Source organism: Algoriphagus antarcticus (assembly GCF_002150685.1).
In the GTDB taxonomy this organism is placed as follows: Bacteria; Bacteroidota; Bacteroidia; order Cytophagales; family Cyclobacteriaceae; genus Algoriphagus; species Algoriphagus antarcticus.
In genome coordinates this window covers 1-57,671 of record NZ_MSSW01000045.1, presented here as the reverse complement: position 1 = coordinate 57,671, position 57,671 = coordinate 1, and the positions used below count along the sequence as shown (strand labels likewise).

44 protein-coding genes (1 of these 44 running past the window's edge) are annotated in these 57,671 nt (G+C 40.1%); 19 read left to right on the top strand and 25 right to left on the bottom strand.

The window, feature by feature from the left end; translation table 11 throughout:
- Positions 1-146: the start of a pyruvate dehydrogenase complex dihydrolipoamide acetyltransferase gene (locus tag BVH04_RS15160; RefSeq protein ID WP_086542314.1), read on the bottom strand. The gene continues 1,549 nt to the left of window position 1, outside the view; the window shows 146 of its 1,695 coding nt (coding positions 1-146); the start codon lies at positions 144-146; its stop codon lies beyond the left edge, outside the window.
- 121 nt (positions 147-267) lie between these two features.
- Between BVH04_RS15160 and BVH04_RS15155 the strand changes: the two genes are divergently transcribed.
- From BVH04_RS15155 to BVH04_RS25185, 6 genes are all read left to right on the top strand, one after another.
- A complete protein-coding gene (locus BVH04_RS15155) occupies positions 268-1,227 on the top strand; it encodes a YheT family hydrolase (protein WP_086542313.1) in 960 nt (319 codons plus the stop codon).
- A gap of 28 nt (positions 1,228-1,255) precedes the next feature.
- Positions 1,256-1,954 (top strand): SOS response-associated peptidase, encoded by a 699-nt coding sequence (locus BVH04_RS15150; RefSeq protein ID WP_086542312.1) that lies wholly within the window; start codon positions 1,256-1,258, stop codon positions 1,952-1,954.
- A gap of 84 nt (positions 1,955-2,038) precedes the next feature.
- Entirely contained in the window at positions 2,039-3,037 is a 999-nt protein-coding gene (locus BVH04_RS15145) for a 3-oxoacyl-ACP synthase III family protein (RefSeq protein ID WP_086542365.1), read from the top strand.
- Complete coding sequence (locus tag BVH04_RS15140) at positions 3,038-3,604, top strand: hypothetical protein (protein ID WP_086542311.1); 567 nt, start codon at positions 3,038-3,040, stop codon at positions 3,602-3,604.
- A gap of 111 nt (positions 3,605-3,715) precedes the next feature.
- Positions 3,716-5,284 (top strand): toxin-antitoxin system YwqK family antitoxin, encoded by a 1,569-nt coding sequence (locus tag BVH04_RS15135; protein ID WP_086542310.1) that lies wholly within the window; start codon positions 3,716-3,718, stop codon positions 5,282-5,284.
- Positions 5,285-5,329: 45 nt separating this feature from the next.
- Positions 5,330-5,491 (top strand): Lacal_2735 family protein, encoded by a 162-nt coding sequence (locus BVH04_RS25185; protein WP_116116491.1) that lies wholly within the window; start codon positions 5,330-5,332, stop codon positions 5,489-5,491.
- Positions 5,492-5,682: 191 nt separating this feature from the next.
- Here the strand turns inward: BVH04_RS25185 and BVH04_RS15130 are convergent, their stop codons facing one another.
- Positions 5,683-6,204 (bottom strand): cupin domain-containing protein, encoded by a 522-nt coding sequence (locus BVH04_RS15130; protein ID WP_086542309.1) that lies wholly within the window; start codon positions 6,202-6,204, stop codon positions 5,683-5,685.
- 219 nt (positions 6,205-6,423) lie between these two features.
- Here BVH04_RS15130 and BVH04_RS15125 point away from each other — a divergent pair, with 219 nt between their 5' ends.
- From BVH04_RS15125 to BVH04_RS15110, 4 genes are read left to right on the top strand one after another with little or no spacing between them, the layout of a single operon-like run.
- Complete coding sequence (locus BVH04_RS15125) at positions 6,424-7,671, top strand: ROK family transcriptional regulator (RefSeq protein ID WP_086542308.1); 1,248 nt, start codon at positions 6,424-6,426, stop codon at positions 7,669-7,671.
- A gap of 21 nt (positions 7,672-7,692) precedes the next feature.
- Positions 7,693-10,980 carry a VCBS repeat-containing protein gene (locus BVH04_RS15120; protein ID WP_086542307.1) on the top strand — a complete coding sequence of 1,096 codons (3,288 nt, stop codon included), beginning with the start codon at positions 7,693-7,695 and terminating at the stop codon, positions 10,978-10,980.
- A complete protein-coding gene (locus BVH04_RS15115) occupies positions 10,977-12,311 on the top strand; it encodes a vanadium-dependent haloperoxidase (protein WP_086542306.1) in 1,335 nt (444 codons plus the stop codon). The genes BVH04_RS15120 and BVH04_RS15115 overlap by 4 nt, the downstream gene beginning before the upstream one ends.
- Before the next feature lie 13 nt (positions 12,312-12,324).
- Positions 12,325-13,767 (top strand): sulfatase family protein, encoded by a 1,443-nt coding sequence (locus BVH04_RS15110; RefSeq protein WP_086542364.1) that lies wholly within the window; start codon positions 12,325-12,327, stop codon positions 13,765-13,767.
- A 243-nt stretch (positions 13,768-14,010) separates the two neighbouring features.
- On the opposite strand, the gene BVH04_RS15105 is transcribed toward BVH04_RS15110, so the two are convergent.
- The 10 genes from BVH04_RS15105 to BVH04_RS15065 all read right to left on the bottom strand — a co-directional run bounded on the left by BVH04_RS15105 (position 14,011) and on the right by BVH04_RS15065 (position 31,103).
- Positions 14,011-14,601, bottom strand: a complete 591-nt coding sequence (locus tag BVH04_RS15105; protein ID WP_086542305.1) for a hypothetical protein — start codon at positions 14,599-14,601, stop codon at positions 14,011-14,013.
- A gap of 261 nt (positions 14,602-14,862) precedes the next feature.
- Complete coding sequence (locus tag BVH04_RS15100) at positions 14,863-15,240, bottom strand: PH domain-containing protein (RefSeq protein WP_086542304.1); 378 nt, start codon at positions 15,238-15,240, stop codon at positions 14,863-14,865.
- 192 nt (positions 15,241-15,432) lie between these two features.
- A complete protein-coding gene (locus tag BVH04_RS15095) occupies positions 15,433-17,295 on the bottom strand; it encodes an FAD-dependent oxidoreductase (protein ID WP_086542303.1) in 1,863 nt (620 codons plus the stop codon).
- A gap of 6 nt (positions 17,296-17,301) precedes the next feature.
- Positions 17,302-18,156: an ROK family protein gene (locus tag BVH04_RS15090; RefSeq protein ID WP_086542302.1), complete on the bottom strand. Its 855-nt coding sequence runs from the start codon at positions 18,154-18,156 to the stop codon at positions 17,302-17,304.
- A 110-nt stretch (positions 18,157-18,266) separates the two neighbouring features.
- Positions 18,267-19,868, bottom strand: coding sequence for a SusD/RagB family nutrient-binding outer membrane lipoprotein (locus BVH04_RS15085; RefSeq protein ID WP_086542301.1), 1,602 nt, complete (start codon positions 19,866-19,868; stop codon positions 18,267-18,269).
- A gap of 1 nt (position 19,869) precedes the next feature.
- The gene (locus BVH04_RS15080) at positions 19,870-22,935 is read right to left on the bottom strand and encodes a SusC/RagA family TonB-linked outer membrane protein (RefSeq protein WP_086542300.1); all 3,066 of its coding nucleotides are present in this window, start codon (positions 22,933-22,935) and stop codon (positions 19,870-19,872) included.
- A gap of 522 nt (positions 22,936-23,457) precedes the next feature.
- Positions 23,458-25,041, bottom strand: coding sequence for a SusD/RagB family nutrient-binding outer membrane lipoprotein (locus tag BVH04_RS15075; protein WP_317045503.1), 1,584 nt, complete (start codon positions 25,039-25,041; stop codon positions 23,458-23,460).
- Between the two features lie 28 nt (positions 25,042-25,069).
- Positions 25,070-28,048 (bottom strand): SusC/RagA family TonB-linked outer membrane protein, encoded by a 2,979-nt coding sequence (locus tag BVH04_RS15070; protein WP_240510946.1) that lies wholly within the window; start codon positions 28,046-28,048, stop codon positions 25,070-25,072.
- A complete protein-coding gene (locus BVH04_RS26145; protein ID WP_240510945.1) occupies positions 28,024-28,392 on the bottom strand; it encodes a carboxypeptidase-like regulatory domain-containing protein in 369 nt (122 codons plus the stop codon). Before BVH04_RS26145 ends, BVH04_RS15070 begins: the two co-directional genes overlap by 25 nt.
- 548 nt (positions 28,393-28,940) lie before the next feature.
- Positions 28,941-31,103, bottom strand: a complete 2,163-nt coding sequence (locus BVH04_RS15065; RefSeq protein ID WP_086542298.1) for a glutamine synthetase III family protein — start codon at positions 31,101-31,103, stop codon at positions 28,941-28,943.
- Between the two features lie 232 nt (positions 31,104-31,335).
- Between BVH04_RS15065 and mtaB the strand changes: the two genes are divergently transcribed.
- The 4 genes from mtaB (at position 31,336) to BVH04_RS15040 (ending at position 35,982) form a co-directional block, all read left to right on the top strand.
- A complete protein-coding gene (mtaB, locus tag BVH04_RS15055) occupies positions 31,336-32,655 on the top strand; it encodes a tRNA (N(6)-L-threonylcarbamoyladenosine(37)-C(2))-methylthiotransferase MtaB (protein WP_086542296.1) in 1,320 nt (439 codons plus the stop codon).
- Positions 32,656-32,716: 61 nt separating this feature from the next.
- Positions 32,717-33,070, top strand: a complete 354-nt coding sequence (locus tag BVH04_RS15050; RefSeq protein ID WP_086542295.1) for a DUF805 domain-containing protein — start codon at positions 32,717-32,719, stop codon at positions 33,068-33,070.
- Between the two features lie 169 nt (positions 33,071-33,239).
- Complete coding sequence (locus tag BVH04_RS15045) at positions 33,240-35,249, top strand: alpha-amylase family glycosyl hydrolase (RefSeq protein WP_086542294.1); 2,010 nt, start codon at positions 33,240-33,242, stop codon at positions 35,247-35,249.
- A gap of 112 nt (positions 35,250-35,361) precedes the next feature.
- Positions 35,362-35,982: a YdeI/OmpD-associated family protein gene (locus tag BVH04_RS15040; protein WP_086542293.1), complete on the top strand. Its 621-nt coding sequence runs from the start codon at positions 35,362-35,364 to the stop codon at positions 35,980-35,982.
- A 78-nt stretch (positions 35,983-36,060) separates the two neighbouring features.
- Here BVH04_RS15040 and BVH04_RS15035 read toward each other — a convergent pair whose 3' ends face one another.
- Positions 36,061-37,749, bottom strand: a complete 1,689-nt coding sequence (locus tag BVH04_RS15035) for a GMC oxidoreductase (protein WP_086542292.1) — start codon at positions 37,747-37,749, stop codon at positions 36,061-36,063.
- Between the two features lie 710 nt (positions 37,750-38,459).
- Here BVH04_RS15035 and BVH04_RS15025 point away from each other — a divergent pair.
- Positions 38,460-39,404 (top strand): M14 family metallopeptidase, encoded by a 945-nt coding sequence (locus tag BVH04_RS15025; protein ID WP_086542290.1) that lies wholly within the window; start codon positions 38,460-38,462, stop codon positions 39,402-39,404.
- Positions 39,405-39,662: 258 nt separating this feature from the next.
- Here the strand turns inward: BVH04_RS15025 and BVH04_RS15020 are convergent, their stop codons facing one another.
- From BVH04_RS15020 to BVH04_RS25180, 11 genes are all read right to left on the bottom strand, one after another.
- Positions 39,663-40,706: a glutathione synthetase gene (locus BVH04_RS15020; RefSeq protein WP_086542289.1), complete on the bottom strand. Its 1,044-nt coding sequence runs from the start codon at positions 40,704-40,706 to the stop codon at positions 39,663-39,665.
- A 17-nt stretch (positions 40,707-40,723) separates the two neighbouring features.
- The gene (locus BVH04_RS15015) at positions 40,724-42,559 is read right to left on the bottom strand and encodes a flavohemoglobin expression-modulating QEGLA motif protein (RefSeq protein ID WP_086542288.1); all 1,836 of its coding nucleotides are present in this window, start codon (positions 42,557-42,559) and stop codon (positions 40,724-40,726) included.
- Positions 42,559-42,852, bottom strand: coding sequence for a hypothetical protein (locus BVH04_RS15010; protein WP_086542287.1), 294 nt, complete (start codon positions 42,850-42,852; stop codon positions 42,559-42,561). The genes BVH04_RS15015 and BVH04_RS15010 overlap by 1 nt, the downstream gene beginning before the upstream one ends.
- A gap of 193 nt (positions 42,853-43,045) precedes the next feature.
- Positions 43,046-44,356: a M23 family metallopeptidase gene (locus BVH04_RS15005; protein WP_086542286.1), complete on the bottom strand. Its 1,311-nt coding sequence runs from the start codon at positions 44,354-44,356 to the stop codon at positions 43,046-43,048.
- Positions 44,353-44,853 carry a hypothetical protein gene (locus BVH04_RS15000; protein ID WP_086542285.1) on the bottom strand — a complete coding sequence of 167 codons (501 nt, stop codon included), beginning with the start codon at positions 44,851-44,853 and terminating at the stop codon, positions 44,353-44,355. The genes BVH04_RS15005 and BVH04_RS15000 overlap by 4 nt, the downstream gene beginning before the upstream one ends.
- A gap of 290 nt (positions 44,854-45,143) precedes the next feature.
- On the bottom strand, positions 45,144-45,545 hold the full coding sequence (locus tag BVH04_RS14995; RefSeq protein WP_086542284.1) for a hypothetical protein: 402 nt from the start codon (positions 45,543-45,545) through the stop codon (positions 45,144-45,146).
- A gap of 273 nt (positions 45,546-45,818) precedes the next feature.
- Positions 45,819-45,983, bottom strand: coding sequence for a hypothetical protein (locus BVH04_RS25510; protein WP_169714445.1), 165 nt, complete (start codon positions 45,981-45,983; stop codon positions 45,819-45,821).
- Positions 45,984-46,037: 54 nt separating this feature from the next.
- Complete coding sequence (locus BVH04_RS14990) at positions 46,038-47,318, bottom strand: PQQ-dependent sugar dehydrogenase (protein WP_086542283.1); 1,281 nt, start codon at positions 47,316-47,318, stop codon at positions 46,038-46,040.
- Positions 47,319-47,510: 192 nt separating this feature from the next.
- Positions 47,511-49,934, bottom strand: coding sequence for a DNA ligase D (ligD, locus tag BVH04_RS14985; protein WP_086542282.1), 2,424 nt, complete (start codon positions 49,932-49,934; stop codon positions 47,511-47,513).
- Entirely contained in the window at positions 49,934-50,704 is a 771-nt protein-coding gene (ku, locus tag BVH04_RS14980) for a non-homologous end joining protein Ku (protein ID WP_086542281.1), read from the bottom strand. Before ku ends, ligD begins: the two co-directional genes overlap by 1 nt.
- Positions 50,705-51,093: 389 nt before the next feature.
- A complete protein-coding gene (locus BVH04_RS25180) occupies positions 51,094-51,246 on the bottom strand; it encodes a lmo0937 family membrane protein (protein ID WP_116116493.1) in 153 nt (50 codons plus the stop codon).
- Positions 51,247-52,443: 1,197 nt separating this feature from the next.
- Between BVH04_RS25180 and sbnA the strand changes: the two genes are divergently transcribed.
- Genes sbnA through BVH04_RS14955 form a run of 4 tightly spaced genes read left to right on the top strand, consistent with a single transcriptional unit; the run spans position 52,444 to position 57,488 of the window.
- Positions 52,444-53,427 (top strand): 2,3-diaminopropionate biosynthesis protein SbnA, encoded by a 984-nt coding sequence (gene sbnA / locus BVH04_RS14970; RefSeq protein WP_086542279.1) that lies wholly within the window; start codon positions 52,444-52,446, stop codon positions 53,425-53,427.
- Between the two features lie 34 nt (positions 53,428-53,461).
- On the top strand, positions 53,462-55,276 hold the full coding sequence (locus BVH04_RS14965; protein WP_169714444.1) for an FAD/NAD(P)-binding protein: 1,815 nt from the start codon (positions 53,462-53,464) through the stop codon (positions 55,274-55,276).
- Complete coding sequence (locus tag BVH04_RS14960; RefSeq protein ID WP_086542277.1) at positions 55,276-56,712, top strand: type III PLP-dependent enzyme domain-containing protein; 1,437 nt, start codon at positions 55,276-55,278, stop codon at positions 56,710-56,712. The genes BVH04_RS14965 and BVH04_RS14960 overlap by 1 nt, the downstream gene beginning before the upstream one ends.
- Before the next feature lie 11 nt (positions 56,713-56,723).
- Positions 56,724-57,488, top strand: a complete 765-nt coding sequence (locus BVH04_RS14955) for a DUF3891 family protein (RefSeq protein ID WP_086542276.1) — start codon at positions 56,724-56,726, stop codon at positions 57,486-57,488.
- On the opposite strand, the gene BVH04_RS25825 is transcribed toward BVH04_RS14955, so the two are convergent.
- A partial coding sequence (locus BVH04_RS25825; protein ID WP_205635868.1) for a hypothetical protein occupies positions 57,489-57,671 on the bottom strand: 183 nt, incomplete at its 5' end.

Below are 57,671 nucleotides of genomic sequence, written 5' to 3'. Positions count from 1 at the left end.
TCAAGCTCCATGGTTGCTTTGTCGGTCTCTACTTCAGCCAGGATATCACCTGGTTTCACTGAATCTCCAACTTTTTTCAACCATGCAGCGATCACACCTTCTTCCATGGTGTCGCTCATTTTAGGCATTCTTATTATTTCGGCCATAGGTTATTCCGTGCTAATTCGTTTTTAAAGTGTCCAAAAATAGTTTTTATAATGGCTTTAATCAAATTTAAAACTAGTAATTTCCCCAAGCATTTCAGCCTACAAACCATATCTCTCTGATATGCCTTTATTAGAAAACAGCAATTACACCAGACCCAAGTGGCTGTTTAACGGACACTTAGAGACAATTTACCCTTCACTTTTTCGAAAAGTTTCGGTTCCTAGCCCCATCAAAGAAAGAATATCCACAACGGATGGAGACTTTCTAGATCTGGATTGGTATCGGCAAAACAAATCAAAATTAGTCATTATCAGTCATGGACTTGAAGGTAACAGCACCAGAGCTTACATGCTAGGAATGGTAAATGCTTTTCTGAAACAGGACTATGATGTGCTCACTTGGAACTTTCGGAGCTGCAGTGATGAGATGAATAAGCAGGTGATCTTCTATCATTCGGGCGCTACTTATGATTTGGATCTGGTGGTGAATCACGCATACGATAACTATGAAGAAATAAATCTGGTAGGCTTTAGCTTAGGAGGAAATCTGACTTTAAAATACCTTGGGGAAAAAGGAGATGGGAATTCAAAACTTCATCGAGGCGTAGGAATATCTGTCCCATTGCACTTGGGGAGTTCTTCCCAAAAAATTTCTGAAACAGAAAACACCTTGTATTCCAAGCGTTTTTTGCGAAGCCTAAAAGAGAAAGTAATAGAAAAATCTGGCGCACATCCGGGTCAAATCCCCGTGGAAACGCTAAGAAACATTAAAACTTTGGCTGATTTTGATGATTTTTTTACCGGCCCACTGCATGGCTTTGCAGATGCAAAGGAATACTATGAAGTGAATTCCTCCTTATACTTTCTAGATCAGATCAAAGTCCCCACACTGGTCCTGAACGCACTGAATGACCCTTTTCTCAGTGAGCAATGCTTTCCTAAAACCCTGGCTAAATCTCTTGATAAAGTCTATTTAGAATTCCCAAAACATGGCGGTCACGTAGGGTTTTCTCCTGAAAACTCATCAAAATCATATTATTCGGAGCAAAGAGCAGTTGAATTTATAAGCGCTGTTATCTAACTTCCTGCCAATTACAGCGATATAAATTATGTGTGGACGATATTCCCTTAGCAAAAGTAAAGAAGAACTTGAAGAGAGATTTCAGGCTGAAATGCTCACCGATCTGAAACCGAGATACAATATCGCTCCCACCCAACTTGTGCCTGTGGTCACCTCGCAAAGTCCCAAAGGCTTTTCTTTCTTCTATTGGGGCATTACGCCTGAATTCGGGAAAAACAGACCTGTCGCCCAAAAACTTATCAACGCAAAAGCTGAAACCGTAAACGAGAAGATATCATTCAAAACTGCTTTCAGACAAAGGCGTTGCATCATCCCAGCGGATGGGTTTTATGAATGGAAGCGGCTTGGCAAAAAGACTTCCGTCCCTTACAGATTTACTCTGCGTGACGAAGAACTGTTTTCTTTTGCCGGAATCTGGGAAGAATACGAATCTGTAAACGGGGAGACTCAGCATACTTTTTTAATACTTACCACCACGCCCAATTCGGTAGTTTCCGAGATTCATGATAGAATGCCTGTAATTCTAGCTCGGGATGCAGAAAAAAAATGGCTCGACAATTACACTGAGGAAGAAGACCTTTTGAACTTGCTCAAACCTTATGCTGCTGATTCGATGTTGGGTTTTACTGTTTCCCCTTTAGTCAATTCCGTACAAAATGACAGCCCAGCCATTATTCGCAAGACATCTCCCATGGATCAACATGGGAATTATACACTCTTCGGTTAATTCTACCGCTGATCTTTCACCTTTTTGCTTGCTTAAATTGATCTAGCGATATTGGCAGTCAATTACATGATAACCCAAATTGACATGAAAAAATCCAGAATTCTAGGAGTTGGTCACTATGTCCCAGAGCGAATCGTGACTAATCGTGAGCTCTCTGAGATGATGAACACTAATAATGAGTGGATCGTCGAGAGAACTGGGATAGAGTCTAGACATTGGTTTACACCGGGACTAGACACGGTGACGAATATGTCTAAAAAAGCGGCTGAAATGGCTATGGAAAGAGCTGGCGTGAAGGCTTCCGAAATTGACTTCATTGTTTTCGCGACTAGCACACCCGATTATTTCATTCCGGGAAATGGTGTTTTGCTCCAGCGAGAATTTGGAATGGGCACTATTGCCGCATTAGATGTTCGGAATGCATGTTCTGGATTCATCTACGCGATATCAATAGCAGATCAGTTTATCAAAACTGGTATGTATAAAAAAATACTCGTGGTCGGTGCCGAGATTCAATCTTCAGCTTTGGACAAAAGCGACGAAGGGCGCTCTAGTTCTGTGATTTTTGCAGATGGTGCAGGTGCCGCAGTACTAAGTGCAGTAGAATCAGATCAGCCAGGGATTCTATCTACTCACCTTCATTCACAAGGTGAGTATGCAGAAGAATTGTATTGCAAAGATCCTGGAAGTAGCCGTGAGGTGAGAATTTCTCCTGAACTGATCGAGTCAGGTAGTTTCTTTTTGAAAATGAATGGAAATGCAGTTTTCAAGCATGCCATAGTGCGATTCAAGGAAGTGATCAAAGAAGCACTTGACGCAAACCACCTGGATCAATCCGCCATAGATTTACTTGTTCCGCATCAAGCTAATCTTCGGATCAGCCAATACATCCAGAAAGAATTAGGCCTTCCAGAAGAAAAGGTATTTAATAATATAATGACCATGGGAAACACTACAGCTGCTACGATTCCGATTGCACTAAGTGAAGCTTGGGAACAAGGAAAAATTAAAGAGGGAGATTTGATTTGCCTTGCTGCATTCGGCTCAGGATTCACTTGGGGTTCTGCTTTACTTCACTGGTAAATGAAAGAAAATCCCAACGATTTAGATCATGAACTTTGGCTTGACCAGGATATAATTCCGCGTCAGAATAGACTCAAAGCTAAATTTTGGGAGATTTTGGCAGAGGTAGCGAATTCAGTAGATTCTGAAATGCTAATAAAAATTCACGCTGAGAGTCGTGGAACTAAACTTTCGAAAGGGAATGATCTTTTGGGATATCCCTACCAAGTTTTGGATCTGATCCGGGATTTTGATGTTAATGATGGCTTGAATATCCGCGTATTAAACTGGTTTGGGCATGGGCTCTTTATCTTTATTCTGTTGGGTAAAAATCATCCCAACGCACCTTTTCAAAAATTGAATGAAAATAGTTGGTTATTTGACCATTCTCCCACGCCTTGGGAGTATCCAGAAATACTTCTCAATAATGCTTCTACAAAAACGCCCACAGCCGAGTTGCTCGAAGAATCAACATACTATCAATGGCATAAACTCGTTCCTGTCTCTGGAAATATACTAGCTATTAAGGCAGAGGTGTTGACTGAACTAAATAAATTGATATTCTTATTATCAGAAAAAATGGGATAAAGCTGGAATTAACTTATTTTTAAACAGGAATCAACTTGATTCGTACACTATTCAGATCTTCCTTTTGAAAGATTCAGATAACCCTCTGAATCCACTCGAAACAAAAACTATATGAAATATATTCTTATCGCATTAATTCTTCTAAGTACGCCACTGTTTGCCCAAGAAAGCATCGTGGTTCGCCAGTACAATTCAGATTCAACGCTGATGGCAACTGGGATTCTTACAGGTGCACTCAGAGAAGGTTTATGGAAATATTACAATCCCAAAACAAATACCCTTCTGACTGAAGGCATATTCAAAAATGGAGCACGGGATGGCATTTGGAGTAGTTTTTATCCTGATGGAAAAAGAAAAGTAGTGGCGGAATATAAGGACGGGACTCTTTTTGGCACCTCTAGATTATATGATGCTGATGGTGCTTTGAAGAAAGAAATGATATTTCAGGATTCTGTCATTTTAGGCAAATACGTAGAATATTTCGGTAGAACTGGGGTGCCAGAATACATTGATGCAACTCAGGTGTCCTTGGAAGGCCAGTATGAAAACGGCAAAAAGACCGGTCAATGGGTGCAATATTATGACTTTGGAGAAGTTGCTGTAAGAGAATTTTATGTCAAAGGCCTCAGGGAAGGTCCTTTTCTAGAATACGATCAAGAGGGGATATTGATTACTGAGGGATTGTATAAAGAAGGCGAACTGGATGGTGCTTTTAAAAGACTAACCTATCCAAATCTCGTGGTAGAAGAAGGAAATTACAAAGACGGTAAAAAAATAGGTGAATGGACACGCTACTTCACAGGCACCAAATCCAAAGAGTCAGAAGAATTTTATGACGAGAATGGCAACCGAATTGGAACCTGGAGGTATTTTTATGAAAATCAAAGACTGGCAAGAATAGAAAAATATGAGAATGGCATAGCAGTAGGCACTTGGGAAGAATTTTTTCCTAACAAGGCAGTAGCGAAGCGTAAAACATATGACCTAGGCGTTCCAGTTGGCGAATATGTAGAATACCACAATTCTGGCCAAGTGTCAGTGTCTGGCCAATATCAAAATGGCATGAAAACTGGAATTTGGAAAAATTACTTCCCAGATGGAGAAATCTATTCGATCGGGGAATATCGGAATGATCTCAAAACTGGTCTTTATAAATATTTCAACAAAATTGGAATACTGGTAGCTGAAGGAGAATACACTCTTGGGCTAGAAAACGGTCAGTGGGTTTACTATTACGATGGTGGACAACTGAAATCCGTAGGCAGTTACCAAATCGGATTCGAAAATGGAATTTGGGGGCTATTTTATGACAATAAACAGCTTACCCAAGAAGAATTTTGGGACAATGGCCGCTTAATGAATGTAAGTGATTATAAAACCTATGACGGAAGTGCAAATCTAGATAGGGGAACATTGAAAGATGGCGATGGAACCAGAATCACCTACTATGTCAATGGCAAGAAGGAATCAGAGGGAAATTATGTCTCAGGGAAAGCCGATGGCACTTGGCTTTTCTACCATGAAAACGGAAGAAAAGCATCTGAGGGACAAATGAAAGACGGAAGAAAAGAAGGACCTTGGAGATACTATAATCCAGCTGGAAGGTTAGAGGATTTGATCAATTATAGAAACGACGAGATTCAGGAAGAATCAGTTACCAGCCTACTTAATTTCAACTAATCCATAACAAATCTATTTTCACAGAGTTTCTTTAATAAAAACTATATGTTCGGATTATTCAATAAGAAATCAGAGAAGGAAAAGCTTCAAGAAGCCTATTCGAAAAAGCTGGCTGAAGTGCATAAAGCATCTCAGGTAAACAGAAAAGAAGCTGACCGACTGGCTGCCGAAGCTGAAGAGATAGCGAAAAAGATAGATTTACTGTAAAAAGCTCTCCATGGGAAGAGAGTTACTTTTTACACGCATAATTTTGAATTTCAAATAATTACATATACATTCAGTCACTCTTTCAGCTAGTCCTGTAGGATTTTTTTTAACTGAATAGTTTATTTAAGGGTGATTGAGCTACGGACGACAAATTTTAAGCTTTTTAGCTCGGGATAAACCCCGAGCTTTTTTTATTTCCTAGAGTAGTCGTCTTCTAATCTTACTATATCCTCCTCATTGGATGGATTCTCCGGATCCACATGCATCCATATTTCAGCTACAATCCCCCAGGTATCCAAGCCTACTAACCTGTGGCGTTCACCTTGCTTTAAGGAAACCGTTTTATTGAGCTCCATTTTCTCTAAATCTCCAAGTTCATCTGTTTCACTACGTACGATTCCAGATTCACCGTTGATAAGTTTCCAAAGTTCGGCTCTACGAAAGTGATACTGCCAAGAAAGTCTGTTACCTGGAGCTACCAATAAAAACTTTGGACTTAACTTTAGCTTCAGTTGCTCCTCCGAAAGATCAACATCCTCGAAAAACATAGCTCTAAATTCACGGATTTGGTTTTCTTCCAGAACAAAAAAACCTCCCCAAGGTCTCGTCTGATCTATTTTGGAAATTCTAAATCCTTTTACAGTCAAAAAGTCTTCAACTTTCTGAAACACGTCTTCTTTGCCAAGACCAGCATCAATCTCTATTAAATTCATATCTATTTGTCAAAATACATTTCCCAAAAATAATTAATTCATTCTAAAAATGAATTATTCAATGAAAATCTCACATTTGAAATCTTTTAGAGAAAACAACCCCTTACTATTTGAGGATTCTGTAATTTCGCCACAAATAAACACACGTTATCTTATTTTTTTAATAAAGTGTTTTTTTGAAAATCAAAAATTGCCGTAATTCAGGAATAACTTAACCCTATGCATTTAATAAATCCTCAGGAAGTAATCGACAAAATGGAAGGTGTGGTAGAAATTAAAAGCTACCTCAACAAAATCAAGATTATCAAGAACCTATACACTAAAGGTGCCAACACTGCAAGCGAGATTTGCGCTGAAGTTGGAATCTCCTTGCCAACAGTCAATTCACTGCTAGGCGACTTGATTTCGAGCGGAGAAGTAATCAAACAAGGACGCGCAGAGTCTCAGGGTGGACGTAAGCCAGATTTATATAGATTGGCTCCAGATGCTTTCTATGTGCTGTCCGTCGATCTCTCCAAGTTCAATATGAACCTTGCTCTTTATTCATGCAATCACACCATTGTGACAGAGAAGGAAAGTCATAGAATCAGTTTGGACAACGAAAAGGAAACATTTGAGCATATCTGTCAACTGATAGAATCTTACTTGATTAAGACAGAGATTCCCGCACAAAAAGTAATCGCGATCGGATTTTCCATGCCTGGTTTGACAGATTCGATTGGTGGTGTGAATTACACTTATCTCAGATTTGGCTCAAAAACACTTCTAGAAAACCTAGAAACTAGATTTTCAAAGAAAATATTCCTTGAAAACGATGCCCGCGCAATGACACTAGCTGAATTCAAATTCGCTACTGATCATCATTATAAGAATGTACTAGGCCTCTTTATTGGTTGGGGAATAGGGTTAGGAATCATCATAGACGGAAAACTATATCAAGGAGCATCTGGTTTTGCAGGAGAATTTAGTCACTCCCCAATTTTTGAATCCAGAGACGTGACTTGTATTTGTGGTAAAAAGGGCTGCTTGGAGGCTGTTGCATCTGGCACAGCTATCGTGAAGATGGCTGAGGCAGCCATTAAACTTGATAAGGACAGTATATTAGCAAGAATGGCTCGAAACCTAGAAGGTGGTATTGTTCCAAGTCTTGTGGTAGAAGCCGCCTTGGCTGGTGATCAGAGAGCAATCACCATCCTTTCCGAAGCTGGCTTGGATCTAGGAAGAGGCATATCTATGCTTATCCAAGTACTAAACCCTGAACTAATAATTATTGGCGGTTCTGTCGCTGAAGCAAATCAATATTTGATTACCCCAATTCAGCAAGCGTTGAACATATACAGCATGGCAAAATCACGTGAAAAATCTCAACTCGCCCTTTACAAATTAGGTGAAGATGTTGGCCTTTTGGGTGGAGTTGCTGTTGTGAATGAAAAGCTCTTTGAAGATTTAATCAGCAGACTAGGCTAAACCTCAGTTCTATATAAACTCATGCGTTTCCTTATTAAATCTAAAACAGTCTTAATACTGACGTTACGGTCTCTCATATTACTCCAACCAGTAAACACCCTTTTAGCTCAATCTCCTTCTACGAATTTTGAGAAAATCTCCAATAAAAAATCTGGGATTACTTTCAAAAATCAACTGAAAGAAGACGGGGAAAACAATATTCTACGCTATGAATATTTCTACAATGGTGGTGGCGTAGCTGTTGGAGATTTGGACAATGATGGCCTGGAGGATATATTTTTCACCGGAAACATGAGTCCCAATAAAGTTTACCGGAATCTGGGAAACTGGAAATTCGATGATATAACCAAATCTGCTGGAGTCGCAGGAAAGGATGTTTGGACTACAGGCGTAAGTATGGCTGACGTGAACGGGGATGGTTTATTAGACATTTACGTTTGTTATTCGGGTAAGGGAAAACCGGAATTCAGAGCAAATGAACTCTGGATCAATCAAGGTGATTTTACTTTCAAAGATGAAGCGACTGCCTATGGTCTAGCTGATCTTTCTAATAGTACTCAAGGTTTATTTTTTGATTTTGATAAGGATGGAGACCTAGATTTGTACTTGCTCAATCATCATATACAAGCTATCAATGAAATTGAATTTGATGAAGTAAAAAAAATCAGACACCCCTATGCTGGTGACAAGCTTTACAGAAATGATGATGGTAAATTCATCGATATCAGTGAGCAAGCAGGCATTCAAGGTTCTGCTTTGGGGTTTGGGTTAGGAATTGTTTCGTCAGATATTAACCAGGATGGCTGGCCGGATATACTAGTCACCAATGACTACATAGAGCCTGATTATCTATACATTAACAATGGTGACGGTACATTTACCGATCGTATGACTGAATATTTTCAGCATATTTCCCACTTCTCTATGGGGGCTGACATCTCAGATATCAATAACGATGGCAAGCCAGACGTCTATACCCTCGATATGCTTCCTGATGACAATGAGCGACAAAAGCTGCTCTATGGCCCCGAAAATTACGAACAATATGCTTTGATGATAAAGGAGGGTTTTCACCATCAAAGTATGAGGAATATGCTTCAGCTAAATCAAGGTGGTGGGCTATTCTCAGAAGTAGGTCAACTCGCAAACATTTCTAATAGCGACTGGAGCTGGTCTGCTTTGTTTTTTGACGCAACCAATAATGGTAAAAAGGATCTTTTCATCACCAATGGTTATTATCGGGACTATACCAACCGAGATTTTTTGAAGTACAAAGGAGATTACTATTTCAAGCAAGCGATCGCAAAGCAACAGGCTGACACGCTTCATCTGGTGACAACCATGACCTCCACTCCTATTCACAATTACATTTTTGAAAACACAGGAAACCTAGACTTTAAAGATAGGTCAACAGCATGGGGCTTTGGTGAAAAAGGATTTTCCAGTGGCGCGGCATACGCTGATTTGGATAATGATGGAGATCTCGACCTGGTGGTAAACAACCTGAATGAGCAAGCGTCAATCTATCAAAATGTAAGTCCTAGTAAAAATTGGATACAAATTTCACTTAAGGAAAATTCAGCAAATACATTTGCTCTAGGTGCAAAAGTGGAAGTATTCACAGGCTGGGAAAATCAAACGCTAGAAGTACAGCCCGTCAGAGGCTTCCAATCCTCAGTCAGTCCTAGGCTTCAATTCGGACTAGACGATCTTTCCATTGTGCCTTCGATTCAAGTTATATGGCCAGATGGTTCGCTGCAATTCATCGAAAACGTTCCTGCAAATCAACACCTCACTATTCAAAAAGAAAGTTCCGAACGCACTCAATCTTCTGTTAGGCCAGCTCCATTATTGGCTGAAAGTGATTTTGCTCCGGAATATAATCCTGAGCCAAATCAGTATAATGACTTTAAGCGTCAGCCTCTAATGCTTACCATGCCTAGCTACATCAGTCCAGTTTTATCGCAAGGAGACCTAAATAGCGACGGAAATCCAGAGGTTTTTATTGGCGGTTCAAAAGGGCAAGCTGGAAAAATAATGTCGTTTGAAAAAGGAGGTTGGAAGAACTATTCAGGCTTCAAGTCTTCTAATGAATTTACCGATGCAGTGGCTATTTTCGAGGATTTCAATGGAGATGGCCATCAGGATTTATTCATAGGAAGTGGAGGATATCACGATTACTTAGGCTCTGATGAATCCCTTTTGGATAGGCTTTATCTGAATGATGGCACAGGAAAAATGACAATGCAAAGCTCCTTTCCTGACTATAAATTCAGCACGGGAACTGCCCAGGCTTTTGATGCAAACGGAGATGGAAACTTGGATTTATTTGTAGGGGCGAGATTGATCCCTGGACGTTATCCGATCATCCCTGAAAGCAAATTGCTGATCAATGATGGCAGCGGTAATTTCACCGATCAGACAAAAGATTATCTGCCAAATTCAGGGAAAATAGGCTTAATCACTTCTTCAGAATTGATTGATTTGACTGGAGACGGGAGGCTGGATCTGATTCTCGCGGGAGAATATATGCCCATTACTGTCTTGATCAATACGGGAACTAGTTTAGAAAACAAAACATCTACTTATTTCAGCTCACCAGTTTCCGGCTGGTGGAATAAACTATCCAAAGCAGATTTAGATGGCGACGGGGACATGGATTTGATCGCTGGCAACTTTGGTCTAAACTCCCAATTCGAGGCTGATGAGAACAAAAAGCTCCGGCTTTATGCAGCAGATTTTGACCAAAACGGATCAATCGATCCTATCCTAGAATGCTTTGTGGGAGACAAAATGTATCCTTATCCGAGTCGTGATGAATTGCTCGATCAAATGGCAAGTATGAGAAGTCGATTCACAGATTACGCATCTTATTCGAAAGCGACAATGGATGATCTTTTTACAGTTCAGGAATTAGAAAATGCGCAGGTTTTGGAAGCAAATACCTTAGAATCAGTAGTTTTAGAAAACACTGGAAATGGCTTCAAAGTCAAATCACTCCCAAGGCTAGCTCAATCATTTCCTATCTTTAGTATATTACCAATCGACCTGAATCAGGATGGGAACATGGATTTGATTTTAGGAGGCAACCAAACCTATACAAGAATACGAATTGGATTGATGGATGCCGGACTTGGTCTGGTACTAATAGGTAATGGTGACGGGAATTTCACTCCACTCAGTCCCGCTGAATCTGGTTTAGCTATCAAAGGAGACATAAAATCTATTTTGCCAATCAAAATAAACTCAGAAGTCCAGCTTCTTTTTGGAATCAATCAGCAACCGCTGGAAAGTTATAAAATCAGATGAGTCAACTAATAAAATCCTCTTTTACTTTATTAATACTCATTTGCTTAGTGATGAATACTTCCTGGGCTAGGCCAAAGGATATCAACTGGCCTAAACTCTATTCTCAGCAACTATTTCACATTACCGAAGTGATGGTCACTGATGTGGCGAGTCCTCCCGTTGCTGCTCGGATTTATGCCTATTCCAACCTTGCTGCTTACCTAATCGCAAAAGAATCCGGCAACGGGTTTGAAAATCTAAATATCCTGGACCAAACCTATCTAGCAGAGCAAGATTGGGAAATCGCAGTTTCCGGGATCAAATCACCTGAATTTGCGGCAATTTACGCCATGCTCAAGGTAGGTGAAGCCATCATGCCTTCCGGCTATCTTTTGAAAGAAAAACAATCAGAGTGGACAGAAACCGCATTAAAGGCAAAAATAATTTCTAAGAAAGAACTTCAGGCACATATAGCTTTTGCAGAGTCTGTCGCTGCCAAAGTAATGCAAGTGGCTAAAAAAGATGGATATCTTCAACTTTCTACATTGACCCGCTATACTCCTCAACAAGGGGAGGGCTTTTGGTATCCAACGCCTCCAGCTTACATCTCAGCGGTAGAACCAGAGTGGAAAACCATTAAACCTTTTTTCATACAAAACCTGGAAGAATATGAACCCGCACCCATGGCTCCTTTCGACATGAGCGAAGGAAGCTCTTTTCACAACCAATTGATGGAAGTATACAACATTACCAACGAATTGAATGAGGAAAGAAAGTTGATCGCCAACTTCTGGGATTGTAATCCTTTCAAAGTAGAGTTTTCGGGTCACATGGCAATCGGAGTAAAGAAAATTTCTCCGGGGGGACATTGGATTGGTATCACGGGAATTGCTGCTGAAAAAGCGAAACTTTCATTTGCAGAAACAGCCTATGTTCATTCGTTGGTGGGAATGGCTCTTCACGATGCTTTTATTTCCTGCTGGAAAGCTAAATACAAAACTGATAGAATCCGTCCAGAAACGGTGATCAATCAACAAATGGATCAGAGATGGAGACCGCTTTTACAAACTCCGCCTTTTCCAGAATACACCTCTGGCCACTCCGTAATCAGCAGAGCTTCAGCTATAGTTTTGACAGGTTATTTCGGAGATGATTTTGACTTTGTCGATAGTTCTGAAATCTATTTTGGTCTTCCAGAAAGACCTTTCAAATCCTTTCTGTTAGCTTCGGAAGAAGCTGCCATTTCTCGACTTTATGGCGGAATTCACTTTCGGGATGCCATAGAAAACGGAGTAAGTCAGGGAGAAAAGATTGGGAAGATGATTTGGTCAAAAGTTGGAAGTAAAGAATAAAAAAAGCAAAAATATGACCATATCGTATTCTAATCTACTTTTCCCTCTATTAATTGCTTTAGCCGCTTTTGCATCATTTCAAAATAAACCAGATGAAAAGGTAACAATTGAATCTCCAACCAAACCCAATATCATATTGATTTTCGCAGACGATATGGGCTATGGAGATCTGGGAGTTTATGGAGCGACAGAATGGAAAACCCCAAATCTAGATCAACTGGCAGCTGACGGAGTTCGATTTACCCAATTCTATGTGCCTCATGCTGTTTGTTCTGCTTCCAGAGCTGCATTGCTAACTGGGACTTACGCAAATAGATTAGAGATTTTTGGCGCACTGGACCATACTGCAAAGCATGGTTTAAACCCAACCGAAACGACCATCGCAGAAATGCTCAAAGGCAATGGTTATGCGACAGGCATGGTAGGAAAATGGCATCTGGGACACCTCGCTCCTTTCCTCCCTACTGAACAAGGATTTGATTCGTATTATGGGCTTCCTTATTCCAATGATATGTGGCCGCATCATCCTGAGGCTAAGGACTATTACCCACCACTTCCTTTGTATAGAAATACTGCTGTCATTGACACGCTAGACGATCAAAGTATGCTTACAACCAATTATACTGAGGAGGCTATTAAGTTTATAGAAAAGAGTAAGGAAGAGCCCTTCTTCTTGTATTTGGCACATAGCATGCCGCATGTTCCGCTTTTCGTTTCTGATAAATTTAAAGGCAAATCTGAACAAGGACTTTATGGTGATGTGATGATGGAAATAGACTGGTCTGTGGGTCAAGTACGAAAGAAATTAGAGGAATTAGGCCTAGCAGAAAACACCATTATCATCTTTACTTCGGACAATGGACCTTGGTTATCTTATGGCGGGCATGCAGGGTTGACTGCTGGTCTGAGAGAAGGAAAAGGAACTTCATGGGAAGGAGGAATCCGTGAACCTGGGATCTTTGTTTGGCCAAATCATTTCCCTGCTGGAAAAGTAGAAAACCAAGCTGCAATGACGATTGACATTCTTCCGACTTTAGCAGAAATAACGGGTGCCAAACTTCCAGAATTGCTGATTGATGGAAGTAGCATATTACCCATACTCGAAGGCAAAGAGATGGAGCCGAGACCATATTTCGCTTACTATAACAGGAATGAACTTCAAGCAGTAATTTATGGAAAATGGAAGCTCGTTTTTCCTCATAGCTATAGAAGTATTCCGGAAGGAACAGTGATGCCAAATGATGGAATTCCTGTGAAATACCACATGTTGAATTTGGAAAAAGCAGAACTTTTCGACCTTGCTGCGGATCCTGCTGAATCGACTGACGTTTCAAAAAGTAATCCTGAAATCCTGGCGAAATTAAATCAGTTTGCTAATGAGGCTAGAGTTGATTTGGGCGATGCTTTGACAGAATCTGAAGGAACTGGTATGAGAAAGGCTGGAAGAGTGGAGTAAATCAATTCGATTGGATTAAAGTCCTTCCTGCTCGACGTAGTCAAAAGTTATGGGTGAGGTTGCAACTACGCCCTAAAACCTCAGCATTCAGATTTTCACTGGTACTAGCTGATTCAATATCTTATATTTTGATTTCATTTTCATCACCGAATTGGATCCTGACTACTTCGCTGAATCCATTTTGATAGTCGAGCGTAGATATACTGCCAAAAGTCAAAAAGGACTACACTCAGAAAAAGTAATTCAGATCCTCATTCCACCGGACTGATTTTTAACCGAAGATCCACTTCGGATCAACTTCGAACCGACATAGATTATTGCCGGTCTGAGAAGTAGATAAATCCCCGCACCAATCAAAACAAGGAGTGAACCAATGCCCATAGGGAGAACAGCACCAAAAGTGTATGTCATACCAAAGACAAAACCCAAAAGACATTCTGCTCTATAAATTGGAAAGAAGAATGCAAGCGGGAGCAGTCCCAAAATCATATAGCCTGGCATATCCTGATTACCGGCAGCAAAAAAGAATGCGAGAAGTATCCCAAAAGACAAGGCCACTAAAAATCCAAATATGACCTGCTTTAGAAGGATAGATGTTTTCTGATCATTGGGACGATAGATTCTCTTTTGAATACGATAAGTGAGAAGCAAAGTCAGTAACGGAATCACAAGAATGCCCCACCAATTAGAAATAAGCGGTAAGGTTTCATCTGCCAGTACATGATGGCTTGGCACTCCGCCATGAAAATGATTCCACATTAAAAGTGCACCAATAGAGATAGATGCAAATCCTGCAAAATACAATCGGATTCTAAAAAATTCCTTTTCGTTCATAGGTTATCAATTTAGCAGATTTCCGAACATTATTTTCTAAAAATCCCGCTCGGCTTAGTCAAAAGTTCGTAGTGACCGGGTGCGTTTATAAGTTCACCCTACTATCCTTACCAATTTATAATTGGCTGAATTACAAAATTTTAAACTTATACCCAAAATAACGAATTAGAAATTCTTTTTGATAGTCAAGCTCAAGTGCGTCAAACGTCCTACTACATCCAGTGAGTTTGGACTACATAGATGAAAGTTAATTCTTCCTATTTACATCACCTTCCCGGCAAGGTATTTCTGAACTTCATACACATCGATGCTTTTATTGAATCTTTTGCTGACAGAAGGCAAATTCTCACTGGAGATCCAAATCTTAAGTTCCGCATCTAAATCAAAGGTACCCGCAGTTTCCAGAGAAAATCTCGAAATGCTTTTATAGGGCATGGATTTGTACTCTACTTTGCTGCCTGTCAGACCTTGGACATCTATTAGGATTAGACGTCTGTTGGTGAACATAAACGTATCGCGGATCAGCTGAAATCCCAGTTCGATCTGCTCGCCATCAGCGATTAATCTTCCGTACTTTTCTGTTAGTTTTTCAACAGAAACCTCACTTGAATTACCTAAAATCTTACCTAATAAGCCCATATGAATTTGATTTATGATTAGCTGATTTCCTTTACCTGTGTAGCTACTTTTTCACAAGCTAGTAAAAATACCTAATCAGGAAAACAATTGATCTAATCGACTTCGATCTCGGATGGATTGCTTGCCAAGCTTTCCACTCGCCAAAAGTCGAAAATAACCTTATGTGGGATTGGGAAAATGATGATGGACACCTCACTTCAAAAAAGTACCCTTCCAATCCACCGCTATTCCAAAAGGATCAATCAGTTCATTTAACAACACCGAGACCTCCAATCTAGTCAGTTCTGTTTCTGAAGTGAAATTCCCCGGTAATTCAGCTCGCTTCCATAACTCAGCTATTTCAAGAAGCGGGGTATTTGGTTTGATTTTTTCCAAAATCACTTGAAATCGCTCTCCCGTCAAGTAAGCTCCAGAAGCGCCCCAGAATTCTTTTAATTCAGGATAAATAGGTCTCAACCCATCTACTAACTCATATTCTGTCACCAATCGATCTGGATAAAACCAGGTTTGATTTGCCCAGAGATAGGGAACTCCCTCCCCTTTCAAAATCCCCGTGGCTCCGATTTTTTGCATTGCTATGAAGTTTTTATCACTGGGTTTCATATCTAAAAAAGGCATGATGTAAGCATTTTGAGATAATAAAGCAGCCTGAACTTCTCGAATGGATACGTCTTGCAGTTCTTTCTTTTCTTTGACCGCAACAGCAGCCAAAACTCCCGCGGCATGACCGATCCCTAAAACAACAGGCTGTAAACGTGAAGCTCCATTTACAATATTCGAAACTGAAATACTTTTCTCCGCTAGGATCAAGGCAGGATGCTCTTTTGGGATCAAAGCTCCGAGCGGAACATTATAAGAAGGCACTCGAATCTTGATAAAATCAATGGCAGGAGCATCTAGGTTCTTCTTGTGATGATGGTCTATCGTATAATCACCCACTGCAACCCCAGTTCTGTAAAGTGGACTTGGCGCGCTGTACGGGGTTCGTACATACGGCAATGTAAAATCCACCAAACCAACATATCGTCTTGACTCACGGTGGTACGGAATCATCGGTAGATTATCTTCAGTAGGATATTCATCCTCAGCAATTCCTAAATGCTGATATCCAAGATCATGTTGGATATAATAAATGAATCTAAGGCTTGCTTGCTTTGCTGCTTCTAGAGCCACAGTACGCTCCTCAGGATTCATTTCTACTATGTTCAAGTAATAATCATTCCCACAATTCGGCCAATTGATCATATACTTTCCATTGGGAAGTTTCCCATAATCAAGCATTTTCCCACAATCCAAGGTTGGATCCTTATCCGTAATCGGATCTGCGTGAGCACAAGCACAGGCAAATTCTTCCGGGTCATAATTGGCAGGTTTTAGAATGGTCTTATCAGCACCCTTCCCGTAATCCTGAAGTGTCACGACATAAGTCAGATCTTGAATGATGTCATTACTTTCCGCTGGCGCAAAGTTTTCTCCAATCTCATCTCTTGCATCCATCCCAAGCCGGTAAGGCAAACCCTGAGCTGCAGCCACATCTCCCAATTCAGTTGCATCGATTAAAATTGGAGCTTCTACCGTGTAGTTTTTTCCATTTTTTGAATAAGATACTGTCCAGGTTAGATCGGAATAGCTTGCCGTTTTCCATTCACTTTCAAAAGAAACTGTCAAATTATCCACTGAATTAGCCATTTCCTGAAGAATCTTATTTCCAACTTTAGGTTCGAACAGGGTATTGCTCACCCACCCAGTGGATAGCTTTTCCTCCCCTCCATAGTAATCTTCCAATTTTGATTTGAATTCTCCCCAAATTCCGGATGGAAGTCGGTGGTTTCCATCAATAGCCGAAACACCAGCCGAAGTCAGCATACCTCCCAACCACACAGTAGGCTCAATAATCAAAGTTTTAGTCCCTAATCTTCCTGCAGCAACTCCTGCAGCCGTTCCACTTGCTCCTCCCCCAACAATGATTAAATCATAATGAGTTTGGGCCGAAACAAACTGGGAAACTCCCACAAAAACCAAGATTAACAAATACGAAAGTCGCTTAAATTGCATAGAATATTATTTTGAAAGGAATGATAAACAGCTACCTATTAAAGCAGATTTCTCACCAAGTTCGGAAACTTTAAATGGTACAGAATAGCCCATCTTTTTTAGATAATCTTGAGTGGAAGGAAGGTAATGTGCAGAAGCCAAACTGATTTTACCTCCGAGAACTACACCTTCAGAATGCAATCTGACGAGATACGGAAATAAGAATTCACCCAATGCTCTGCCAAAAATCTCGAAAATCTTTTTAGGAATATCTGAGTTGAAATCTTGATCAAGCAGATCTTTAACTCCTGAAATCTCAGTTCCAAATTGATCTGAAGCGTACTTTATAAACCAAGCTGTTCCTAAATAATCTTCAGCTATTCCATCTCGAAATGGTGCAGTCCAAAGCTTCCCATCCTTAACTACATCAAAAACTTTGATCGCAGAACCCAGTCCGGTCCCTAAGGTAATTCCAATAGAGTTCTGGAATTCTTTCCCAGCTCCAGCAAAGCTTTCACCTGAAAGAAAAGCTTCAGCATCATTGGTAAAAACGATTTGAGAAGGTGCAATTTCAAGACTTTCAGCAAGTAAGTTTTTTACAGAAAGCTGATAAAGAGAAGCCATTTTCCCCTGATCTTTGATGAAAGAAACTCCATTCTCATAATCATATGGCCCTGGCATTGCAACACCCAATTTGTAGTTTGCAGATTCTCCAGCCACCTTCTTTACGACCTCAGCCCACGCTGAAATGATAGTTTCTTTATCTCCGAAGGTATTTACATCAGCTTCATTAAAATCTTCAAATGATGCTGTTTGATCTCCCGTATTGACTCGGGCAGCTGAGATATGTGATCCTCCGATATCTACTCCGATTAGTTTCATTCTGGGATAAAGCTAGTGACTATGTTCATAAAACTAATTTAAAAAGACAGAGGCTTTGAAATTAATCAAAGCCTCTGTCAGAAATCAAATAATCTATGATGGATAAGGAATTAATTATCTACATCCCACCATACGTTGTTAATCCAAGTATCTCCACCCATACTAGAAATACCATTAGCCAATCCTACTGGATTCGTAGTGCTTTCAGAAGCAGGGTATAGCTGTCTTCTTGGAATTTGACCAGAAGAGAAGTTTCCTGAATAATTAACTGGAGTCAACTCAGGATAACCTGATCTTTTCCAGTTGTTCCAAGCTTCAACAAAATTCGCGAAGATTCCGGTGGTAGCCCAGATCTGAGTATTGATCATTTTCAGCGATGCAGTTGCGTTGCTTGTATCCAACGGATTTGCAGAAGCATAAGCAGAAGCTTCTGAAGCCGATACTGTTCCTCCGCCAAATTTCGCAATAGAAGTCATCGCACCTTGCAAACCAGCAGCATAATAGGCTGAAGCGGAGCTCGGCACAGAATAACCTCTTGCAGCTGCATCCGCTAGCAAGAACTGAATTTCCGCATAGGTCAAAATGAAAACTGGTGCATCTCGATCTCTGTATATAGCAGTAGGTCTAGAATAATTACCAATTGGGGCAACGTCACCACCTGATCCTGTAGGACCGGGATAGTTTGGTGCGTTGGTAATATCTGTTGCACCACCTCTTAGGTCATATCCATTTGGCATACCTATCTGCGCACTTGGACTATTATTGCCCACTGCAGTTCCTTTATTTGCTGCCAAACCTGCTAAAGGAATTTCAGCAATAATTGACAAACGAGGATCATTATTTGATTTTAGGTAATCAATCAACTTATTTGACCAACGTACTTCATACACATCGTCAGTTACGTTTAGCGCATTTGCACTTGAATTGGAATATCCGTTTGCCTGATCAGATACCAAAACTGCTTCGTCTGCAGGAGATGCAAAAACACCACCGGCAATAGCTTTTTGAACATAAGACTTAGCAGTAGTTGGGTCCACATCTACTAATCGCATTGCCATTCGCAACATAATTGAATAGCCAAGTTTTTTCCATTTAGTCAAATCACCTCTAAAAAGGACGTCATTTTTGATTTGATCTCCTGAAGCGTTGATAGAAGTAAGAGCACCCTCAAGATCAGAAAGCATCGCCATGTATAACTCAGATTGTGAATCATACTTTGGCTGAGTGATTCCTGATTCAGCCTGCAATGCTTCAGAGTATGGAATATCTCCATAAACATCAGAAACAAACGAAAGAGTAAGAACTTTCCAGATTTCACCTACTGCAACTAAGTTGGAGAATCCTTTTTGCTCAGCAAGAGCCTGCATTTGATATACTCTGGATGCTGCTGAGAAGCCGTCATTCCAAACACTTTGGATATAACTGTTTGTACTACCAGATGCTAAATACTTGTCAGCATTTGAGTAATAATTGGCTCCTCCAGTAGAAGTGGAAGCCATTAATTGCACCCACATACTCTGAAAAAGAATTGCTCCACTATATCCAGTCATCATGTTGCCATAATTAAAGGAGACAGTAGGAAGAATAAGATTTGGATCGAATACATTTCCACCCGCACGGTTCGGGTCAGTATTGATATCAGCAAAATCCCCATCGCAGCTGGATACGGCCAATAAAATACCCGTAAGAAATATGGTTATATATTTTTTCATATTAATTCAATTTGAAATTAAGGTTAAACCCAAAAGATCTAGTGCTAGGAAGATTTTGACCTTCAATACCTGTATAGTTTATATTAGAACCAAAACTAGCCTCAGGGTCAATGTTTTTAGCTTTGCGCATCAAGAACCCTATGTTTCTACCTACTAGGGAAACACTCAAACCTTTCATGATCGGAGTATTGCCAAACCATTTTGAAGGGAAGCTATAGCCTAACGTTAACTGTCTCAACTTGATGAAATCGCCATCTACTACACTGGTACTCGTTATATTTTGAGCCAAAGCCTGGTAGTATCTTTCTGCAGGCGCAGTCACACCTCCATTAATTACACCAGATTCTCTGCCCTCAAGTGTAACTTGATTGAGACCTCTGAAAGTAGAATAGAATTCAGTGGCAGAAAGCACTTTGTTACCGTAGTTGTAGTCAATCAAGAATGAGAACATAATTCCTTTGTAGTTGAATTCGTTATTCCATCCACCATAAAGCGTCGGTAATACAGTTCCCATGTTAATCAATTCGCCACGAACAGGAAGTCCTGCCTCACTCACTTTGATGCTTCCATCAGTATTGTAAGCATAATCGTATGCTCTTATCTGAGGGCCAGCCTCACCTACTACATATGCTGTCACTGCATTTCCTAAAGTAGCTCTGTTCTGTCCCAAATTGACAGGATTATTATTTGGATCAGTACTTAGAATTTCATTCTTAACATTCGACAAGTTGAATGAAGTCTTCCACATGAAGTTTACAGTTTGAACTGGCGTACCAGACACCAATACCTCAATCCCCTTATTGCTAGTTGATCCTGTTGCTACCACAGCACTATTGAAACCTGAAGTTATGCTGTAACCTGCTCTCATAATTTCATTATGAGTTTCCTTCTGATAGTAAGCCACATCAAAAGTCAATCTGTTTTTTAAGAAACTAAGATCAAATCCCAATTCTACTTCACTGGTGGTAAACGGCTTAAGATTCAGATTCGGAAGAGAGGTAGGAGACGATCCTGCAGGCACTCCATTATAAGAGTTTGCTGAGTTGTAGTAAAACGTACTTTGATAGGCATCAAACGGCTCACCACTTGTCACTGCATAGGATGCTCTAAATTTACCGAAATCAAGTAATGAACTATTCATCAATTCACTGAATACAAAAGCAGCTGCAACGGAAGGTGAGAAAATGCTGTTATTATCAGTGGGCAACGTACTATACACATCGTATCTACCTGTAGTAGTCAAAGTCAATATATTATTGTAACCAATCCCAACAGAGTAATATGCAGATTGAACTTCACGCTCATTGAAACCATACGATCTAGAGAAGTTTTCAACATTAAAAGGAGAATACAAGTATGGGATTACGAAGCGGTTTCCACCAACTCCTACAGATTCAAACTTGTTATTTCTCATATTTGCACCAGCAAGTAGATCCAAATTTATCTTATCAGTTAAATCAAATTTACCTCCCAAGATACCATCTATGTTTAATTCAGTTATTTGGGATTGTCCTCGTGCATTTAGATTTCCTTGCAGATTGGCGGTATATGCCAAACCATATGGATCAATACTGAAGAAATCATCCGTGGAAGCATCATTACCCAATCTAATCATAGCAAAAATATCCTTCGTGAAGCTGTATTTTGTAGAAATAGCAGATATAGTTCGCTTTCTCCCTACATCATTGATCCCTTGATTTACAATAAAGTAAGGATTAGTAACAAAGATATCATCACTAAACACTGCCTCAGCTCCAGTATCGGTATTATAACCGGGAGCAAATATGCTTTGACTGATATTCGGAGCAAGAAGCAAGAAGTTGTTTGGGTTTTTTGGACCGTCACTTAGGTTTGGCACATTGGTAGATTTCTGATCAATGTAATTCACCATAGCAGTCACACTCAATTTATCCGTAATGTTTTGATCCACATTCAAATTGATTGACAATCTATCCATACCGCTATTCGGTACGATTGATCTAGAATCCAGATTGGATACAGACATTCTGAAAGATCCATCAGCACCTAATCCTTTAGATACCGAAACTGTATTTGTGAAATTCGATCCTGTCCTGTAAAAATCAATGTATCTATCGTTAGTAGGTGAATAAGGGTATTGATTACCATCATATCCAATTACTGAACTGCCATCCAACCTTGGACCCCAAGCCAATCTACCAGTGGATTGCGCATCTGCCGCAGTTACAGGCTTAATACCTCCAGTACCCTGACCATATTCTTGCTGAAAATCCGTGAAATCAACTGCATTATCTGCTATGTAGTTCATGGTATAGTTCAAAGACCAATCCCCTCCTTTTGCTCCTTTTTTAGTAGTGATCAAAATCACGCCATTCGAAGCTCTGGATCCATAGAGTGCAGAAGCTGCCTGACCTTTTAATACTGTCATCGTTTCTATATCATCAGGGCTAAGGTTACCGATACCATCACCACTATCTGCGCCACCCCACTGTCCGGCTGAACCTCTTTGGGTATTATCCATTGGAATACCGTTGATCACGTATAAAGGTGATCCTGTACCACTGATACTTGGCAAACCTCTCAAAGTAATCTTGGAAGTTCCGCCTGGGCCACTGTTGGTTCCTTTTACTACCAAACCAGCAACACGACCCGCTAATGAGTTAGCAATATTGTTCTCACGAGCAGCACTTAGGGATTCACCTCCTACTTCTGTCACTGAATATCCTAAGGTTTCTTTGTCTTTAGTGATACCTAAGGCAGTAACCACAACTTCGGAAAGCTCACTAGCGTCTTCCTCTAACAATACATTTAATTCGCTGCGATTTCCCACTGTAATTTCCTGTGACGCAAAGCCGATAAACGAAAAAACCAAAACTGAGTTTGGGCTAACTGACAGCGAATACTCACCATCCACATTTGTGGTAGTACCTGTCTGACTACTCTTTTCAAGGATAGTGACTCCCGGCATAGGCAATCCATCTGTTGCTGCCGTCACTACTCCTTTCAAGATTCTACTTTGACCTTGTGCTAGGTGCACTGCACATAACATAAAACCAAGAGCAAAAGCAATTGATAAAATTTTTTTCATAGTGTGAAGTTAATTGTGTAAAATAATTGAATGATGATATTTGGATGGGTTTATCATGCCGTTAGTTGAATTTTGGCGATGAAAGCGATTGAACTTTGAAATCTTGCTTATGATTGAAACTAAACTTAGCAAATAAAGTTGATTCACCTTCCATACTATTGATTCACCTTCCATACTAGTAGATTTTTTTAAATCTAGATTAGTAAAGCTAAAAATTTCAAGAACTATTCAAAAATAAATCCGAGATATTTTATCATAAAACCCGATCTATTTTTTTAATTTTTTTTAAAAAGTTTATATTCGTAACTAATTATTTTTTTAAAAAAATTCTTATCCCCTTTACTTACTCTATCATTCTGAAAGCATTTTTTGACTATCCGGAATGATGCCAATAAACTTATTCTCTTTGCTTTTCTCTCTTACTGGTTTATAAGTGAAAACACGAATAGTTTTTCTAAAACCAAAAAAAAAGCCTCCCAAATATCTGAGAGGCCTTAATTAATTATGAACCCAATCTATTATTTAATTCATATCCCAGAAAACAGAATTAGTCAACTTATCCTGTGGCTGAACTACGGAGTAATTCTCCATATTATAAGTTTGTTCAGAACCTGGATACATCCAACGTGATGGTGGAAGATTTTGCTGATTTGAGTTATCAACCCAGAACTCTAAATCCAGTTTATTCAATCTTCTGATTTCATGCCAGTTTTCATTTGACTGAATAACATTGAAGTGAAGCCATTTCTGCTCTGCGATTAACGAAAGTTTTTCGTCCATTCCGGAAGCAGCATCCCATGAAATTTCATCCATCGCCAAGTAGTCGTTTACTGACTCTGCAGTAGGGACAACTGGAGCAATAGACTCAGCATTATTGCTGATACTTCTCAAATACTGATAAAAACCAATTGATTGTGTTACAGCCTCCTCAAAGTGCATTTTTGCCATGGCATCTTGATTTTCCTTTAAGTAAAATTCTGCTGCCAATAAATGAACCTCAGCTGCAGTCATCAGGATACCCGGAAAATATTGGTTTCTACTGATAGTTGAGAAATTATAGAGACTCAAAGTTTGAGTCAATATTAAAGCATCTTGCTCAGTAGGATTCATTAAAGGATCGAGGCCTAAATATTCTCCATTTGCATTCAAGCCTGGTTGAAATACGTAAGTCAATCTAGGATCATCGTTACTAACCATATGATTTAAAATTGCTTTGCCCGCAATATTACCATTCCAATCTTCTAAACCACTGCGGAAATCATTTGCACCTATCACTGTACCTAAAGAGTAAATATCCCACATGATATTACTGTCATTAACCTCTACTATTGGATATTGTGCAGGATTGGACAAAATAGCGCCAATTTCTGATTTAGCTCTGGCACTGAACTCGCTCGTTCCACTTACTCTTGTGAGCATTTTCAATCTCAGTGAATTGATATATTTTTTCCACATATCAATGTTTCCATTGTTGATTAAATCCTGAGTTTTAAAATCTACCACAGTAGCAGGGTTGATTTGCAAAGAACCTAGCTCATTTGCAAAGCCTAGTAAATCGTCTAGCATTTTAGTGTAAATGTCGCTTGCTTCGTCGTAAGCCGCGTAAGATTTAGAATAATCACCACCATTAATACTGAGCATACCTGCTTCAGACCATGGGATATCCCCGTACAAATCCACAGTTTGTTGTGTATGATCATAGAAATAGGTTGCCGCAGCAATCATAAACACTCGATTATCTTCCTTTTTGACATCAGTCAACCCATTATACACTTTCTGCAGCTCTCTGTACTGAGCCATGAAGTTGTAGAAGTTATTCCATCTGTCATTTACTGCAGCAGAGCCTGGCACGTATTGGTTCTCCACGTTCACCCAACCAACAACCTGAGAGTATCTGTTTGAAGTGATTCTTTTGATCACAAAGTAATCCCAATAGGATGGCAAAACAGATTGACGGTTGGACATAATCATTCCTGTAAACTGTTTTCCAACAGTTGTTTCAGAAAGTTTGGAAGGGTCTGTATAGTTGTCCTCAAAGTCCCCTACTGAACAGCTAGCTAAGCCGCTGATCAGTATTGTGTATATAAATATTCTTTTAAAATTCATGTTCATATGTTTTTATCTTATCCAACAATTAGAATCTAGCTCTTAACATCACACCATATGTTCTGGTAGCAGGATTAGTACCCGCACTAGTCAGTGTCTGCGTCCATCTAGATCCTCCAGTCAATACTTCTGGATCTAGGTCCTTGATGCTTCTATATAAGAAAAACAAGTTCCTGCCATACACGGAGATATTCACATTTGAAACTCCGATTTTCGAGGTGATTTGATTTGGTATCGTATAAGCCACAGACAATTCCCTCATTTTGAGATAATTATTGTCTTGAATATAAAGCTCATATCTGGATTGGCTATACTGAGGTCCACCCCAGTTGTAGGTATTCCAATAATAGAAAGCTTGAGAAACCACATTGGTATTGGTGGACCCATCAGCTACCACACCATCCATCACCATACCATCATGATATACTGTCTCACCATTTGGACCTTGGGCCGTAGAGTGAGGGACACCTACTCCTTGCCCAGTATCATTTCTATAGTAAGCCAAACCTCCACTCGCTTCATCCATAAAGTTCAAACTTTCTTCAGTGAGACCACGGCTTTTCATCCAGTTGATCCCTGTAGGCATTACACTACCACCGATCTGGAAATCCATCACAGCATATAAACTGAAATTTTTGTATGAAAATTCATTGATGATACCTCCCAAAGCGTCAGGCATTGCATTGCCTACTTGAATCCATTTCTGATCATCAATCTTGTATAAACCATTTGGCTGAACGACTTGGTTGCCATTGGCATCAAGGGCGATAGGGCGAGCGTAGAAATCTCCCATTGGACGACCTACTACTGATCTAAGCTGTGCCGCATTGCCGTCATAATCAACATGCAAAAGCTCAGTAGCGTTGTTAGCTAGTTTCTCTACTTTATTTGAGATTTTAGATAAGTTAATAGTAGCATCCCACTGGAAGTTTGGCGTAGATATGATATCACCAGTTAATTGAATCTCAATCCCCGTATTTCTAAGCGTGCCAATATTTGTCAATACTGAAAAAGCACCTGACGTAGTTGGCAATGTTAATGGCAGTATTTGATCTCTGATCTGCGCATTATAATAAGAGATATCCAAACTAAAACGGTTATTAAAGAACCTAGTATCTAAACCAAACTCGAACTCATGTTTTTGCTCTGGCCTGATGCCGTCATTTCCAAAGGAAGAAGGTAAACTTGTAAAAAGTACGTTTGAACCACCTAGCTGCTGTACACCCAAAGAATTTTGGCTATAGGCAATATTGGCGCTGTAGATATCCGGGTAGTTACCCACAATACCCCAAGAACCTCTCAACTTGGAGAAAGTAATAAATTGAGGCAAATCAAATGCATCAGTAAGGGCAAAAGCTGTATTGACAGACGGGTAAACAAAAGTATTATTATTAGGATTCATAGTAGAGATTCTATCTCTTCGAATGGTGCCTTCTACAAACCATATGCTTTTGTAGTCAAAATTCACAGTACCTAATAATGCATCAATCGTTCTATACTGACGGTTGGAGCTATTATTAGGAATGTTTGTCGAGGCAACAATATCAAAAAGGTTTTCAGTACTCAAACCTCCATTAGTACTTCTACCAACACTGCTGGAATTTTCAGTTCTTGCTGTGTAACCCAGCATTGCTCCAATAGTGAAATCTTCTGTGATTGCTTTTTTATAATTAAGCATTATATCCCCATATAAAATGCTAAACAATTCAGTGGACATGCCGAATGACCCTGAAGGACCAAAAGCTAAAGGCCTTTCTGAATAATTCTCGCTTTCATTATATCTACTTGTAAAGTCTGTAGATATACGAGCTCTAAGATTCAAATCGTCAGTAAACTTAAACGTATTAGTTAAGCTACCAATCACACGATTACTAATCTCTGAAGCCTGATTTTTGTTTACTCTCCAAACATAATCTGCAATATCTCCTCTGAATCCATTTCCAGTAATATTTTCATCTGGAGTCAAACTCTGACCATTACCAGTCACATATCGGTAACCTCTGCTTGTCTGATATCTATCTAAGTACCACGCACCATTATCAAACCGGGTCATCATACCACCAAAGTTATTGATCAGACGGTCAATAGAGTAAGGGCGGTTTGCAGTATTCTGATTGATGTAGTTAATCATCAAATCCGTCGTTAGCTTTTTGCTTACTTGGTAGCTAGAGTTAAGGTTAATAATGTTCTTGCTGTTTTTAGAATTCAAACTCAAAGCCTCATTATCCTGACGTGTCAAAGAAAGACGGAAGTTTGATTTTTCAGTAGCATTGGAAATAGAAATATTTATCTGAGAACTAACCGGATTATTGAACAACGCTGAATAATTATCTTGCTGCGCATTGTAAGGTCTCGTAATTCCATCCCACGCCTGCATAGGTTGACCGTCGAATTTAGGTCCGTAGTTCGTCGAAGAGTTTGGTACAGTACGCATCCCATCCGCAGTATAGTTGAATCCATCAGCAGCTTGGCCCAAATTCAGAATATGAGATGGCATGCCAGGACCTCTTACATTTTGATAACGAGGCAAATAGGCTATTTCATCTACCGAGAAGTTCGTATTAAAGTCTACTTGCATCCCGTTTTCTCCTGCCTTTCCTTTTTTGGTTGTGATTAAGACAACACCGTTAACTGCTTCAGATCCGTATAGTGCCGCAGCAGAAGCTCCTTTCAGAATTGAAATATTTTCAACATCGGCAGGGTTAATATCTAACAATCCATTTCCTCTCAAGCGCTGATCACCCCAATAGTTATTATTGGTGACTTCTTCATTTCGAATCGGAACACCATCTAATACAATTAGGGGTTGGCTTTTACCTGTTATGGAATTAATACCACGGATTTGGATGTTGACAGGGGATGTCGCGCCGCCAGCTCCTCCCTGAATCCGCACTCCGGCAGCCTTACCATATAAGGCAGAAGCTAAATTTGTATTGCCTACTTTTACTAGCTCATCTGCCTCAATGACACTTGTAGCATATCCTAAAGACTTTTGTGCTTTGTCCATACCAAACCAAAGGCAGTAACCACAACTTCAGATAGTTCGCTAGTGTCCTCACTAAGAGTGATATTGACTTCCGACTGATTGCCGACTGTTACTTCTTGAGTAGCATACCCAATAAAAGAGAAAATCACAACTGAATTGGATCCTACCGCAATAGAATACTCACCATCTACATTTGTAGTGGTACCTGTCTGGTTCGTCTTGTCCAAGACTGTGACTCCAGGCATTGGAAGCCCGTCCTCTGCAGCGGTCACGACTCCCTTCAATATTCGCTGCTGAGCTTGTGCTGAGACCGAGAGGCCCAACATCATGACCAGAGCTAAAGCAATTGATAAAACTTTTTTCATAACTGATAATTTGAGGTTAACAATAATAAAATCTTAGCATCATGTACCATCTTCCGATTTTCATGATGAATTACTGGTTGGGGTTGTTCCATACGAGTTTAGTGAGGGTTTATGATAAAATTTTCTCAAAAACAATCAGGCAACTTTCTATCAATCAATGACCAAGATGTTTAAGATCTTATAAAGCTAGAAAAAACAAAATTCTATCAAAGCTCACTAATGTAATTTTTTTATAAAACAGATGAAATTAGTGTATTTTTTTCATTAAGTATTCGGATGAACAACTCCTTTTTCCTTATGAAGATCAATTATTGAATAGATTTTAGATATGTGGTGTTTTAAACGAAGAAATTTTTCATAACACAGGTCATGAGGTTAGTTTTTTTATTAACCAAATTAGGGCTTTTGCACCAATAAGCACTTTCTAATCTATCAACTAAGGCACTATCTATTGAGGACTTATAGCTTATGTAGGACACTCATTAAAGTATAAAAACAAAAAAAGCCGTCCCTCCCGGAACGGCCTTCATTATCTGATCTAGAAAAACTTATCTAAGAAAAAGCATTTCTCTGTATTTCACTAGTGGCCATGATTCATCATCCACCAAAAGTTCCAGTTTATCTACTGCATATCGGATTTTGTCAAAGTAGGCTTCCTTTACATCAATCTGATAGCCTTTTGCCATTTTGACGATATCCACTTCTTTGTTGAGTTTCTTACGTGCCTCAACCATTGCCGTGATATTAGATTTCAATGACTCTATATGCTTAGAAACCTCCTTGATCGTATCTACAGCAGCCGTATTATCCAAACCTAGACCTTTCAAACCATTGGCATTTTGAATAATTTTGTTTTGGTATAGAATAGCAGTTGGAATAATATGATTCAATGCCAAATCTCCCATCACACGACCTTCAATCTGAATTTTCTTCATGAAGCTCTCCAGCATGATTTCATGACGGGCATGAACCTCAATGTTGTTCATCACATTGTGTCTTTCGAAAAGCTCTTTAGTAGCTTTAGTTGCATATACGTCCAATGCCAACGGAGTTGACTTCAAGTTAGACAAACCTCTTTTCTCTGCTTCTGCCGCCCATTCATCAGAGTAGCCATCTCCTTCGAATCGTACTTTCTTGCTATCCTTGATGTATTTTCTCAATACGTTTACTATCGCAATTTTTTTCTCTTTACCGGCAGTCATTTCTTTCTCGATGTCTTTAGCCATATCAGTCAATACATCCGCAACGATTACATTCAGTACAGTCATTGGTCCGGCGACGTTAGCCTGAGAACCTACTGCACGGAATTCAAACTTGTTACCTGTGAAGGCGAAAGGAGAAGTTCTGTTTCTATCTGTATTATCAAGGATGATTTCAGGGATCTTAGAGATACCTAATTTCATGTACATATTATCACCCTTTTCTATCTTGATGTTTCCGTTTTTCTCAAGCTCATTCAATACTTCAGTAAGCGTAGCTCCCAAGAATACAGAGATAATTGCTGGAGGTGCCTCATTAGCTCCAAGACGGTGATCATTGCCCGCCGATGCTATACTTGCTCTCAAAAGATCTGAGTAATCATATACCGCTTTTACAGTAGCTACCAAGAAGGTAAGGAATTGAAGATTTTCTCTGGCAGAATTGCTTGGCTGGAAAAGGTTAATTCCTGTATCTGTGATCAATGACCAGTTGTTGTGCTTTCCGCTGCCGTTTACACCTGCAAATGGTTTCTCGTGAAGTAGAACCTTCAAGTCATGTCTCTCGGCAACTTTCTCCATCACGTCCATCAACAATTGGTTGTGGTCCGTTGCTTTGTTAATTTCTTCAAACAAAGGAGCCACTTCAAATTGACCTGGAGCAACCTCGTTATGTCTAGTCATAACTGGAATTCCTAATTGAAGTGCTTCATTCTCGAACTCAACCATGAAGTCCTTAACTCGTGTAGGGATAGATCCAAAATAATGATCATCCAACTGCTGACCTCTTGCTGGGCTGTGACCAAAAACAGTTCTACCACCCATTACCAAATCGGGTCTTGCAGAGAAAAGAGCTTTGTCGATCACAAAATATTCCTGCTCAACACCTAATGAAGGCTGCACTTTTCTCACATTTCTGTCAAATAATTGGCAGATAACTAATGCCGCTTCGTTGATAGCTTCTATTGATTTCAACAATGGAGTTTTGTAATCCAGTGCCTCACCCGTATAGGAAACAAATATTGTAGGAATACAAAGCGTATTTTCGAAAATAAAAATCGGAGATGTGGGATCCCAAGCAGTATATCCTCTGGCCTCAAAAGTAGACCGGATACCTCCGTTAGGGAAAGAAGATGCATCTGGTTCTTGCTGAACAAGTGCACTGCCTTTGAATTTCTCCAAACCGCCGAGGGCATCGAAAAATGAATCATGCTTCTCCGCAGTAGAACCAGTAAGTGGCTGAAACCAGTGAGTATAATGTGTGACTCCTTTGGATAATGCCCAAGTTTTTACAGCAGAAGCTACCTCTTCGGCAGTTGCACTGTCTATCTTGGATCCTTTATCAATGGCCTCCATAACCCTTTTGAAAGCTGAAGGTGCCAAAGACACTTTCATTTGAGCTGTGCCAAAGGTATTGATACCGAAAAAGTCTGAGATTTTGTTGGATGGTGCTTTTACAGTTATTCGCTGTCTTGTCTGCACCATTGCCAAGGCTTGTTGTCTGAGTGTTGCCATTTCTACAATATGTGGTTTAAATTTATACACACAAAAATAGAAAAATATGTTTCCGAAAATGCTTTTGACTCATTTTTGACCTCATATTTGAAAAAATTTACACTTTTTTCAATAAACCATCGTAAAATCCCACCATTTTCTGCTAACAAGAGGGATTTATGTAGAAAAATTGGAGAATTGAAAACAAGGGAAGATTAATTACCTTTGCAATCTCATTGTCAGAAGCGTAATTGTGAAAAAAGTAGCCTTTTATACACTAGGGTGTAAGCTAAATTACTCAGAAACCTCAACTATCAGTCGCCAATTTGAAGAAAAGGGCTATTTGAAAGTCGATTTTCAGGAAAATCCCGATATTTTCATTATCAATACCTGCTCAGTCACAGAGAATGCTGACAAGAAGTGTAGGAAGATTGTAAAGGAGGCTAAAAAGATTTCTCCAAACTCTTACGTCACCATAATCGGTTGCTATGCGCAATTAAAACCTCAGGAAATTTCCGAAATAGAAGGCGTAGATGCAGTGCTTGGTGCCGCGGAAAAATTCCGCTTGATTGAGCTTTTGGATGATTTTGCTAAAGCTCAAGAAACAAAAGTTTTGGCTTCCGAAATCCAAGAGGCCACCGTTTTTAATAATGCATACTCTATTAATGACCGAACGCGAACTTTCCTGAAAGTCCAGGATGGGTGTAATTACGGTTGTGCATTCTGTACTATTCCGCTTGCCAGAGGAAAAAGCCGAAGTAATACAATAGAGAGTGCACTGCAATCTGCACGTGAAATCGTTGCAACTGGTGTCAAAGAGATCGTATTGACTGGAGTGAATATAGGTGACTTCGGAATAGTAGATGGCAAACGAAATGAGCGATTTGCCGACCTAGTCTATGCTCTCGATGAAGTGGAAGGAATTAATCGATTGAGAATTTCATCAATCGAACCCAACTTGCTCACCAACGAGATCATCAGCTTTGCGGCCCAGTCCAAGAGATTTGTGCCACATTTCCACGTTCCACTTCAATCAGGTTCCAATACCATTTTGAGAAAAATGGGTAGAAGATACCTTCGTGAGCTTTACGTAGATCGCGTGGCCAAGATCAAAACGCTAATGCCACATGCTTGTATAGGTGTGGATGTAATCGTTGGTTTTCCTGGAGAGACAGACGAGCTATTCCTCGAAACTTATAATTTCTTGAATGAGCTTGATATTTCATACCTACACGTATTCACCTATTCTGAGCGAGCCAATACCAGGGCAACTGACATGGATGAGGTCGTTCCGATGAAAAAGAGAAATGAACGATCAAAAATGCTTCGAATTCTCTCTGAGAAAAAAAGAAGGAAATTCTACACTGAAAACTTAGGCAAAACATTCACAGTGCTCTTTGAAGAAGATATAGAAGACGGTAAAATTCACGGCTTCACCGAAAACTACATTCGTGTCGCTGCCAAATACGACCCAATGCTGATCAATGAATTGAAGCAAGTGACACTGGATCAGATCAATGACAAAGGACATATAGAAGTGCGGGAACCAGAGATGGTCTTCGAAAAGCATTAAAACCGAATTTAATTTTATACGGAAGTCTTAAACAACTTTTTCCAGAAGGCGTTGTTTAAGTATGTACTCTATATTTAAACCAACCGGAAGAATCACCAGAAGAATGTATCTGGTATTATTTATTATTTTTTATTTCATCAATCTCCTATGCTTATTGCTGATTTGGGACAGCTTCCAATCTGAATCCTGGCCGATTTTCTATGGAGCAGGAGTAGTACTTATTGCATCTATCTGCGTCTTGCTGATTCAGGCGATCAAAAGACTACACGACATAGGACTTAATTGGAAATATGCCTTATACCTATTGATCCCACCTCCAATCAATTTCATAGGATTCATCTGGCTAGCTGTCAAAAAAGGGCAAGATGGGACAAATGAATATGGCCTGGACCCAAGAATCAATGATATCGTCTAAATCCTTCATAGATAGAATCAAGTGACTTTGCATTGTTAAATTAAGGTACTGAAAGTGAAATTTCGGTACCTTTTCTTTTTGGAGAATAAAAGAAACGAAATTCAAAAGCCTCTGCTTGGTAATTTCCACCTGCATTTTTCTAAATTGAAATCAGCTAAAAAAACAATAAGTGGAAGATTCACAAAAAATCGCTTTAGTTCGACAAGAACCTTGGCTTGCTCAATATGAACCTCAAATCCAGAGAAGATTTGATCGATATCAGGAAGCTATTCGAGGAATAGATGATTTCATTGGAAATATACTCGAATATGCCTCAGTTCATAATTTCTATGGGATCCATTTTGAAGCTTGGAGAAAAGGCTGGGTGTATCGGGAATGGGCACCTGCAGCTAATCAACTAAACTTTTTCGGTGATTTCAATAACTGGAACAGGAGCTCGCATCCCATGAAAAAAAGCGGTCGTGGCGACTGGGAGATTTTCTTGCCTTATGACCAATACAAAGATAGCTTCATTCATGGCAGTAAAGTAAAGGTTCATGTCATAGCCGAAAACGGTGCTTTGGACAGAATACCTGCTTATATCAGAAGGGTGATTCAGGATGAAAATACTCATGATGTCGCAGGACAACTTTGGTTTGCAAAGGATTTCAAATGGACGGATGCATCTTTTACCACGAAGAATAGCCTCAAGCAACCTTTGATCTATGAGTGCCATGTGGGAATGTCCCAGGAGAAACTTGGAGTTGGAACCTATCAAGAATTTGAAGAGCTAACACTCCCTAGAATCAAAGCTGCCGGATATAATACCATCCAACTCATGGCAGTGATGGAGCATCCGTATTATGGCTCATTTGGTTACCATGTATCTAATTTCTTTGCTCCCACTTCAAGGTTTGGCACACCAGAGGAACTCAAGTCTCTGGTGAACAAAGCGCATGAAATGGGGATAGCAGTAGTCATGGATATTGTTCATTCTCATGCGATCAAAAATGTAAATGAAGGTTTAAATGAGTTTGACGGTAGCGAACATCAATATTTCCACCCTGGAGACAAGGGCTATCATGAAGCATGGGACTCCAAAGTCTTTGATTATGCCAAGCGGGAGGTGCAGCAGTTTTTACTTTCAAATATCCGCTATTGGCTAGAGGAATTTCATTTTGATGGATTTCGGTTCGATGGAGTGACCTCTATTATGTATTCGCATCACGGATTGTTCATGGATTTTGACTCGGTTGATTTGTATTTTGATAAAAATGTGGATGAGGATGCCGTTTTATATTTACAGCTCGCAAATACCCTTATGCATAGGATTAATCCTCAGAGCATTTCTATCGCTGAAGATATGAGCGGCATGCCTGGACTTGCGAGGCCTATTGCCGATGGAGGACTTGGATTTGACTTCCGAATGGCCATGGGAGTTCCTGACTTTTGGATCAAAACGCTTAAGCACAAACAAGACGAGGAATGGGATATGTTTGAGCTTTGGCATCAGCTGACCAATCGTCCTCAAGCAGAAAGATCAATTGGCTATGCCGAAAGTCATGATCAGGCTTTAGTAGGTGATCAAACACTTGCCTTCCGACTGATGAAAGAAGATATGTATTTCTCCATGTCTCTCCTCCAACAAAATCTGATTGTAGATCGTGGAATTGCGCTGCACAAACTTATCCGATTGATCACGCTCACACTGGGTGGTGAAGGGTATTTGAATTTCATAGGCAATGAATTTGGACATCCCGATTGGGTAGATTTCCCGAGAGAGGGCAATAACTGGAGCCATCAGTACGCGCGTCGGCAATGGTCACTAGTGGATGACCCCCTACTTCGCTATGGACAATTGGACGCTTGGGACAAAGCCATCATCAAACTTGCGAATGACTATTTGCTACTTGCCTCCGCTCCTGCTGAGCAACTTCATCTGGATCCGGATAAAAAGATCCTGGCCTATCAAAGAGGTGGGTTGATTTTCGTGTTCTCATTCCATCCTACTGAGTCATTTTTCGGACTTCCCGTTCATGTGAAAGAAGCTGGGGAGTATAGGCATCTACTTAATTCCGATGAAAAGCAATTCAGCGGTTTCGAGCGTCTGGATCGAAAAGTAAACTATTTTACCGATGAGCATCAGTGTATCAAATTGTATGTACCCAACAGAACGGTGCTTGTGCTGGAGATGAAATAAGAATTGAAAACTTGGTCGGGTGAAACCTTTTCTCTTTTGCCTAAAAAAGTAAGAATTCATTTCAAATCAATCAGGACACCTTCATCCTAAAAAAATTCAAAGTGCCATTCATATGAATTCTTCCGTCGACTCATATTTCACTGAGGGCTGTGGGCGCTGTCCGCTGGGTGGTACTCCGCAGTGTAAAGTCCATAATTGGACGGAAGAGCTGAAGCAATTGAGAATAATTATTCTTGACTGTGGATTGACGGAAATGTCGAAATGGGGAGTTCCTTGCTACACCTTTCAGAAAAGTAATGTTCTGATTTTAGCTGCGTTTAACGACTACTGCTCGATTAGTTTTTTTAAAGGAGTTTTGTTAAATGATGAGCAGAAAGTTCTCACTAAACCTGGAGAAAACACGCAAGCAGCACGACTGATTAAGTTTACAACTATTCAGGAAATAGCCCAGCTTAAACCTATCCTCAAAGCTTATATTTTTGAAGCCATCGAGGTAGAAAAGGAAGGTTTGAAAGTAATATTCGAAAAAAATCCAGCCCCTCTACCAGAAGAATTTCAAAATAAATTGGTTGAATTCCCAGCCTTAAAAGTGGCTTTTGAAGCATTGACACCAAGTCGCCAAAGAGGCTACATTCTTTATTTTTCCGCTCCCAAACAATTCAAAACCAGGGTGGCTAGGATTGAAAAATGTGCTCCAAAAATCCTCGATGGGAAGGGATTGAATGACAGGTAAAATCACTCAAGTTTATAAATGATCTTACTTTTTTGTGAAGGCATTCTAATCAAAATGATGTTCCTTTCAAATTTGAGCTTATCCAATATTTCCCTTTTTCATTTCCTTCACAGCATAATCAACCGCTCTAGCGGTCAAAGCCATGTAAGTAATGGAAGGATTTTGCGTGCCAGTGGAAGTCATGCATGCACCATCTGTAACAAATACATTGGGAGCCAAATGCATCTGATTGAATCCGTTGAGCAAGGAGGTCTTAGGATCTCTTCCCATCCTCACTCCGCCCATTTCATGAATATCTAAGCCAGGAGATTGCTTGCTATCACCTCTTCTGATATTTATGCAGCCCGCTTTGGTAAGCATTTCTTCTCCCTGCTCATGAAAGTCCCTAAGGATTTTCTCATCATTTTCATCGTAGCCTACATTAATCTGAAGTAATGGAACGCCCCATTCATCTTGCTGATCCGGACTCAAGCTGACATGATTTGATTCCTTGGGAATAGTCTCACCTTGCATCATCATATAAACCGACCAAGGTCCAGGTTTAGAATTTGCTTCCTTGAATTCTGCACCAAATGGCGCGTCTGCATGTCCAAAGCCTGCTCGACCTGCAGAATAAAAAGTCATATACCCCCGCATAAAGTCCATTTCCTGCTTTTTGACATTTCTGAAATTGGGCATCATCACTGCCGTAGGTCTTCTTCCAAAGTAGTATTTATCATCAAATCCCTCATAATTGGCATTGACCACGCCTCGATAGTTATGAAAGGCAACATATTTACCCAAAATTCCAGAGTCATTTCCCAAGCCATCTGGAAAGCGCTTTGAAGTACTATTCAGCAAAATCAAATTGGTATTTAGTGCAGAAGCATTTAAAAAAATCACGGCTGCGAAATATTCTGTAGATTCTTTAGTGACGCGATCTACTACTCGCACGCCTGTCACTTTGCCTTTTTGATCATCATATATAAGTGAATGAACCACAGAATCAGGTCTAATCGTCAAATTGCCAGTCTTGGCAGCCGTTGGTAAAGTGGAAGAATTGGAACTGAAATATGCTCCAAAAGGACATCCTCTGTAGCATTGGTTTCTGGCCATGCACTGCCCTCGACCTTGCTGCAAATGAACTTCCTTAGGTTCAGTGAGATGAGCACAGCGACCGATTATCACATCTCGATCATCGTAAACAGCCTTGATTCGCTGTTGAATCTCCTTCTCCACACAGTTCATTTCCCAAGCTTTGAGAAACTCCCCGTCAGGCAGCGTATCCAACCCTTCGTAGCTGCCGCTTATTCCCACAAAGCGCTCGACATAACTATACCATGGAGCAACATCCTCATACCGAATCGGCCAATCCACTGCAAAGCCGTCCCGGCCTGGCCCTTCAAAATCATATTTGCTCCAGCGCTGTGTTTGCCTGGCCCAAATCAACGACTTTCCTCCTACCTGATAGCCACGAACCCAATCAAACGGCTTTTCCTGAACATAAGGATGCTCGGAATCTTTGACAAAAAAATGCTGTGTATCTTCCTTATAGGCGTAGCACCTATTTACGACGGGATTCTCAAGTTTGTCCTCCCGAGGAATCTGATTTCTGTGCGGCATTTCCCAAGGAGCTGAAGTCATCGTAGGGTAATCTTTCAAATGCTGCACATCCCTGCCTCTTTCCAACACCAAAGTTTTCAAGCCTTTCTCACATAATTCCTTAGCTGCCCATCCTCCACTGATACCAGAGCCCACCACTATAGCGTCAAATTGATTCGATTTCATGTCTGGAATCTATAGAATTTCACCGCGACTTTTACTCAATATTCCATGAAGTATAAATGAAATCTTTTTAAAAATTTAAAAAAGAAGACAAAAATCAAAATAAGTCATGGTAAGAACCACCATAAACAAGAGTGAATGAACCATAAATGATGTTCACGTGTCTCAGCATACCTAGGAAAACGAGCAGAAAGTACATCTGATTAAGTTCCTAAATAATGAATAAATGGTGTACTAAAGTCTATCCAGAAACCCTATATTTTTGAGGTCATTGAAATGGAAAAAGCAGGTTTGAAAGTCGAATTTGAAAAATACACAGAGCCTCCATCTTTTATTTTTCTGCTACCAAACAATCCAAAACCCTGGAAACTAGTAATGAAAAATATACTACAAAAATTGTCTATGAGATGGAGAGATGGATTGATAGGTAAATTCCATTTGAAACATCTGATCACATTACAGGATTTTTTAAATTCACGACTAGTGGAATAGTGCCTTTTAGCCTTATTAAATTCTCTCAGAACTCCTCCTCAGGTTGAGGAAAATAGCTCTCATGTATCTCTACACCTTTTTTTTTAACATGGATGAGAAATATTACACCTATATAAGTATCAGCTATAATACATCAAGAAGGCCTTTTTAATGAGTTCATGAAATTACTTTTCCATGGTATAAAGTTTGGCTATGCCTAGTAAACCCAAACTGATTTCATCATGAAAACAAACACAGAAACTTTAGATAAAGAAAACCTCACCAGAGTAATCGGTGAGTATCCTGCCGAACCATGCCATCAGACTCCAGGATCTTATTTGCTGGTGAGTGGCGGAGTACATGGAAATGAGCCAAGCGGTATACTTGCTTTGCAACGTGTGTTTAAAAAACTACAGGAGGAAAAGCTGACACTGAAAGGTAAAATAGTTGGTGTGGCGGGAAATATTGTAGCCTTAAAAAAAGGAGCTCGTCTGATAGACAAAGATCTAAATCGAGTATGTACCCTAGAAAATGAAAAGCAGCTACAAGCGCACAATCAGCTCGATTATCACGAAGCAACAGAGTTTAATGAGTTGCTAACTATAGTCGAAAAATTAGAGAACGAAAAGTTCAATACAGTTTTCCATTTCATGGATTTGCATACCACCTCATCAAATACTGCTCCATACATTAGCGTGAATCGCCGTGAAAACAGCTTTGCTTTTGCGAAGCAGATGCCCTTACCAGTAGTGAAAGGAATAGAAAAATACATTCCCGGGCATTTCGACCACTACCAGACTTTGAAAGGTCACTCCGGCTTTACAATGGAAGCTGGACAGCACGACGACCCAAAATCAGTTGACTATCACGAGGCCGCGATTTGGGTGATTTTGGTGAAAACAGGAATGCTTGAAAAATCAGCTATAGCTTATGATCACTATTATGAGCTTTTGGAAAAAGCCTCTCCTACCAATGACAATTTTGAGGTAACCTACAGACAAGAGATTGGAGAAGATCAGAACTTCAAAATGGATCCGGGCTATGCTAATTTCACCAAAATCAATAAAGGACAACATTTAGCTTCATTGGATGGACAGTCGATTGTGTCAGAGTCTAAGGGAAGGGTGTTTCTGCCTTTGTATCAAACCCAGGGGTCGGATGGTTTTTTTATAGTGAAACCAGCATAATCGAAGGAAGCTTGAACTATTATCAGAATGAGATTAGACAAATTGGTTATTTTAAAACAGTTAGTCTGCAGAATTGAAACCACGTATTATAACAAACACTTAAGTCTTACTATTTTTTTGCGCGCTCTGCGAAAACCTCCGCATCCACTGTGGTTAAAATAATCACAAAAAAAGGAAAAGCATCGCTAGCTTTTCCTTTTTCATTTATAAAATCTGAAGCTTCCAATGCCGCCGTTCGTGTCACGCGAACGGCTACTATTAAGGATTCAAAGTTGCCAAAAAAGCATTGGGCAGACTACCGTCGTAATGCTTTTGGTATTTCACTTTTCGCTCAAGAGAATCGATTATAGCAGATGAGAAGTCTACACCTTCGAGTCTATGCATTGCATTAATAGTCCCCGGACTATCTAGATTCAGCTCCATAATTTTGTCTCCGACGATATCTATTCCAGCGAGGAACATTCCGTCCTGCACCAATTTTGGCCCGACGATCTCACATAGTCTACGTACATCATCAGTAATTTCGGCATGGATTGCTTCACCTCCTGAGTGTAGATTACTTCGAATATCATTGTTATTTACCCTGTTGACAGCCGCTACTTTTCCATTTATTTCCAGGATTTTCCCATTCATCATGATTACTCTTATATCGCCGTTTTTGGCTGCAGGAAGGTATTGCTGTGCAATCACAAAACCATAGCGGTTGATCGTCTCCACGATCTGGTTGAGGTTTTTATCGTTGTCCACCAAGAACACATCCTTTCCACCCGAGCCTTGAAGTGGTTTCAAGATAATCTTCTTCTTTTCTTTTCTGTAAAATTCCTTTATCTCATCTGCATCTCGGCTGATGATCGTTCTTGGCCTTACGGTTTCAGGGAAATGCTGAAAGTACATCTTGTTAAAAGATGACATTAACGCATAAGGATCATTCACCACAAGTACTCCATTTGCACTTGCTATCTGACCGAAAACCATCCCGGCAGTCTGTGCCCAGGCTCTTTCCCCAAATTCCTCGCAGGGATTATTTCTCAGAAAAAGCACATCTATATCATCTGAAGCTATGTGTATTCGCTCAGCCTGTGGACTGTGAATAGCATCCATGTACTTATTCAAACTACGGAACTTTGTATTAGGAGCTTTTACAGCTATAGCACCCATTCTACCATCTTCGAGATAGCAAAGCTGCCCTACACTGATGATGTAAACCTCATGCCCTCGGTGAACCGCAGCTGAAGAAAGTTGCGTAGTACTGTATCCTCCAGTCTCAGTTTCTATTTGATTTACTACAAATCCAATTTTCATTTTGTGGTGGTTAGTGGTTAATTGACTAGTTCGGGCAAGGTCAGTCCTTCCTTTAATTTTTGCAGTCGCTCCTGAGCAAAATCTGTTTTGAGATAGCTTGGACTAAGTGGAGACGGTTTTATGATGTCGCGAATGCGCAATTCTTGGATCAGGGCAATATGTTTAAATCCTATTTTACCTACATACAGCGGTTCCAAATCGCCACCATTTTGCAGGTAATCTATCAGTTTAATCAGGCCTCTGAGGTAGATTATATCTTTGGTGCAGCCACCGCCTTGATATGCTCTAGCTGTAATCTGAAAAGCCTGCTCAGGCGAGGAATTATATTCTGCTGTCAGCGTATGGTATGTCTCTTCGAAAGTCATTCCTTCTGTCACCGCTCTTCCTGCGATCACTCTTGCAGCAAGAGTTCTCAGTCTGTTATTGGTAAGTCCTCCGACTAGGTATTCTGCCAAGACTGCAAGACCTTCCTGTAACTCGTCATAATCCGCAAAACCACTGCTCATTTGCCCGAAAGACTGCATTTTCCCATTGTAAAATGTGAGCACATGTGTACCAACTTCGTGATGAACCAAGGCTTTGATCCGTTGTTTTGGAACTTTAAAACTAGAACCTATGTAGAGCTGACCTCTCGACACCAGCATCCCGACAATGTCATTTTTCACCTCTACTTTAGAGTTTAATGCCGGATAAATTTTTCTGTATTCTTCAATTTCAGCCATACAATATTTAGCCATATCGTAAGGATCTATCCATTCTATATTCTCGAAATCATCAGGAGGAAGGGTTTTTAGCAAAAGTTTAGCCGTTTCGTGTAGCTCTACTCCCGGAGTACTGTATAAACGAATGCTACTATACATGAAGTTCTTTGTTCCTCGCTCCTTGAGCATGGTAATCTGTTTTTCGATTTCCTCGCGCTTTTCCGTGTAAAGAAATGAAAGGGTAGGATCTTGTATGCCTCTGATATCAATTCGGAACAACTCTTCCTTCAATCGATCTGGATCTATGGGTAAATTGCGGTAAAGGAACTTTGGGTTCTTGCGATGCTGGTTTGCGATGAATTCTTCCTTTGCCTGCATAGTATTTGTTGGGGAAATAAGCAGCAGAAACTGATACTTAGCCTCAATTTCAGAAAGTTGCTTATCTACTTCCCACACTTTTTCATCTACCACAGTACTACCCAGACGCTGATAATTTTGAATATCGAAGGAAGTCTGAACTCGTATAAATTCATACACTGCCTTTCTGAGAATATTGGAAAAAGCTAGCTTGAATTCCTTAAAGACTAGGTAGTAAAACTCCTTATTTGCATGACTTTGGAAGAAAGGTGGAATCTCCAATCCCATCAAGTAAATGCCTGCTTCTTGACACTGCTTCAAAGTCAGAAAATCCGCCAGATGATCTGGATGCCGAATTAGGTTCTCCTCTACTTGAACAGTCAGCTCTGGATGGGTTCGGCAAAATGCCTGCAGTCCATCCTGAAATGCTTTCACAGTGTTTGGCGCTTTATCTTTAGCAGTTTTGAGTTTAAAAGATTTACTGTCCGGTTTTCCTATCCAAACCTCAAGAACCATCACCGAACCGTATTCTTCAGCTAGCTCCTTCGACAATTCCTTGGCAAGCAGAGCAATATCCGAATTGAAATCAGTGCTGGATTCAGTGATCAGATAGGAAGACTCCATTCTCACGAGATCCGAAACTTTAAAGTGATCTTGTTTTTCTTCGCGATAGATCAAAAGAAAAGGCAATCTCCGCTCTATTCTTATCCGGCTTTTACCTCCAAGAGAAAGATTAAGAACGTTTCCTGTCTTCAGGGCTTCGGTGAGTGCTTCCTTTGTCTTTTTATCAATCATTACCTTTCCTCTTCGTCTGCATTGCTGTAAGAGTTATTTTCCTCGTCCTCGGAACCAATATTTTCCTGTTGGTCATCCAACTCGCTTCCTGGCACATCCAGCCCATCACCCGTGAAATCAACTTTTCTCTTTCTCTCGATAAGCTGCTCATCGTCGCCGCCGTCATCACTTAGATTTGCATCTTTTGGACCTAAGGCTTGGAGATCATCCTTGGTGACTCTGGCTTCCCGTACCAGTTCTTCAGTAGTTTTATCTTTTAGGTTTTGTGTTTTCTCAGGTTTATTAGTTTTCATAGCTTTTCAGTTTTCCGTTACAAGAGGCAACATGGATGCCCTTTGTCAGAGAAAGTAAATGAAAAATCCATAGTACGTTGGGAATGAGAATAGGACTGTTTTCTGAGTATTCAAAAAATGTTAATGAATTTTTTGCTGTCTGTCACGTTGTATTTATGTGCAGAAAAGTTCTCATAATGGGTAGCTAACCCTGTTATTGATGTACCATGACTGGAAGGAAAAGCAGATTTCCATCCCTATCTAAAATCAAGTCATACCCTTCTGCAGTTTCACCTATTTTAGAAAACTGCTCTAAATCTACAAGTAAGCTATCTGCTAAAAATTGTGAAGGTTTGGTCATCGCGTAAGTTGACCTATCATCTAATGCGACGGAATCAACAGACGTAAGTAGATTTTTGTACAAAAAGCCAATGATTCCATCCGTAGTCTCTACCTCAAACCAATCAGAAGTAGCGGCTAGTATGATAACCGGTGTATTTGCAATCAGCTGCGCAATGACGCTTGAATTTGTGTTCGGCTGGCTTCTCATATTTGTCTGAGAGGTAATGACTTTCATCAGTTGAGGTAGTTCCCGCTCTGGAAGTTGTGAAGCAATATCAAACTCAGTCTTAATAGCTGGAAAAGGGTTGATCGCACCGCTTTGATAAATCCCAAAATGCAAATGCGGAGCTGTAGTCCTGGCATTGCCTGTATTCCCCACCAAGCCCAATGTATCTCCAGGATTTACCCGCTGCAGATTACTCACCATCTGGCTATCCAAATGTGCAAAATAAAGATTCCAGTCTCGCTTGGGATCTCTCAACCAAACCTGTTTTCCTCCCAATCCCGTATCCCGTACGGCCGTGACTACGCCTTCTACAGGAGCCAATATTGGAGTGCCGCGAGCCGCAAAAATATCCACCCCTTCATGTGATCTCTTCCCTCCATCGCGTTCATCGCCCCATATACTTTGAATTGCCCGACTGTTTTTTCCCTGTACGGGAAATACTGCATAAGTGGCAGTTCCATTAATTCTGACTTGAAAATTGCCCTCCCCAAGTAATTCTGGCTGAATTCGAAGTAAGTAACTGCCCGTCTTTTCTGCTTCGAACTTCACAGAATCATTTTGTGTCGCATAGGATTCCAGTTCCTTCCACTCTGGCCCCTCTAATAAGTCCACGATTAATTTACTGCTATCATTAGCCTGCCAATACACAAGAATATTGACAGAAGCTCCCTGCTCCAGCTGAATTTTCCATGCTTTTGCTTCAATGCTTTTGGACTTGAAACTACCCTGAATAGCTACTGGTATTTCCAGTTCAGAAGGCCTCGAAATTGCCTCAATACCTGATTTTTGCCATTCCAAACCAATTTTGGTTGAGCTAATCCCCGAGCTCTTCAGTGTATTTAGATACTTTGTCCTAGCTGAGCTTGACTTAAAAATCCTCAAAGATTGATTGTTGCATGAGGAAATAAGAATGACCAAAATGGCAAAAAGGGCGGTGAAAAGTCTGAAGGATTTCATTGGGATAGTTTAGCCTCTTCCTGTAATTGGTACCATAGCTCAGGATTGTCAGTAATAATTTGAAACACATTCACACTAACTACAGCGAAGACGATGTGAGCCAAAAACAGCGCAAGAAAGTAATTGAGTTCAGAAAACTGTGGAGGACTTGAATGGAGAGTCAAGTAGCTTTTCCAAGCTGCCACAGCCAGCACCCCACTGATTACTCCTATTATGATAGAATCCACCAAATTAATTTGGAAAAATCCCCAGTTCCAAAGAAGAAAGTATGCAAATGAAAAAAGTACTCCCACTCCAAAATGAGCAGCAATCCCTACGATAAGGGCATTCTTACCAGGAGAGTAAAAATTACTTTCCCCAACTAACATATTACCCAGAATATGGATCACCTTAGTAAAGCTGTGACTGACATAGCTATACAGGTACATGAACAAGGTCATCGCCACAGTACCTACCAGTCCGGAAAGAATCGTAATCAAGAAATGTTTAATGTCCATGAGATTTTGATATAGAAATAATGCAGGCGAAATCAGAGTCTGAGATTCCAAGAAGATAATTGTACTAGGATCCTCATTTCATCTTATCAGTCATAAATTCTGCTCTCAGCTATTGAATCACTAAAAGTTTTCGCATCCTGATCAATCGGCAGCCTTTTATGATTGGTATTCTTTGAGTCGTAAGACACATCCCAGAGTTGCATCATCGGTGTATCGTTACAACACCTAAAGAAAAAAAGATGATACAAGCATTCTGAATTCCATCAGTGCTTGATCATCCTTTCAACTTATTAATCCACTGATTTTCTCTTGCCTTCTCCGTCGAATATGAAGGTTTGATTTGATCCCTCTTTCATTCTGAACTCCAACTCGTAATAAGTGATGTTATTTTCAGTAAACCTCCTTTTAACAAGAATACTATCTGGATTAATATCGTCTGTTTTCTCTATCACGTCCAACAATTCTTGTGGTAGGTTGATCGAATCTGTAGACTCGATAATTACCGGTATCCTGGTACCATCTGTCAATCTCATACTTGAGTCGGTTCCTGCTTTCGTTTTTCCATCTAAAGACGTGGATTCATCTACATCCATTATACCATCCTCAGTGACGTCGCCGTACTCCTTCTTTTCATTACAGGCGAACAATATCGAGGATATGGCTACTACAAGTACTGCTAATTGCTTTTTCATAAAATGTTTGATTTAATTGAATAGGTTGTTAAGCTGTATGTACGCTTTTCTGCCAGTAAGCGAATTCTCTTTGGTCAACGGGTTGGAAGACCGGAGTAAACCAGAATTCAATGTGCCTATGGATTTTCGATCCTATAAATTTTCTACTGGCAAGATTCTGTATAATCACAGTTGTTAATAATAACTTAGACAAAATCTAACCCAAGTGTATATTTCGCTCTTAAAATTAAATTGAAGGGGTATTAAACAGAATCCATTGAAAAAGGGTGGCCTTTACAAATCATAAGTTTCCCCAAATAGCGGTATTATACTCTCAGTCTCTGAGGAAAAAATCCGTTCTATTTCGTCAGAAGAGTAAAGCAAACCTAGCACAGGATCGAAGTTTAAGCTGGTTTTGTCAGCTATCGTCTTCAGTACTTTCTCCAATTTTGGCTGCATTTTACTCTTCTGGGGCCTTAAAGACTCGTTATATTTTAATTAAGATTGTGAATTCTAATTGCCTGTATAAGCTATTTTCCAAAGCGTATTCCCGTTATCATCATTTACCAAAAGTGCACCGTCGGGCAAAACTGTCACGTCCACCGGACGCCCATATACTTCGGAACTCTCAGATTCTGACACAAATCCTGTTAAGAAATCCTGTGGCTCTCCAGCAGGCTTACCATTCTCAAATGGCACATAAAGAACTTTATATCCAGCAAGTTTTTCACGGTTCCAAGAACCATGTTGTCCTACATATGCTCCGTTATTATATTCTTCCGGAAAGCCAGTTCCATCATAGAAAGTCAAACCCAGCGAAGCCGTGTGACTTCCTACCGATACTTCTGGGACAATTGCTTTCTCAACCAATTCGGGAGCTTGGCCTTCCATTCTTGGATCTTCGATCTGACCATAATAAGAATAAGGCCATCCATAAAACCCTCCTTTCTTTACACTTGTGATATAATCAGGCACCAAATTATCGCCCAATTTATCTCGTTCATTTACCGCAGTCCAAAGTTCCTTTGTTGCCGGGTTCCACGACATTCCCACTGGATTTCTCAGTCCACTTGCAAACATAATTTCTCCAGTTCCATCTGGATTCACTTCCAAAATCGCAGCTCTTCGATGCTCCTCTTCCATTCCATGTTCCCCTGCATTACTGGCAGATCCGACGGAAATGTAGATTTTACTCCCATCTTCATTAGCAATCAGATTTCTTGTCCAGTGATTATTATATCCTCCAGCTGGGAGATCAACTATTTTTTCTCCCTCGCCTTCAAGTTTTATCTGTCCTGATTTGTAGGCGAATCTATAAAGTCCATCTGTATTGGCGATGTAAAAGTGCTCGTTCAGAATGAGCATTCCATATGGGCTGTTCAAGTTTTCTTTGAATACTTCACGGGTCTCATATTCGCCGTTTTTATCCTTATCCTTGAAGATGGTGATACGATCCGCGCTACCTTTTGTGCTGCTTTCTACTACAAAAATATCCCCGTTTGGCCCTACATATGTATTTCTCGGGTTGTCCAATTCATCAGCAAATTTGGTAACGGTAAATCCAGCTGGAGCAGTGGGCATTTTGCCGTCAGGCCAGGCCACAATTTTACTTTCGTTAGTGACAGACTCGGTTGCGTACGGCGGGGGCAAAATTAATTGGCCAAGTGCAGTTTGCACCGTATCGGCACTGGTTTCGGAGATTTCTTCTTTCTCTTCTTTGGAGACTTTTTCCTGACATGAGACAAAGCCAAAAGCTGCTAAGGCCAAAAGTGGAAGTGTATTTTTAAAGTACATGGTTGATTAGGGTTTGATTTGAACTCTATTCGATCTCATTAAAAGATCAATCATTTAGCCAAAATGGGAAATAGACGATATAGGTCAATAATGGAAGCCAAAATGCTTTATAGGTGAAAAAAACTACTGTCGAAGACTATTTCTGTGAAAAATTATTCCCAATTCGGGTTTTGGATCGTACTGCAATGATAGCTATCCATCTAGCCTTTCGAGTGTTTTCTCTATGCTGACCCCCTTGCCAAGAACCTCTTTAAAAAGATCTGGGTGCTGTTTAAGTCTATGCTTGAGCGTAAAAATTGTGAAGTCATTTTTGTCCAGTTTGCTATTTACTTCTTTCCAAAGAAGTGGTGTGGAAACAGTTGCTCCGGGTTTGGGACGCACGCAGTACACAGATGCAAGCGTTTGCCCAAGACGATTCTGCAGGTAGTCCAGATAGATTCTTCCTTTCCTTGCTTTGAGTGGTCTTTCCATGGTAGTGAGTTTGGGAAGCTGTTCTTGGATGATGGTGCACAAAAGCTTGCAGAAATCGCGTCCTTCCTCAAAAGTATATTTTGCACCCAAAGGGATATAAATATGAAGTCCGCTCGCACCCGAGGTTTTGCAGTATGCATCAATCTTTAATTCCTCAAGCAGTTGATGAAAAGCCTGAGCTACTTCTATGACTTGCTTAAAATCGTTTTTGTCAGATGGATCCAGATCTATCACGATATAATCCGGATTATCTAGTGAACCGATCCTTGCATTCCAGGGATTAATCTCAATACAGCCAAGATTCGCCATGTAGATGAGCGTTGCTTCATTTTGGCAAAGCATGTAATCAATATCCTTCTCGGAGGATTCTGAATGGATGCTGGTAGTTTCTATCCAATCAGGATATCCTTCTGGTGTGTCTTTCTGGTAAAATCCATCTTTATCTATCCCGTTTGGATGACGGTGGAGATTTTGTGGACGATCTTTTAAAAAAGGTAAAATATAATCTGACACAGAAAGGTAATAGTCAATCAGATCGTATTTGGTAATTCCTTCTTTAGGCCATAGGGGCTTTTCCAGATTGCTTACGGGGACATTAATCCCGTCAATTTCCAAGGAATTATCTGAACTGCCGCTGGATTTTCCAGCTGTTTCAGAGCTTTCGATTTTTAGTTCTTGGGGGAATTTGTCATTTCGTAATCCTTTGAAAACCGGCTGGCGAAGTCTGTTGTTTTCTGTCCATTCTGCAAATGTTACTTCAGCTATCATCACCGGATGAAGCCAGACAGGCTGCCTTCCGTTTAGATTTATTTTTTCCGGAAAGGGTGATTTCGATTGTTGTATTTTATCAAACTGAACAACCAGCTCCTTTTGCAGAGCAATAGAAAAACCTGTCCCACAGTTGCCCGCGTAGGTCAATTCATTTTGTCTATGCAGTCCTAGGATCAAGGAGCCAAACGGACGATTATCTGATTTGGTGTAGCCACAGATGATCGCCTCGATGCTTTCTTGCGTTTTGAATTTCACCCATTCCTCAGATCGAACACCCGGATAATAGAAAGAACCAGCTTTTTTGCCGATGATTCCTTCAAGCTCATTTTCCTTCACTTCTTCGAAGAAAGCTTTGCCACCGCCGGTCAAATGTTCACTATAGCGTATGTTAGGTATATCCTCGACTAAAGACTCCAACAATTCCTTACGCTCTTCCAGCTTGAGGTGAATAATGCTATGCCCATCCAGATAAAGCAAGTCAAAGACCATGTAAGTCAGGTCTCCTTTTGGCTCATCACTATAATGTTGTAGCCATTGAAATTTGGAAACTCCATTCTTATCCAGACTCACCACTTCCCCATCGAGTATGGCAGTTTTTGGAAGTTGTTTTAAGCTGTCTATTAAGGCAGGAAAAGTCTCTGAATAATCCACTCCGTTGCGGGAATAGAGGGATGTACTATCCGAAGAGTGATTGCAGATCATGCGGTAGCCATCCCATTTGATCTCGTAGAGCCAGTCTTTGGAAGTGCTGAATTTAAGGTCTTTGCTGGTTGAGGCAAGCATTGGTGAAACCTGATGGGTAAGGGAAAGCGCTTTGGAAGGTTTGGTTGTCTCTTCGATTTTGGTTTCTCCGAGATGAAGATTCGCATCGTAATCCAGATCCGTAGCAAATTCATCCTTCTTTTTGATCAATAGCCATTGTGGCTGCTTTCCTTCAAATTTCGTTCTGACCAAAGCGAAATCTCCCCGAAGCTTGGTTCCAAAAAAAGTAAGCTTCAGGTCGCCGTCTTTGAACATGGAAAGGGCAACATCTTTCTTGTCCGACATGGGAGTAAAAGTTCCTGCGTCCCAAATGGTCATTTCTCCTGCTCCATAATTTCCCTTCGGGATAATCCCATGAAAGTCCAGGTATTTCAATGGGTGATCTTCAGTTTGCACCGCCAGACGCTTGTCACCGGGATTCAACGATGGGCCTTTAGGAATAGCCCAACTTTTGAGCACTCCATCCATCTCCAGTCTGAGATCAAAGTGAAGGTGACTGGCATCATGACGCTGCACCACAAACCGAAGTTCGCCAGCTTGCTGAGCCAAGTCTCCTCGGGGTTCATTCGTTTTTTTGAAATCGCGCTTTTTATTATACTCATCAAGTGCCATCAGGAGGCTTTTTTACGCTTTTCCAAACTAGCTTTTAGCTGCGCCATTAGATTCTTTGAAGGAGTATTTTCCGGCTCAAATTTCTTGATTACTGCTTTTTTGCCTTTTGATTTTGCTTTGATCACCTTCATCAGCTGCTCATTATACTGATCCTTATACTTGGAGAGGTCAAACTTTTCACTGTATTGCTTGATCAAAGTCTCCGCCATCTCCACTTCTTTTTTGGTGGCTTTGGAACTGGAAATCTTAAGATCAGAAGGGTTTCGTATTTCATCCGAAAAGCGGATCACATGCAGAACCAACACATCTTTGTGGACTCCGATGAGGCAAAGATTCTCTTTCTGACGCATTACAAAAGTAGCTAAGCCCAATTTCTTGGTTTTCTTCAGCGCATCTCGAAGTAGATTATAAGCTTTGCCACCTTCCTTCTGTGGCTCGAGAAAATAGGGCTTTTTGAAAAGCATATCAGCTACCTGCACTTCTTCTACAAATGCTTCGATTTCCACGATTTTAGACTTTTTGGCATTTGCCTGCTCAAAGTCCTCATCCTCCAAAATGATATATTTATCGTCGATTTTAAATCCTTTTACGATGTTCTTCCATTCCACTTCCTTACCTGATTTCTCATTGATTCGTTGATAGCGGATCCGTTCATGATCTTTCGAATCGAGCATATCCAAATCAATTTTCCGGTCTTCAGAAGCTGAATACATTTTGATTGGGATATTTACCAGACCAAAACCTAATGTGCCATTCCAGATTGATTTCATGAGTTCTTAAGTTTAGAATTTATCGTTTTTTAAAATCTTCAATTCATGCTCTGCTAGTGTTCGCATAGCCTGAAGGAAGAATGGCTTTTTGACATTTGTTATCATGAAGCTTAGTAAAAGTCTTTCAACTGTTCCATCTATCATGATCAGAACGTAACTGATATCCAATGCTTTTTCATGAGTAAATTAGTCTAAAATTCCTACTTGCTATTTGAATGCCAAAAGGAAACCAAACAATCTAACCATGAACATTTTAATCGCGAAATGGATGTTTTTTTAATGGTGATTACATTGATTTTTGTGGATCAAAAAATAAATAAGTATTACTGGTTTACCTAAAAAGGATTTTATAATCAAGTTAAAAATACTTTTATTAGTATTTAAAGCATTTAATCATTCCGCCCAGTAAATAGCTTGAAAGCAATAGCAATCACCGCGAGTACCAAAAGTATGTGTATAAGACCTGCGACACTATAAATAAATACTGATATCGCCCATCCTATCAATAAAATAACTGCAATAATGTATAATAAATACTTCATAATTTTTTAAAATGGTTATTGTTGAAAATACTAGAATGGTTCTGCTTAATTCAATCTTTGTGCCACCGCATCATTTCCTTTGATACTGATTTTTAAGTCTATTTTTCTTGATAAACACTTGTAATGTTAAATTTATTGGGAAATTTTTATCCCAGAACGAGGCTGATGAAATCATTAATAGCTCAGAAAATTGTTTTACAATACCTCACAAAAGCAGATCACATAAGGCCTAATTTTCACCTTACTGTTCCCAGTTTTACTCCCAGTTGTTATGGCATTTGAAGAAGCAGATCAGCATCCACTTCCTGATCGTATCTGACATTTATCATATTCAGCTATTAAAAAAGCAGTCTCAGTATGCAGGAATGAACATATTGCAGCGCAAAGTAAAAAAATTATGGAGACGCATTGTGGAAAAATATTTGACTATCTCAACAAATTAATAAGACAGAATTTCAATTGATATTTTCTATTAAGCAAAATTAGATTTCATTCAGTTTGCTCTACCTTCTCTCTTTTTTCTTTTCACTGTGAAAACTGATTTTTGAATATACTGGTTAAATATTCCTTTGCTTAGATTCTATTTGATGAACTGGGAATAGCTCAAAACTGGAAACAGAAAGTCTTTACATTTTCCGGGGTGTGAAATGTAGGTTTGTCTTCTACAGAATGAGAATTTTTTTCCCTGAAAAATAAAACATTCCTTTTGCTTCTACTACATAGTTACGTCCATGAAAGGGTTCATGCAGGAAAACCGCTTTTTATGATAGAATGGCTAAGTATTTGGTTTTTGCTGAGAGAATTAATCTTGAAAGTATTGAACAATTTAATCTCTTTAAAAAGCGATTGTAACTATGCACTTGAACGAAGTATCAAGGAATTACATACTCTTATTGAATCTCAAAAGAATCTAACTGGACTAGAGAAGTGTATAGTGTTTTGTAAGCCCTGTATGGATCCATTTGCGGATTGTCTAGAAGCGTGTGAATCTGCCCAACTAGACAGAGGTAAAATGACGCATGCCTGTGCAGACGATTGTGCAGAATGCGCAGCAGAATGCGAAAAGCATAGTACTGAGAATTGTCAAAATTGTGCTGCTTCCTGTAACAAATGCATAGAGGAACTTAAACATGTCATGGCCTAATCACCCTAATGACAAGATATGTTTCTATTTCTAAAAATATATACTAATTAAATATGACTAACTCACATCAACCTTACTTTTCCAGGATTTTGGATACCGTTGGCCGCACTCCTCTAATCAGACTAAATAGAGTAAATCCAGACAGTCAACTAAGGATTTTTGCAAAAATGGAGTCGTTCAATCCTGGGGGAAGTATTAAAGACCGAACGGCGCTACAATTGATCACTGATGCGATGGAAAATGGGAAATTGAAAAAAGGAGATACAGTAGTAGAATCCAGTTCCGGAAATATGGCCATAGGTCTAGCCCAAACTTGTAAATATTTCGGGCTAAGTCTTGAAGTAGTAGTAGATCCTATGGTCAATAAGCAGAATATTAAGATTATAAGAGCCTATGGTGGCAAAGTCAATTTTGTACATCTCCCTGCTAAGGAAGGGGGCTTCTTGCAAGCTCGACTGGATAAAGTTCAGGAGATACTGGATACCAATCCGAGAAGCTTCTGGCCCAATCAATACGGAAATCCCCAAAACCCGGCAGCTCACAAGCAGACCATGCATGAAATTGTAAAAGATCTTGGAAGCGCTCCTGACTACCTTTTTGCAGCTACTAGTACTTGCGGGACACTTATGGGCTGCGCAGAATACATAAAAATGAATAAGTTGAAAACCAAAGTTATCGCCGTGGATGCGGTGGGTAGTGTTATTTTCGGAACCCCACCTGGCGAACGAAAAATTCCCGGACATGGAGCTGGCAGAAAATCTCAATTCCTGAAAAGAGAATCCATTTTTGATGTGGTTCATGTCACTGACGAAGAATGCGTCAAGGGTTGTCATGGACTTCTAAATACTGAAGCGATACTTTGTGGGGGTTCTTCAGGTGCGGTTACCTATGCAGTAAAAAAATTAGCTCCCACACTGCCAAGTGGAGCTACCGTCGTTATTATTTTGTGTGACCGTGGAGAGCGATATCTCGATACGATTTATAATGAGGACTGGGTTGAGGAGAATATTACGAACCTTGAAAAAGTCCTCGTTTAAACATTTTCATTTTAGCTGCAAAAAAAAAGATCAAATGATTGAAGAGCCATATATAAAAAAAATTGCGATAGTGGGACTAGGGCCAAAAGGGCTTTATGGCCTGGAGCGCTTGCTCGCCAATTTAGCCCAAGTAGAGATTCCAGCCCCCATCGAAATCCATCTGTTCAACAAATCAGATTCCTTCGGTGCAGGAGATATTTACAATCCAGCCCAGCCTTCCTATTTGTTGATGAATTACGTCAATGGCCACATCAATATGTGGCCAGATCAAAAGCCAAAGCCGGCAGTTCCTCACCCAAAGTCCTATGTAGAATGGTTAATTGATCAGCAGGAAGAATTCCCTACTGCCAATGCTTATACGTTTTCGTCCCGTGCCACGGTAGGCAGATATCTTTCTGAGGGTTTTGAAGAGCTTCTTCATGCCTGTCCAGATGAAGTATCTATCCTAAAGCATGTAGGTGATGTAGTAGATATTGCAAAGAATGGAGATGATTATAAAATCTTTTATAGGGACTCATCTATTGGATTTGCAAAAGAAGTCCACGGCTTCCAAAACATTCTGATTGCTACAGGACATCCCTGTGTCAACGACTCTGAATCGCTTTCCCAGGATAATTATGTTGATTTCATCTATCCAGTAGCTCAACGCCTAGGTAATATCCCCGCAGGCAATAAAGTAGCCATAAAGGGAATGGGATTAACCTTCATTGATGCTGTTTTGGCTTTGACAGAAGGAAAGAAAGGGAAATTCGAAAAGGAAGAAAATGGAAGTCTTTCCTACATCAAATCAGGTCTGGAGCCGGAAATAATATATCCGTTCTCGAAGTCAGGTTTGATGATGTTTCCACGGGGAAACACATTCGATACCCCCACTCATATACCATATTATTTCCGAGAGGAATCCTTTGAATTTATAGAGCCTTTAGATGGCAAATTCGATTTTGAGAGACAGATTTTACCGTTTATTGAACAGGAGTTTACAGCTGTTTTTTATTCCAGAAAGTTTAATGAAAAAGGGTCTGAACTTAAACTCTCAAGGGATTTCACTGAAGTAGAATCCCAAATAGAGAGCTTTCACGAGCATTATCCTGCAACTGAAAAATTTGATTTTCACAGCTTTCTTGCAGAACCAGTTTCTGGAAAAGAATTAAATAAGAGCACACGGGAAGCAATCCATAAAAATATTCTCGAAGCGGAAATTGGAGTGGAGAAAAGTGCTTCTGCTGCGACCGCTGACCTTTGGAGGCATCTCAGCGAATTCTTCAATAAGCTTTATAAATTTGGTGGGCTGAAACCCCAATCCCAAAAAGTTTTCCTCGAAAAATATGCGGGACATCTGAATAGGATTTCATATGGACCTCCTATTGAAAACATGAAAAAAATAGAAGCTATCGCAAAGGCCGGATTGATTGATTTCTCATTTTCACATAACCCAGAGATCACACAGTCAACAAAGTATTCACTTTTCATACATGGGAAAGAGGAAATCCACGTCGATTATTTAGTGGATGCACGAATTCCTAAAATCCAACTGCACCGCTGTCCAGGGGAATTTTATGGAAATTTGCTTGAAAAAGAGCTTATCACGCCTTATGTGAACCGGCTGGAAGGGCGTCTTGATTTCAGACCAGGATGCCTGACTATCAATGAAAAAGGACATCCTCTTGATGATACAGGCTTTGACAACGAATCAATCACCTTCGCAGGCACGCCAACGGAAGGCCTCACGTATGATAATGACACACTTTCCAGAAAAAGAAATGATTTCGTCAGCGGCTGGGCGCGGGATCTGGCAGAACACTGTCTCAATATGAAGCCAGAATCCCAATTTACCTCTAACACTTACTGATGTCCACTCTACCTACATTGACTCCTATCACTTCTGCATGGATGCAGGAGCTCATGGAAGAAAAAACCGTATTGAACGAACTCTTAGCAAAGCATGGCTCGCCGATCAATATCCATCAAACAGATGCTATGGCGTATAATTTCAACTCTTATCGTAAAGTTTTTGAAGAGTTTGGACTGAAATATAAAATCTTCTTTGCCAGAAAAGCCAACAAAACCAAAGGTGTCGTTCAAAAAGCTCACGCTCTAGGAATGGGAATAGACACAGCTAGCTATCAAGAATACGCTCAGTGTCTGGATATGGGTATCCCACCCTCAGATTTGATTGTAACAGCTGCTGTAAAAAACAGAAAGTTGGTAGAAAAAGCCATACAAAATGGCAGCCTGCTTATCTTGGATAATGAAGATGAATGTGCCCTAGTACAAGCAGTTGCCAGCGCACAGGATAAGAAAGCAAAAATTGGTTTTCGGGTAAGTGGCTTCTTTGTGAATGAGAAAAAGCTGTACAGCAGATTCGGATTCGATCTACTAGACATTGACGATTTCATCAGTGCTAATTTTCTCGGGTCAGAAAAGTTTAATTATTTGGAATATAAAGGTTTGCATTTTCACTTAAACGGCTATTCCATAGAGGAGAGGAGTTATGCTTTGACTCAGTGTCTTGCATTTTCTCAGCTTCTTTCCAAGAAGGGAATGAAAACTGAATTCATTGACATAGGAGGAGGAATTCTAATGAATTACTTAAAGTATGAAACTGAATGGGAATATTTTCACCAACAGCTTCGCAAAGCGGTCAGCAGAAAAGTTGACCCGATTACATATGGAAACCAAGGGCTTGGGTTTGAAGCTGTGAATGGTGATTTACATGGAGAATTAAAAACATATCCATTCTGGAACGCTGTCTCAAAAGGTGATTTTCTTAGGGAAATTCTATCTTACAAAATTCATTCTAGTGAGAATTTGGCGGAAGTGTCCAACAACCTTTCGATAGAAATCAGAATGGAGCCTGGCCGCTCCATGCTCGATCAAGTTGGGGTGACTGTAGCTAAAGTAGCCTTTCGAAAGCAAGATTCCACCGGAGATTGGTTGGTAGGATTGGAAATGAACATGACTCAAATGCTAAGTGGAAGCGCCGATTTCTTGCTTGATCCATTTGTTTTATATCAAGAGGAGCAATCAGAAGAACAACCTGTGGAAGTATATTTCACTGGTGCATATTGTTTGGAACGGGACATTCTATTAAAACGAAAAATAGCTTTGCCGAACCTTCCGCAAGTTGGAGACTTAGTTATATTCGTCAATACGGCAGGATACATGATGCATTTTTTTGAATCAAGCGCTCATCTGTTTCCTTTGGCAACAAATCTGATCTGGAATCGAAGTACAGAAAACGGCCGAATTAATTCAGCTCATTTTCAGAATGATGAAAACCTTTAAATAAATCCAAAATGATAGTTAGCGAATCAGACAAAGGCTGGAAAATATTATTTCATAAGGCACATGCACTGCTGGCAATGGACATAGGCCTGAATTTGGATTATAGATTTTGGCCTATCCAAAAATACTGGGCAGCCGGAATGGAAAGCATTGGAGAGCATGATAATGATCAGCCCAAATGGAAAGATCGAAATAACCTTACTGAATCAGGAGCTCCGCTTGACTACCGTCAACGTACAGAAGTGGATTTGGAACAAGCCAAAGCCGTGGCGAGGAGTGCCAAATACAAGTCGAGTTTCATTGTATTGATGGTTTCTGCCCATTTCCAAAAGCTTTATGGTGAATCCGAAGAGCAAGATGTTCAAGAATTTATGAAGGAATTGGGCGAATCGAGAGATGAGATATTACATAACCTAGAATTGAAAAAAAACGAAGTCGAGCAGTGTTATCAATTTCTTAGATTTTGTGATGATCTTTCTCTAGCCCTATGCCAAAATGATTGCGAAAATGATAAAAAAACTGTAGAATTTGAGGCGATAACAGGAGATGAGAAGATCTCCTTGACCCAACTTGCCAATGGCGAATTTCAGCTTGAGCCCTGGATTTTCGCGAAACATGAGCTGGTTTTCTATGCGGAGTATTACAGTACCACTACAGACTTTTATAATGAAGATAAAGAGCTGAAAAACGATCTTGATTTACTTCGTCCTCTGGAAAAGAAATTCGTATTCAAGAAAAAAGGGCATATCTCTATACCCTTTTTACCTTCAGTGTGATTATCCGCGATCCTTGCACGTACCCAAATTAAGTACGTTGTTCACATCAAAAAATCCCACTAGCCCTCTTTTAAAAAGGGGGATTAGCCGAAATTGAACCTCTACCATAGATTCCAAGACAGTACGTGCAACATTGCGAACAGTCATATTATTTAGTGTGATTATACGGAATCTTGCCAATAG

Bases quoted from the DNA above. Each gene is read 5' to 3' on its own strand.
- BVH04_RS15155 (WP_086542313.1), top strand. From the start codon at position 268: ATGCCTTTATTAGAAAACAGCAATTACACCAGACCCAAGTGGCTGTTT.
- BVH04_RS15150 (WP_086542312.1), top strand. From the start codon at position 1,256: ATGTGTGGACGATATTCCCTTAGCAAAAGTAAAGAAGAACTTGAAGAG.
- BVH04_RS15145 (WP_086542365.1), top strand. From the start codon at position 2,039: ATGAAAAAATCCAGAATTCTAGGAGTTGGTCACTATGTCCCAGAGCGA.
- BVH04_RS15140 (WP_086542311.1), top strand. From the start codon at position 3,038: ATGAAAGAAAATCCCAACGATTTAGATCATGAACTTTGGCTTGACCAG.
- BVH04_RS15135 (WP_086542310.1), top strand. From the start codon at position 3,716: ATGAAATATATTCTTATCGCATTAATTCTTCTAAGTACGCCACTGTTT.
- BVH04_RS25185 (WP_116116491.1), top strand. From the start codon at position 5,330: ATGTTCGGATTATTCAATAAGAAATCAGAGAAGGAAAAGCTTCAAGAA.
- BVH04_RS15130 (WP_086542309.1), bottom strand. From the start codon at position 6,204: ATGAATTTAATAGAGATTGATGCTGGTCTTGGCAAAGAAGACGTGTTT.
- BVH04_RS15125 (WP_086542308.1), top strand. From the start codon at position 6,424: ATGCATTTAATAAATCCTCAGGAAGTAATCGACAAAATGGAAGGTGTG.
- BVH04_RS15120 (WP_086542307.1), top strand. From the start codon at position 7,693: ATGCGTTTCCTTATTAAATCTAAAACAGTCTTAATACTGACGTTACGG.
- BVH04_RS15115 (WP_086542306.1), top strand. From the start codon at position 10,977: ATGAGTCAACTAATAAAATCCTCTTTTACTTTATTAATACTCATTTGC.
- BVH04_RS15110 (WP_086542364.1), top strand. From the start codon at position 12,325: ATGACCATATCGTATTCTAATCTACTTTTCCCTCTATTAATTGCTTTA.
- BVH04_RS15105 (WP_086542305.1), bottom strand. From the start codon at position 14,601: ATGAACGAAAAGGAATTTTTTAGAATCCGATTGTATTTTGCAGGATTT.
- BVH04_RS15100 (WP_086542304.1), bottom strand. From the start codon at position 15,240: ATGGGCTTATTAGGTAAGATTTTAGGTAATTCAAGTGAGGTTTCTGTT.
- BVH04_RS15095 (WP_086542303.1), bottom strand. From the start codon at position 17,295: ATGCAATTTAAGCGACTTTCGTATTTGTTAATCTTGGTTTTTGTGGGA.
- BVH04_RS15090 (WP_086542302.1), bottom strand. From the start codon at position 18,156: ATGAAACTAATCGGAGTAGATATCGGAGGATCACATATCTCAGCTGCC.
- BVH04_RS15085 (WP_086542301.1), bottom strand. From the start codon at position 19,868: ATGAAAAAATATATAACCATATTTCTTACGGGTATTTTATTGGCCGTA.
- BVH04_RS15080 (WP_086542300.1), bottom strand. From the start codon at position 22,935: ATGAAAAAAATTTTATCAATTGCTTTTGCTCTTGGTTTTATGTTATGT.
- BVH04_RS15075 (WP_317045503.1), bottom strand. From the start codon at position 25,041: ATGAATTTTAAAAGAATATTTATATACACAATACTGATCAGCGGCTTA.
- BVH04_RS15070 (WP_240510946.1), bottom strand. From the start codon at position 28,048: ATGGACAAAGCACAAAAGTCTTTAGGATATGCTACAAGTGTCATTGAG.
- BVH04_RS26145 (WP_240510945.1), bottom strand. From the start codon at position 28,392: ATGAAAAAAGTTTTATCAATTGCTTTAGCTCTGGTCATGATGTTGGGC.
- BVH04_RS15065 (WP_086542298.1), bottom strand. From the start codon at position 31,103: ATGGCAACACTCAGACAACAAGCCTTGGCAATGGTGCAGACAAGACAG.
- BVH04_RS15050 (WP_086542295.1), top strand. From the start codon at position 32,717: ATGTACTCTATATTTAAACCAACCGGAAGAATCACCAGAAGAATGTAT.
- BVH04_RS15040 (WP_086542293.1), top strand. From the start codon at position 35,362: ATGAATTCTTCCGTCGACTCATATTTCACTGAGGGCTGTGGGCGCTGT.
- BVH04_RS15035 (WP_086542292.1), bottom strand. From the start codon at position 37,749: ATGAAATCGAATCAATTTGACGCTATAGTGGTGGGCTCTGGTATCAGT.
- BVH04_RS15025 (WP_086542290.1), top strand. From the start codon at position 38,460: ATGAAAACAAACACAGAAACTTTAGATAAAGAAAACCTCACCAGAGTA.
- BVH04_RS15020 (WP_086542289.1), bottom strand. From the start codon at position 40,706: ATGAAAATTGGATTTGTAGTAAATCAAATAGAAACTGAGACTGGAGGA.
- BVH04_RS15015 (WP_086542288.1), bottom strand. From the start codon at position 42,559: ATGATTGATAAAAAGACAAAGGAAGCACTCACCGAAGCCCTGAAGACA.
- BVH04_RS15010 (WP_086542287.1), bottom strand. From the start codon at position 42,852: ATGAAAACTAATAAACCTGAGAAAACACAAAACCTAAAAGATAAAACT.
- BVH04_RS15005 (WP_086542286.1), bottom strand. From the start codon at position 44,356: ATGAAATCCTTCAGACTTTTCACCGCCCTTTTTGCCATTTTGGTCATT.
- BVH04_RS15000 (WP_086542285.1), bottom strand. From the start codon at position 44,853: ATGGACATTAAACATTTCTTGATTACGATTCTTTCCGGACTGGTAGGT.
- BVH04_RS14995 (WP_086542284.1), bottom strand. From the start codon at position 45,545: ATGAAAAAGCAATTAGCAGTACTTGTAGTAGCCATATCCTCGATATTG.
- BVH04_RS25510 (WP_169714445.1), bottom strand. From the start codon at position 45,983: ATGCAGCCAAAATTGGAGAAAGTACTGAAGACGATAGCTGACAAAACC.
- BVH04_RS14990 (WP_086542283.1), bottom strand. From the start codon at position 47,318: ATGTACTTTAAAAATACACTTCCACTTTTGGCCTTAGCAGCTTTTGGC.
- ligD (WP_086542282.1), bottom strand. From the start codon at position 49,934: ATGGCACTTGATGAGTATAATAAAAAGCGCGATTTCAAAAAAACGAAT.
- ku (WP_086542281.1), bottom strand. From the start codon at position 50,704: ATGAAATCAATCTGGAATGGCACATTAGGTTTTGGTCTGGTAAATATC.
- BVH04_RS25180 (WP_116116493.1), bottom strand. From the start codon at position 51,246: ATGAAGTATTTATTATACATTATTGCAGTTATTTTATTGATAGGATGG.
- sbnA (WP_086542279.1), top strand. From the start codon at position 52,444: ATGACTAACTCACATCAACCTTACTTTTCCAGGATTTTGGATACCGTT.
- BVH04_RS14965 (WP_169714444.1), top strand. From the start codon at position 53,462: ATGATTGAAGAGCCATATATAAAAAAAATTGCGATAGTGGGACTAGGG.
- BVH04_RS14960 (WP_086542277.1), top strand. From the start codon at position 55,276: ATGTCCACTCTACCTACATTGACTCCTATCACTTCTGCATGGATGCAG.
- BVH04_RS14955 (WP_086542276.1), top strand. From the start codon at position 56,724: ATGATAGTTAGCGAATCAGACAAAGGCTGGAAAATATTATTTCATAAG.